The 57,671-nt window shown below is 46.0% G+C and carries 51 protein-coding genes and 1 tRNA gene (1 of these 52 running past the window's edge); 34 read left to right on the plus strand and 18 right to left on the minus strand.

Annotation, left to right across the window (positions count from 1 at the left end):
* Positions 1-191 precede the first annotated feature (191 nt).
* Positions 192-1,070 carry a DNA (cytosine-5-)-methyltransferase gene (locus tag QUB77_RS10630; protein ID WP_333180112.1) on the minus strand — a complete coding sequence of 293 codons (879 nt, stop codon included), beginning with the start codon at positions 1,068-1,070 and terminating at the stop codon, positions 192-194.
* A 125-nt stretch (positions 1,071-1,195) separates the two neighbouring features.
* Here QUB77_RS10630 and QUB77_RS10635 point away from each other — a divergent pair, with 125 nt between their 5' ends.
* From QUB77_RS10635 to QUB77_RS10680, 10 genes are all read left to right on the plus strand, one after another.
* Positions 1,196-1,441 carry a helix-turn-helix transcriptional regulator gene (locus QUB77_RS10635; protein WP_333180115.1) on the plus strand — a complete coding sequence of 82 codons (246 nt, stop codon included), beginning with the start codon at positions 1,196-1,198 and terminating at the stop codon, positions 1,439-1,441.
* Entirely contained in the window at positions 1,434-1,883 is a 450-nt protein-coding gene (locus QUB77_RS10640; protein ID WP_333180118.1) for a hypothetical protein, read from the plus strand. Before QUB77_RS10635 ends, QUB77_RS10640 begins: the two co-directional genes overlap by 8 nt.
* A complete protein-coding gene (locus QUB77_RS10645) occupies positions 1,880-2,134 on the plus strand; it encodes a hypothetical protein (protein ID WP_445251778.1) in 255 nt (84 codons plus the stop codon). The genes QUB77_RS10640 and QUB77_RS10645 overlap by 4 nt, the downstream gene beginning before the upstream one ends.
* A gap of 160 nt (positions 2,135-2,294) precedes the next feature.
* The gene (locus QUB77_RS10650) at positions 2,295-3,947 is read left to right on the plus strand and encodes an AarF/ABC1/UbiB kinase family protein (protein WP_333180203.1); all 1,653 of its coding nucleotides are present in this window, start codon (positions 2,295-2,297) and stop codon (positions 3,945-3,947) included.
* Between the two features lie 273 nt (positions 3,948-4,220).
* A complete protein-coding gene (locus QUB77_RS10655; RefSeq protein WP_333180123.1) occupies positions 4,221-4,451 on the plus strand; it encodes a hypothetical protein in 231 nt (76 codons plus the stop codon).
* 221 nt (positions 4,452-4,672) lie between these two features.
* Positions 4,673-5,599, plus strand: coding sequence for a UV DNA damage repair endonuclease UvsE (gene uvsE, locus QUB77_RS10660; protein ID WP_333180126.1), 927 nt, complete (start codon positions 4,673-4,675; stop codon positions 5,597-5,599).
* Between the two features lie 227 nt (positions 5,600-5,826).
* The gene (locus tag QUB77_RS10665; RefSeq protein ID WP_333180129.1) at positions 5,827-6,498 is read left to right on the plus strand and encodes an SOS response-associated peptidase; all 672 of its coding nucleotides are present in this window, start codon (positions 5,827-5,829) and stop codon (positions 6,496-6,498) included.
* Between the two features lie 150 nt (positions 6,499-6,648).
* On the plus strand, positions 6,649-7,035 hold the full coding sequence (locus tag QUB77_RS10670; RefSeq protein WP_333180132.1) for a VOC family protein: 387 nt from the start codon (positions 6,649-6,651) through the stop codon (positions 7,033-7,035).
* A gap of 117 nt (positions 7,036-7,152) precedes the next feature.
* Entirely contained in the window at positions 7,153-8,070 is a 918-nt protein-coding gene (locus QUB77_RS10675) for an AraC family transcriptional regulator (RefSeq protein WP_333180135.1), read from the plus strand.
* An 83-nt stretch (positions 8,071-8,153) separates the two neighbouring features.
* A complete protein-coding gene (locus tag QUB77_RS10680; RefSeq protein WP_333180137.1) occupies positions 8,154-8,558 on the plus strand; it encodes an MAPEG family protein in 405 nt (134 codons plus the stop codon).
* A 186-nt stretch (positions 8,559-8,744) separates the two neighbouring features.
* Here QUB77_RS10680 and QUB77_RS10685 read toward each other — a convergent pair whose 3' ends face one another.
* Positions 8,745-9,362, minus strand: coding sequence for a CP12 domain-containing protein (locus QUB77_RS10685; RefSeq protein WP_333180140.1), 618 nt, complete (start codon positions 9,360-9,362; stop codon positions 8,745-8,747).
* Positions 9,363-9,855: 493 nt separating this feature from the next.
* Here QUB77_RS10685 and glpX point away from each other — a divergent pair, with 493 nt between their 5' ends.
* The 3 genes from glpX to QUB77_RS10700 all read left to right on the plus strand — a co-directional run bounded on the left by glpX (position 9,856) and on the right by QUB77_RS10700 (position 15,651).
* On the plus strand, positions 9,856-10,893 hold the full coding sequence (gene glpX / locus QUB77_RS10690) for a class II fructose-bisphosphatase (protein WP_333065996.1): 1,038 nt from the start codon (positions 9,856-9,858) through the stop codon (positions 10,891-10,893).
* A 145-nt stretch (positions 10,894-11,038) separates the two neighbouring features.
* The gene (locus QUB77_RS10695; RefSeq protein ID WP_333074356.1) at positions 11,039-12,331 is read left to right on the plus strand and encodes a glutamyl-tRNA reductase; all 1,293 of its coding nucleotides are present in this window, start codon (positions 11,039-11,041) and stop codon (positions 12,329-12,331) included.
* A 296-nt stretch (positions 12,332-12,627) separates the two neighbouring features.
* Entirely contained in the window at positions 12,628-15,651 is a 3,024-nt protein-coding gene (locus tag QUB77_RS10700; RefSeq protein ID WP_333180143.1) for a UPF0182 family protein, read from the plus strand.
* A 122-nt stretch (positions 15,652-15,773) separates the two neighbouring features.
* Here QUB77_RS10700 and QUB77_RS10705 read toward each other — a convergent pair whose 3' ends face one another.
* The 3 genes from QUB77_RS10705 to QUB77_RS10715 all read right to left on the minus strand — a co-directional run bounded on the left by QUB77_RS10705 (position 15,774) and on the right by QUB77_RS10715 (position 19,285).
* On the minus strand, positions 15,774-16,442 hold the full coding sequence (locus QUB77_RS10705; RefSeq protein WP_333180146.1) for a hypothetical protein: 669 nt from the start codon (positions 16,440-16,442) through the stop codon (positions 15,774-15,776).
* Between the two features lie 23 nt (positions 16,443-16,465).
* Complete coding sequence (locus QUB77_RS10710; protein WP_333180149.1) at positions 16,466-17,416, minus strand: hypothetical protein; 951 nt, start codon at positions 17,414-17,416, stop codon at positions 16,466-16,468.
* Positions 17,417-17,656: 240 nt separating this feature from the next.
* Positions 17,657-19,285, minus strand: coding sequence for a site-2 protease family protein (locus QUB77_RS10715; RefSeq protein ID WP_333180151.1), 1,629 nt, complete (start codon positions 19,283-19,285; stop codon positions 17,657-17,659).
* A 125-nt stretch (positions 19,286-19,410) separates the two neighbouring features.
* Here QUB77_RS10715 and QUB77_RS10720 point away from each other — a divergent pair, with 125 nt between their 5' ends.
* Positions 19,411-19,545, plus strand: a complete 135-nt coding sequence (locus QUB77_RS10720; protein WP_333180154.1) for a hypothetical protein — start codon at positions 19,411-19,413, stop codon at positions 19,543-19,545.
* A 68-nt stretch (positions 19,546-19,613) separates the two neighbouring features.
* Here the strand turns inward: QUB77_RS10720 and QUB77_RS10725 are convergent.
* A tRNA-Arg gene (locus QUB77_RS10725) sits at positions 19,614-19,687 on the minus strand.
* Between the two features lie 943 nt (positions 19,688-20,630).
* Between QUB77_RS10725 and QUB77_RS10730 the strand changes: the two genes are divergently transcribed.
* The 3 genes from QUB77_RS10730 to QUB77_RS10740 all read left to right on the plus strand — a co-directional run bounded on the left by QUB77_RS10730 (position 20,631) and on the right by QUB77_RS10740 (position 24,076).
* Positions 20,631-21,305, plus strand: coding sequence for an Npun_F0813 family protein (locus QUB77_RS10730; RefSeq protein ID WP_333180157.1), 675 nt, complete (start codon positions 20,631-20,633; stop codon positions 21,303-21,305).
* A 559-nt stretch (positions 21,306-21,864) separates the two neighbouring features.
* The gene (locus QUB77_RS10735; RefSeq protein WP_333180160.1) at positions 21,865-22,920 is read left to right on the plus strand and encodes a hypothetical protein; all 1,056 of its coding nucleotides are present in this window, start codon (positions 21,865-21,867) and stop codon (positions 22,918-22,920) included.
* A gap of 154 nt (positions 22,921-23,074) precedes the next feature.
* Complete coding sequence (locus tag QUB77_RS10740; protein ID WP_333180163.1) at positions 23,075-24,076, plus strand: hypothetical protein; 1,002 nt, start codon at positions 23,075-23,077, stop codon at positions 24,074-24,076.
* A gap of 14 nt (positions 24,077-24,090) precedes the next feature.
* On the opposite strand, the gene QUB77_RS10745 is transcribed toward QUB77_RS10740, so the two are convergent.
* Both QUB77_RS10745 and QUB77_RS10750 read right to left on the minus strand, forming a co-directional pair.
* Positions 24,091-24,366, minus strand: coding sequence for a LapA family protein (locus QUB77_RS10745; RefSeq protein ID WP_333180166.1), 276 nt, complete (start codon positions 24,364-24,366; stop codon positions 24,091-24,093).
* 368 nt (positions 24,367-24,734) lie between these two features.
* Entirely contained in the window at positions 24,735-26,168 is a 1,434-nt protein-coding gene (locus tag QUB77_RS10750; RefSeq protein ID WP_333180168.1) for a phosphoglucomutase/phosphomannomutase family protein, read from the minus strand.
* Between the two features lie 239 nt (positions 26,169-26,407).
* Here QUB77_RS10750 and QUB77_RS10755 point away from each other — a divergent pair, with 239 nt between their 5' ends.
* On the plus strand, positions 26,408-26,593 hold the full coding sequence (locus QUB77_RS10755; protein WP_333180171.1) for a hypothetical protein: 186 nt from the start codon (positions 26,408-26,410) through the stop codon (positions 26,591-26,593).
* Positions 26,594-27,052: 459 nt separating this feature from the next.
* The gene (locus QUB77_RS10760; RefSeq protein WP_333180174.1) at positions 27,053-28,147 is read left to right on the plus strand and encodes a hypothetical protein; all 1,095 of its coding nucleotides are present in this window, start codon (positions 27,053-27,055) and stop codon (positions 28,145-28,147) included.
* A gap of 109 nt (positions 28,148-28,256) precedes the next feature.
* Here QUB77_RS10760 and QUB77_RS10765 read toward each other — a convergent pair whose 3' ends face one another.
* Positions 28,257-28,649 carry a DUF423 domain-containing protein gene (locus QUB77_RS10765; RefSeq protein WP_333180177.1) on the minus strand — a complete coding sequence of 131 codons (393 nt, stop codon included), beginning with the start codon at positions 28,647-28,649 and terminating at the stop codon, positions 28,257-28,259.
* 165 nt (positions 28,650-28,814) lie between these two features.
* Between QUB77_RS10765 and QUB77_RS10770 the strand changes: the two genes are divergently transcribed.
* Entirely contained in the window at positions 28,815-29,060 is a 246-nt protein-coding gene (locus tag QUB77_RS10770; protein WP_333180180.1) for a hypothetical protein, read from the plus strand.
* A complete protein-coding gene (locus QUB77_RS10775) occupies positions 29,051-29,503 on the plus strand; it encodes an HNH endonuclease signature motif containing protein (RefSeq protein WP_333180183.1) in 453 nt (150 codons plus the stop codon). The genes QUB77_RS10770 and QUB77_RS10775 overlap by 10 nt, the downstream gene beginning before the upstream one ends.
* 12 nt (positions 29,504-29,515) lie before the next feature.
* On the opposite strand, the gene QUB77_RS10780 is transcribed toward QUB77_RS10775, so the two are convergent.
* Entirely contained in the window at positions 29,516-30,583 is a 1,068-nt protein-coding gene (locus tag QUB77_RS10780; RefSeq protein ID WP_333180186.1) for a CAP domain-containing protein, read from the minus strand.
* A gap of 42 nt (positions 30,584-30,625) precedes the next feature.
* Between QUB77_RS10780 and QUB77_RS10785 the strand changes: the two genes are divergently transcribed.
* The gene (locus QUB77_RS10785) at positions 30,626-30,766 is read left to right on the plus strand and encodes a hypothetical protein (RefSeq protein ID WP_333180188.1); all 141 of its coding nucleotides are present in this window, start codon (positions 30,626-30,628) and stop codon (positions 30,764-30,766) included.
* 2 nt (positions 30,767-30,768) lie between these two features.
* Here the strand turns inward: QUB77_RS10785 and QUB77_RS10790 are convergent, their stop codons facing one another.
* The 4 genes from QUB77_RS10790 to QUB77_RS10805 form a co-directional block, all read right to left on the minus strand.
* Positions 30,769-33,261: a hypothetical protein gene (locus QUB77_RS10790; protein WP_333323006.1), complete on the minus strand. Its 2,493-nt coding sequence runs from the start codon at positions 33,259-33,261 to the stop codon at positions 30,769-30,771.
* Between the two features lie 390 nt (positions 33,262-33,651).
* Positions 33,652-34,818: a CAP domain-containing protein gene (locus QUB77_RS10795; protein WP_333323008.1), complete on the minus strand. Its 1,167-nt coding sequence runs from the start codon at positions 34,816-34,818 to the stop codon at positions 33,652-33,654.
* Between the two features lie 321 nt (positions 34,819-35,139).
* On the minus strand, positions 35,140-35,304 hold the full coding sequence (locus QUB77_RS10800) for a hypothetical protein (RefSeq protein ID WP_333323010.1): 165 nt from the start codon (positions 35,302-35,304) through the stop codon (positions 35,140-35,142).
* The gene (locus tag QUB77_RS10805; RefSeq protein ID WP_333323012.1) at positions 35,286-35,609 is read right to left on the minus strand and encodes a hypothetical protein; all 324 of its coding nucleotides are present in this window, start codon (positions 35,607-35,609) and stop codon (positions 35,286-35,288) included. Before QUB77_RS10805 ends, QUB77_RS10800 begins: the two co-directional genes overlap by 19 nt.
* A 455-nt stretch (positions 35,610-36,064) precedes the next feature.
* On the opposite strand from QUB77_RS10805, the gene QUB77_RS10810 reads away from it, so the two are divergent.
* Positions 36,065-38,350 (plus strand): tetratricopeptide repeat protein, encoded by a 2,286-nt coding sequence (locus QUB77_RS10810; protein WP_333323014.1) that lies wholly within the window; start codon positions 36,065-36,067, stop codon positions 38,348-38,350.
* Positions 38,351-38,604: 254 nt separating this feature from the next.
* On the opposite strand, the gene bchM is transcribed toward QUB77_RS10810, so the two are convergent.
* Positions 38,605-39,291: a magnesium protoporphyrin IX methyltransferase gene (gene bchM / locus QUB77_RS10815; RefSeq protein ID WP_333173767.1), complete on the minus strand. Its 687-nt coding sequence runs from the start codon at positions 39,289-39,291 to the stop codon at positions 38,605-38,607.
* A gap of 327 nt (positions 39,292-39,618) precedes the next feature.
* Between bchM and QUB77_RS10820 the strand changes: the two genes are divergently transcribed.
* Together QUB77_RS10820 and QUB77_RS10825 are read left to right on the plus strand one after the other, a co-directional pair.
* On the plus strand, positions 39,619-39,951 hold the full coding sequence (locus QUB77_RS10820) for a hypothetical protein (protein ID WP_333173769.1): 333 nt from the start codon (positions 39,619-39,621) through the stop codon (positions 39,949-39,951).
* 83 nt (positions 39,952-40,034) lie between these two features.
* Complete coding sequence (locus QUB77_RS10825; RefSeq protein ID WP_333323016.1) at positions 40,035-40,349, plus strand: hypothetical protein; 315 nt, start codon at positions 40,035-40,037, stop codon at positions 40,347-40,349.
* Between the two features lie 73 nt (positions 40,350-40,422).
* On the opposite strand, the gene nagA is transcribed toward QUB77_RS10825, so the two are convergent.
* Complete coding sequence (gene nagA / locus QUB77_RS10830) at positions 40,423-41,652, minus strand: N-acetylglucosamine-6-phosphate deacetylase (protein WP_333173775.1); 1,230 nt, start codon at positions 41,650-41,652, stop codon at positions 40,423-40,425.
* Between the two features lie 234 nt (positions 41,653-41,886).
* Between nagA and purE the strand changes: the two genes are divergently transcribed.
* The gene (purE, locus tag QUB77_RS10835; protein ID WP_333173777.1) at positions 41,887-42,408 is read left to right on the plus strand and encodes a 5-(carboxyamino)imidazole ribonucleotide mutase; all 522 of its coding nucleotides are present in this window, start codon (positions 41,887-41,889) and stop codon (positions 42,406-42,408) included.
* 83 nt (positions 42,409-42,491) lie between these two features.
* On the plus strand, positions 42,492-44,093 hold the full coding sequence (locus tag QUB77_RS10840) for an ammonium transporter (protein WP_333173781.1): 1,602 nt from the start codon (positions 42,492-42,494) through the stop codon (positions 44,091-44,093).
* 422 nt (positions 44,094-44,515) lie between these two features.
* Here the strand turns inward: QUB77_RS10840 and QUB77_RS10845 are convergent, their stop codons facing one another.
* The gene (locus tag QUB77_RS10845; RefSeq protein ID WP_333173783.1) at positions 44,516-45,118 is read right to left on the minus strand and encodes an IS607 family transposase; all 603 of its coding nucleotides are present in this window, start codon (positions 45,116-45,118) and stop codon (positions 44,516-44,518) included.
* Positions 45,119-45,400: 282 nt separating this feature from the next.
* Between QUB77_RS10845 and QUB77_RS10850 the strand changes: the two genes are divergently transcribed.
* Complete coding sequence (locus tag QUB77_RS10850; protein WP_333173785.1) at positions 45,401-46,318, plus strand: SGNH/GDSL hydrolase family protein; 918 nt, start codon at positions 45,401-45,403, stop codon at positions 46,316-46,318.
* 456 nt (positions 46,319-46,774) lie between these two features.
* Positions 46,775-48,214: an ammonium transporter gene (locus QUB77_RS10855; protein WP_333173786.1), complete on the plus strand. Its 1,440-nt coding sequence runs from the start codon at positions 46,775-46,777 to the stop codon at positions 48,212-48,214.
* Between the two features lie 138 nt (positions 48,215-48,352).
* Here QUB77_RS10855 and QUB77_RS10860 read toward each other — a convergent pair whose 3' ends face one another.
* Complete coding sequence (locus QUB77_RS10860; protein ID WP_333173789.1) at positions 48,353-48,826, minus strand: GxxExxY protein; 474 nt, start codon at positions 48,824-48,826, stop codon at positions 48,353-48,355.
* Positions 48,827-48,918: 92 nt separating this feature from the next.
* Between QUB77_RS10860 and QUB77_RS10865 the strand changes: the two genes are divergently transcribed.
* The 5 genes from QUB77_RS10865 to QUB77_RS10885 form a co-directional block, all read left to right on the plus strand.
* Positions 48,919-50,124 carry a 4-hydroxy-3-methylbut-2-enyl diphosphate reductase gene (locus tag QUB77_RS10865; protein ID WP_333173792.1) on the plus strand — a complete coding sequence of 402 codons (1,206 nt, stop codon included), beginning with the start codon at positions 48,919-48,921 and terminating at the stop codon, positions 50,122-50,124.
* A gap of 725 nt (positions 50,125-50,849) precedes the next feature.
* Positions 50,850-52,808 (plus strand): CHASE3 domain-containing protein, encoded by a 1,959-nt coding sequence (locus QUB77_RS10870; protein WP_333173795.1) that lies wholly within the window; start codon positions 50,850-50,852, stop codon positions 52,806-52,808.
* Positions 52,771-53,232 (plus strand): response regulator, encoded by a 462-nt coding sequence (locus tag QUB77_RS10875; protein WP_333173798.1) that lies wholly within the window; start codon positions 52,771-52,773, stop codon positions 53,230-53,232. The genes QUB77_RS10870 and QUB77_RS10875 overlap by 38 nt, the downstream gene beginning before the upstream one ends.
* A 180-nt stretch (positions 53,233-53,412) precedes the next feature.
* Positions 53,413-54,888: an ATP-binding protein gene (locus QUB77_RS10880; RefSeq protein WP_333173800.1), complete on the plus strand. Its 1,476-nt coding sequence runs from the start codon at positions 53,413-53,415 to the stop codon at positions 54,886-54,888.
* Positions 54,889-55,295: 407 nt separating this feature from the next.
* Positions 55,296-57,671 carry the 5' portion of a response regulator gene (locus tag QUB77_RS10885; protein WP_333173803.1) on the plus strand. The gene runs 543 nt beyond the window's last position, so the window shows 2,376 of its 2,919 coding nt (coding positions 1-2,376); the start codon lies at positions 55,296-55,298; its stop codon lies beyond the right edge, outside the window.

Consider the following 57,671-nt stretch of genomic DNA (forward strand, 5'->3'; position numbering starts at 1 on the left):
CCTCGAATGCAGGAACCTCGCTCTGTCTTGAAAGCTAAACTGCGAACGTGATTAAGCCTTTTTCAGTGCCATTGGACTAAAGTCCTTTGTTACCCAAATTCCAAGCAAAGACTAAAGCTTTTACTACGAACTTCTTTATTCTCTGTATTTTCTTCCTATACGTTCTCCGCGATCAAAGCGGTTTGTTATAATTACGAATCAATCTCTAAGATTTTTCGTCCAATCCATTCGGCAATTCCTGGCACAACGGCATTACCAAGGAGTCTCCCTCGGCGACCGTCCATCCTGGAGGAAATCCCATCAGTTTTTCCCATTCTGTCCAAGTCAAGTTTCTCGCCACAGAGTATTGGTCTGTCTGAATGGCCTCCTTGATGTCCTCCAGTTTGGGCGCGTAACGTGGGGCAGACGCTTTTTGCCAAGGTATACCCGAAGCCGCCGCGACGTTGTACCACAAGCGGAGTGTCTCCGATAATGCCTTCACAAACACTCGATCGAGTTTCCTTCTCCCTCGATTTTCGCGCCGCAGAATCCCCAGACAATTCGCCGCTGTCAGTAAAGATTCTACAGGCACGTTGCGATCTAAAACTGGCAATAAAGAACACTCTGTCTCGGTCGTGAGGTAAGCCCGTATGTCGAGCGTTACACGATAGCCATCCCCCCAAATACCCGTGCGCTTCCAACGTGTCGATAACGACCTCAAGAGCGGTTCCTTGCTCTGCCGAGAGCAGCCCCGGCACATTTTCCAAGACCAACCACGCTGGCTGAATTTCTGCAACAAGTTCCATAAATTTGTAGAAAAGTCCGCTTCTTTCTCCTGAAAGTCCTTTTCTTTCTGTGTTGGCATTGCTAAGGTCTTGGCAGGGCCATCCTGCACACCATAAATCAGCGGCAGGGATAGTTGAATGTGTGAGGGTTCTGATGTCTTCATAAATCGGTACTTGAGGCCAGTGACGTTTTAATATTTGTTGGCAGTATTTATCTATTTCGCATTGAAATACGACATTCATTCCCGCTTTTTCAAATCCTAGATCGAAACCGCCAATACCTGAAAAAAATGACGCAACTCGCATTTTAATGATAGTTCTTTATTTACACAGATTGTAGACTTAATCAGTTTGATAGACGATTTTCGTCTACCAAGCTGCTACACCACAAGATATCATCCTCAATCGTAGTTTAAAAACATCTTTATCAGATGGGCGAAGCTAATATTAGTGGCTCGCGAATCAAGCAGGCTCGTGAAAAACTCGGATGGGGGCAGAGCGATCTAGCCGCAGCCATGGATGTAGACTTTCACATTAAGCTGGATCAGTCTGACATTTCAGAGATAGAGCGTCAGAAGCGTGGTGTTAAAGATTTTGAGTTAGATGCGATCGCGCGTCTGCTGCAAGTATCTCCAGAATGGCTTTTGCGAGGAGATGAGGCAAACTCCCATGAGTGAGATGGGGGCCAACCGCGAACAGTGGCTCGGAGACGCTTGCGCTGGCTTTGCAAGCACCAAGCCAGCCAATATAAATTATTACAGATTAATTTTAGAGACGCTTTGGCCTCCCGGTCACAGCATTCCAGGGCCAGTAGTTCCCCTATCACATTTACGTCAAGTTATTAACAATTTTAGAGGAGAACCTTACGCAGATACTCCTAGACGCATACGAGAGCTGCAAGGGGAAGAAGGATTTTTGGGAATAGTTAGATTTGGTAGCGGCAGCAAAACAAGATATCAGCTACTCAGCATTGAAATTAGTCCAAAACGGGAACAGAGAATCAAACTCAGTGAGGCTTTTTGGCAGAAAATTTTGATTAAATATCAAGATCACTGTGCAGTGTGTGGCAGACAACCGCCTCTTGTCAGATTAGATCGAGATCATAAATTCCGCGCTTGAGAGGAGGAGGAAATGAAGAAGATAATTGGCAACCATTATGTGCCGAATGCAATAACTTTAAAAGCACAGCCTGTCGAGGATGCCAACTTGAGTGTAAACAGTGCGCCTGGGCATTTCCTGAAACTTTTGCCCCAATTAAAATCTCGGCTTCTGACATCCAAAGAATTAAGGCACTTGCTATTCAACAAGGAATTAGCTCAGAAGCTTTGTTAAGGGAAATAATTGAAAGCTACTTTAACAGCAAAACTTAACTACCCTCCACTCCCACACCCCAAAATTCGTGAAGCGAAGCTATCCCGTAGGGAATCGCACCCTTTCGGCCAAGTTATTCCCCAAGACACTGGTCAGCCCGGTCAACAGCGCTATCCTAGTAGTTATATAGCCCTTAAACCCGATCGACCCGGAGGCCCCTTGTTTAGCCTAGTTCAAAACACTTCTCGCAAAGGAGAAATTCTAGAGGTCGTCTTCCGCAACGGTTGGGACTACATGAAAAGCCTCCTAACCGGCCGCAAAACCGACGCACCCAGTCTCCCAACTCCAGCAGTTCTCCGCAACATCCTCGTCGAATTAGGCCCAGTATTTGTCAAATTGGGACAATTGCTGAGCACCCGTCCCGACCTTTTACCCGCCACCTACATCGAAATCCTCTCCACGCTACAAGCGGAAGTACCCCCTGTACCGTGGTCGCAAGTAGAAGCAATCGTCCGCCAGGAACTCACACAATCTCTCGAAAATACCTTCGCTAAATTTAACACTCAGGCGATCGCCGCAGGTTCGATCGCGCAAACCCACAAAGCTACTTTAAAAGACGGCCGCGAAGTCGCCCTCAAAGTTCAGCGCCCCGGCATAGATATTGTCATCGAACAAGACATCGCCGTGCTCCGAGGTTTGGCAGAACTTGTCATGCTAACAGACTTCGGTCAACAATACGATATTGTCGCCCTAGCTGAAGAATTTGCGATCGCCCTGCGTGCAGAACTAGACTTCATTCAAGAAGCCAGCTACACAGACGAACTGCGCCGCAATTTATCTAAAAGTAAATGGTTTGACCCCACACAAGTTGTCCTACCAGAAATTAACTGGGAGTTGACTACAAAAAAACTCTTAGTAATGGAGTGGCTGAACGGAGTCCCCATTTTGTTAGGCGATTTGCAAGGAATTCGCCACCAAGGAGATGTAAATGCCGAACGTGAAGAAATTACAACCCTGCTTTGCCGCGTTTTCTTCCAGCAATTGTACATCGACGGATTCTTTCACGCCGACCCGCATCCCGGCAATTTATTTTATCTCAAAGATAGCCGGATAGCTTTGCTAGACTGCGGCATGGTCGGCAGATTAGACCCGCGAACTCAGCAAAATTTGACCGAAATGTTGCTGGCAATTGTCGATTTAGACGCTCAGCGCTGCGCTCAATTAACTTTAGAAATGGCAGAATTTGCTCAACCGAAAAGTTTAGCTGTTCTTGAAAACGATTTGGCTCGAATGCTCCGCAAGTATTACAATGTCAGCTTGTCGCAAATGAACTTGTCGGAAATTTTTTATGAGGTGCTGGAAATCACCCGCAAAAATAAAATTCGACTGCCCAGCAATCTCGGTTTGTATGCAAAAACTCTAGCTAATTTGGAAGGACTGGCGCGCTCTTTTAATCCCCGATTTAATATTGTAGAGCAGGTCAAACCGCTGATGACCGATATGTTTCGGCGTCAGTTATTAGGAGACGATCCGATCCAAGCTCTGCTGAGAACTGCCCTGGATCTCAAAAGCTTATCTTTGCAATCTCCGCGACAGGTGGAAGTGCTTTTAGACCGAGTTACTTCGGAAACTTTGAAGTGGAACTTGACCCTAAAAGAACTCGACCCCCTGCGTCGCACTCTGGGGGATTCTGCGAACAGACTTTCTTTTAGTATTGTCGTGGGTTCGCTGATTGTGGGGGCGGCAATTATTTCTTCTAACGCACAAACTCCTCAGCTATCTTTTCTGAGCACTGGTTTGTTTGGGGCGGCGAGTTTTTTGGGTTTGTGGTTAGTTATTAGCATTATGCGATCCGGGCGTTTGCGGAGTTAATTGTCAAGGAGAAATGGGCAAAATCAGGAGATATATAGCCTTTCTCAATTTTCGTGAGGTACGCGGGCGACAAATTCCAAATCCGATCGCCATTCGCAGAAAGATATTGAAATTATCTGCGTTAATCTGTGTTTATCTGCCTGACATCTGCGGTTTTCCTATCTACCGCACTGTTGCCGAGAAAGGCTATAGCATCCTCAACTATTAAGCAACATCTCTGACCTAAGATAGGCGATCGCCCGCAGCAGCTAAGTCTAAGCTAGAAATTGTTCCATGAATCTAATTGAGGAAAAAAAGATGAGTAGCGGTCACGCCAGCCATAAAGGCTCTTCCACAAAACCCAATACCAACACTAACGGTCAAATTACATCCCCTGAGGACCAACCCGCTGACCCGCTAAATCAAGAAACATCCGGTTATCCGTTCCATAACGAAGCAATGGAAAATCCTGTAGCCACCGCGAGGCCGGACGAAGAGGCTGAGTCTAGCGAAGAACAGCAATAGTTATATCGATTAAATTGGCATCGATATGCTATCTGCGACGCGGTTCATTACATTTTTAATAACAACTCAGGTTTGTACTAATTACATCTTGCACCTGTCCCAATAGTCCGGCAGAGATTGAAATCCCTGGCGGACTATTGGGGCAGGTTCAGTAGGGTGCGCATTGCGCACCCTACATAGAACCTGTTTAACATAAAATTCAAGTTAGGAATTATTGATAAATGAGCGAGATTAATCAACTATTTCAAAAAGACACATTGCCGGAATTGGGGTTAGTCTGCATTACAACATCCGATGCAGTTCGCTTTCGCACTGTCACGCGGAAGCGACTTTTACAGCTTTCGGAAACAGAACAAGAAACAGTATTGCGCGAGCTTTATACAGACAACTTAAAACGGCTTGACAAAGCGATCGACTTCTGTTCTGCTAATCAGATTAAGCTCTACCGGATGACTTCTGCACTGTTCCCTTTTGCAGATACAGATTTGGGGGAAGCAGTGCTACACTCCATGACTGAGGAATTGCGGAATACAGGCGATCGCGCAATTTCCCTCAACATCCGTTTGGTACTCCACCCCGATCAATTTGTCGTCCTCAGTTCCGACAAGCCTGATGTCGTTGAAAACAGCATTAAAATTCTCGCCACTCATGCTTTAATTTTAGATATGTTGGGACAGCCCCGATCGCCCTACGCACTGATGAACATTCACGGCGGTAAGAGCGATCGCACTTCGCAGCTCAAATCAGTCATCCGCGACTTACCCGAATCTATTCGATCGCGCTTAACCTTTGAAAACGACGAATACGCCTACAGTTCCTCAGAACTCTTAGAAGTTTGTCTCGATACCGGCGTACCGATGGTTTTTGACGCGCACCACCACGTCATTCACGAACATTTAGAAAGTTACGACGATCCAAACGTCGCCGAAATGCTCGCAGCAGCCCGCACTTCTTGGTCAATTCCTGAATGGCAATTAGTCCACATATCGAACGGAAAAGAATTTTTTGCAGATCCGCGCCACAGCGATTTGATTACAGAAATGCCGGAGTGCTATTATCAAGCTCCTTGGATTGAAGTAGAAGCTAAATTCAAAGAATTAGCTATTGAAAAATTGCGCACAGAATGGTTGTCTGCGAATGTTCCATAATTTAGAGCAATGTCTCGTAGGGGCGGGTTTTACAAACCATCTTTGCCTAAAACCAATATCTCGAAAACCCGCCCCCACCCAATGGTAAATCGCAATCTATAGCGGTTCTCAAAAAAGTGAGGTATGCCCTGTTTGGCCAATGCCCTGTTTGGCCAATGCCCAATGACCAGTCGTACCTCATCTTTCTGAGAAAGGCTATACCTCTTTGTTAATACAAACTAAAAACTATGTGCGGCAGATTCACTTTAACTACTTCAGGTCAAATCATCGCCGAATTCTTCAAACTGTCGGAAGTTCCCGACATCCAACCGCGATACAATATCGCCCCAACTCAATCAGTTGCCACAGTAACAGTTGAAAAAGAAAAAATGCAGCGACAGTTTCAATTTATGCGCTGGGGTTTGATTCCAAGTTGGGCAAAAGACATGAAAATGGGCAGCAAGATGATCAATGCGCGATCGGAAACTGTAGCGGAAAAACCTGCTTTTCGCAGCGCCATCAAGCACAGGCGATGTTTGATAGTCGCTGACGGTTTCTACGAATGGCAGCAGCAGGGAAAGAACAAACAGCCTTACTATTTTCAAAAGGCAGACGGCGAACCTTTTGCTTTTGCCGGTTTGTGGGAAAATTGGGAATCTCCAGAAAAAGAAAACATTGTATCTTGCAGTATCATTACTACCGAGGCTAACGAAACAGTGCAGCCGATGCACGATCGAATGCCGGTGATTCTCCCCGACAGCGATTGGGAACAGTGGCTAGATCCTGCTGTTAAAAATGCTCAGGAAGTTTTGCCCTTGTTAAAGCCGTATGCTTCCGAAGCTATGAAAGCAAAGGCGGTAAGTGCGATCGTCAACAGTCCAAGTAGAGACAGTCCCGAATGTATTAGCGATCGGCAATAAATCATTGCAGCGGACAAAACCGAGATAGTTTGAGTTATGATATAAAATGATGTTTGAGCTGTAGCTTTGGTTTTCTAAGGATCACTTTAACTCAGTTGTTATTTGCTCAAGCATTTTTTAAATCTTAACATCAGTTAGAAGACAAAAAATATGATCGGATACGTTACACTCGGTACCAACGATATTGAAAGTGCAGCAAAGTTTTATGATGCTTTGCTTGCTGAAATTGGCGCTCGACGATTCATGGAATTCGACGGATTTATCGCATGGAGTGTTTCTCCCGATGGACCAGCACTTGCTATTACAAAACCATTTGATGGTAACAGAGCAACTGTTGGCAATGGAGTAATGATAGCTCTTCAAGTTGACAGTCCCGAAAAAGTCAACTTAGTTTATAACAAAGCGATCGAACTTGGGGCTAAGGATGAAGGACCTGCGGGGCCAAGAGGCGTGTTGCCGGGGTTTTATGCGGGATATTTTCGCGATCTTGAGGGGAACAAGCTGAACGTGTTTTGTATGATGGGGCCAAACAGTTAAGAGAGAAAACCGCTAGTGTAAGGTGCGTCGCCACTCGTCAATCTACAAATTTCCTCGAATATCTGACAGCGACGCACCCTACAAAATCACAGAATTCTCAATCTATTTAAGCGCAACATGAGAAGACTAGAGCCAGAGGTAAAGCTGCTCGATTTCAGCCAAGAGAAAGCAACAGATTTTATGCTACCTCAGCCCGCTGTCCTGAAAAGTTCAGGATGGGATAAGATCTATTTTGAACACCATCAACAGCCGCAGTTTGACACGCCAGAGCATCAAGGTACATGGCACGTTATTGCTTATTGCCCTGCTTTTGAGGTGTCGGGAGAGCGATCGGGAGAACGATGGTTGGATGGTAAGCTGAAAACAGAAGCGCGGAATCAGGGAGACATTGCGGTGATTCCGGCGGGTATTTCCCAGCGCTGCAATTGGAATACTTTAGCTCAGTTTACCATTTTGGCGATCGCCCCTGCACTCTTGGAACAAGTCGCTCAAGATTTGGTAAATCCCGATCGCATTGAACTGATTCCTTATTACATGACAGAGCAAGATATCCTGATTCAAGGGATATTCGGCGCCTTGAGACAAGAATTAGAAGTTGGCAAAATCGGCGGTTATTTGCTGATTGATAGTCTCAAAACCGCATTAGCCATTCACCTGTTGCGGAATTATTGTACCGCGCCACCTCGGCTTTCTAGCTATACGGATGGATTATCTAAACCCAAGCTGCAACAGATAACGGAGTATATCAACGAACATCTTCATGAAGACATAAAGCTAATTAAACTTGCTGCGATCGCCCAAATCAGTCCTTATCACTTTTTACGTCTGTTCAAGCAAAGCATGGGCTTAACACCCCACCAGTATATCTTGCAGCGCCGCATCCAGAAAGCCAAGTACCTATTGCAAGAGAGCGAACTTAGTATCGCAGATATTGCTTTCCGGGTAGGATTTTGCGACCAAAGTCACTTGACTCGATGTTTCAAGCGCCTGCTGGGGATGACACCGAAACAATTCCTGCCCGGGCGATCGCAATAATCTACCAAAACTCCCGCAAGTTTTTTCTATATTTCTTGAGGGCGAGCTTCCTAAACTATTAGTAAGTTTTACGAGGTTTGCTTATGAATTCGATTAACATGACCTTTCCTCTGTGGGGTTTAGCAATTTTCATTTTCTGGACAATTGCTATGGTTATCCTTCTCCTCGCAGTCAGAATCAGGCACCTATCGGCGGGTGGATCGGTCAAAGATTTTGGGACACCAAACGATGAAAGCTTGCTGTGGCGACAATTTCGGGTTCAGTCAAATTTAGTAGAAAACCTGCCTTTATATCTGGGAGTTGTTTTCCTGCTTACAGTTCGGGGCGTATCTGGAACAGCGGTAGATTTGCTGATTGTTGCGTACATCGTGTTTCGGCTTCTACACTCAGTCATTCACATCGCTGGGATTAATCCAATATTTCGCCTTTTGTGCTTAGTGATTCAGTTAAGTTGCTTAGTCACCTTAACTGTGATGACTTTCTTCTAAAGGCAGAAGGTAGAAGGCAGAATTTTTGCTTCTTCCAACTGCCAACTGCTTTCCTATCAACTGACCAAGAACCAATGACTAATGACTAATCACTAATAGACATCTCCAATAATTACCAAAAACAGGGCGGAAACCCTAATAATTTCGTTCAAAAATCAGAATTTCTGGAGATGTCTAATGACTAAATTAACTCTCGTACATCCGCGCTTCAGCCGCCTCGGGATTTTCCTCGCAATACTCGTCAAAAGCCGTTTTCTCAAGCTTAATCGATCGCTGGTGAGAAGCCTCAGCCTGCATTTCCTCTACAATATCCCACGCTACCGCGCACTCTCTAGAGGTAGCGCCTTTCTCGGCACAGATAGTTCTGGCATCCGCGATCGCCTGTTCGATTTGTTCGTCAAATAAAATACTCTTCGGCTTCTCAAGAAAATCGCTTTTTGTCAAGATATCCGTGACCGAAATAATGCCCACTAGCTCGTCCTTAATCACCGGCGCCCGGCGGATGCGGGTATTCGCGAACAACCTAGCCACGTATTCCACGCCCAAGTCTGGATTCACCGTGATGCACGGTTTGGTCATAATCTCGAAGACGCGGACTTTTTTCGGGTCTACTCCGTAGGCTGCTACTTTATAGACAATATCCGTTTCCGTGACAATGCCGTAGGCGTCTTGTTCGTGGCGACGTTCCACAATTAAAGCGCGCAAACACAAATCGTTCATCATCGCCACCGCTTCAGCTACAGTTGCTGAACCGCGAATGGTAACAACATCTGTGGTCATAATATCTTGGGCTTTCATCATCATTTTTTATTCCTTCCCGCTGATAAAGTCTACTGCGTCCCGATTTGGGGCTGTCCATTTGATCTGCGATCGTCATTAGGACTTACCTTCAGAAACCGGGTTTCTACCAAAATGTTGGGTTTAGTAACGATAAATCCGGTTTGGCAACCAGGTTTCTGAGAAATCGTGCGATCGCAAACTAATCATAAAACCTTTAACGGCCTTCGGGATGACAAGTTGCCTGAAACAGCCCCTCGCTGCCCCGCAACCTGTGGAGTCCGCGAGTTACGGATCAGACGGGGCTAGCGTGCGATCCTCCAAGCAAGAGTTAAGTATTGGGACGATCGATCTTTGAACTGGTTGGGATCAGATTTTGCAGCCCGATTCTCAAAGAAGCAAAAGTTAACACAAACTAAGCAACTGCTTGCGCTCGCACAGATCCCCGCCTCTGATAAACTTGATGGCTGGGAGTGCAAAGAGCACAAGGCACGCATCAGCAGTTGGGAGGATCTAGTTCGTGGACAATGTAATCGGTTTAGAGATTATCGAAGTAGTTGAGCAGGCAGCCATCGCCTCCGCTCGCTTAATGGGCAAAGGCGAGAAAGATGAAGCCGACAGAGTGGCTGTAGAAGCCATGCGGGAGCGCATGAACAAAATTCATATGCGCGGCCGCATCGTGATCGGCGAAGGCGAACGCGATGACGCACCAATGCTTTACATCGGTGAACAAGTAGGTATTTGTACCCGCGAAGATGCCAAAGATGTCTGCAACATAGATGAATTGATCGAAATTGACATCGCTGTTGACCCCTGCGAAGGTACTAACCTGGTCGCTTACGGTCAAAACGGTTCGATGGCAGTTTTGGCAATCTCTGAAAAAGGTGGTTTGTTTGCGGCACCGGATTTCTACATGAACAAATTGGCTGCTCCTGCGGCTGCTAAGAATCATGTAGATATTCGCAAAACGCCGACTCAAAACCTCAAAATTATCTCTGATTGTCTCGGCCGCAGTATTGAAGATTTGGTGGTGGTGGTCATGGATCGCCCCCGACACAAAGATTTAATTAATGAAATTCGGCAAGCGGGTGCAAGAGTTCGACTGATCAGCGACGGCGACGTTTCGGCAGCGATTTCTTGCGCGTTTTCTGGTTCCAACATCCACGCACTTATGGGTATTGGCGCAGCACCCGAAGGTGTGATTTCCGCAGCAGCAATGCGCTGCTTGGGCGGTCACTTCCAAGGGCAGTTAATTTACGATCCGGCTGTTGTAAAAACTGGTTTGATCGGTGAAAGCAAAGAAAGCAATATCGCTCGACTTAAAGAGATGGGCATCACAGACCCAGACAAGATTTACAATGCTGAAGAGTTGGCATCTGGAGAAACAGTTCTGTTTGCAGCTTGCGGGATTACTCCCGGAACGCTGATGGATGGAGTTCGCTTCTTTGGCGGTGGCGCTCGCACTGAAAGTTTGGTAATTTCTTCTCAGTCGAAAACTGCTCGGTTTGTGGATACAATCCATATGTTTGACCAGCCGAAATCTTTGCAATTGAATTAGTGATTAGTTAGTGGTTAACAGTTAAATGTTAACAATTAACAGTTAACGGTTAACAGTCACCGATGATTAGCAATTAGCGATAAACTAAGAACTAATAACAGGTGACTGTTAACAACTAAGAAAGAAATAGTGACAAATCACAGATATGAATATTGCAGTCGTAGGTCTCAGCCACAAAACAGCGCCGGTCGAAGTTCGCGAAAAACTAAGCATTCCAGAACAGAAAGTTGAAGCGGCGATCGCCCAATTGCGCGGCTACCCGCACATTCAAGAGGTTGCCATCCTCAGCACTTGCAACCGCTTAGAGATTTATATTGTTACCAGCGAGTCGGAGCCTGGTGTACGAGAGGTTATTCAGTTCCTTTCAGAATGCAGTAAAGTTCCTTTGCAGTCTTTGCGCCCTCACCTGTTTATTTTGCTGCACGAAGATGCGGTGATGCACTTGATGCGAGTGGCTTCTGGTCTCGACAGTTTGGTGCTCGGAGAAGGACAAATTTTGGCTCAGGTGAAACAAACTCACAAACTCGCCCAGCAGTACAAAGGTGTAGGCAGAATTTTAGAGCGCTTATTCAAGCAAGCTCTCACAGCAGGGAAGCGAGTTCGCACCGAAACTAGCATCGGTACCGGTGCAGTTTCTATCAGTTCGGCGGCGGCAGAATTGGCTCAAATGAAGGGTCAGCATTTAGCAAGCAGCAAAATTGCAATTATCGGTGCTGGCAAAATGTCGCGGCTTTTGGTGCAGCATTTGCTCTCAAAAGGAGCTAGCCATATTTCGATCGTTAATCGCTCTGTGCGTGGCGCCCTGGAGTTAGCCGGTCAGTTTAAAGATGCTGAATTGCACCTGTATCAGCTCTCGGAAATGATGCAGATAATTGCCAGTTCTGACTTGGTTTTTACCAGTACGGCAGCTACCGAGCCACTGTTAAATAAAGCTAAATTGGAATCGGTTTTAGACCCGAATCGCCCTTTAATGTTGGTGGATATTTCTGTGCCGCGCAACATTGACTCGGATGCGAACGAACTCGCTAATGTGCGATCGTTTAATGTGGACGACTTGAAAGCAGTGGTAGCTCAAAATCACGAAAGCCGCCGCAAAATGGCAATGGAAGCTCAGGGCTTGCTGGAACAGGAAGTAGAGGCTTTTGATCTCTGGTGGCGCAGTCTGGAAACAGTTCCTACTATTAGCTGTTTGCGGGATAAGATAGAATTGATTCGGGAACAAGAGTTAGAAAAAGCTTTATCGCGTCTTGGTTCGGAATTTTCCGAGAAACATCAAGATGTGATTGAATCTTTAACAAGGGGGATTGTGAATAAGATTTTGCACGATCCGATGGTACAGTTACGCGCTCAGCAGGATATTGAGGCGCGGCGGCAAGCGATGCAAACTTTGCAAACACTGTTTAATTTGGATGTGGATGTCAATCAGCAGTACAGCTAGCTGAAGTTTTTTCGATTCAAATTTTGATTCACATTCCGTTAATTGCACATTATATTTGTAGGGACTTAGGCATTTGTCCATTGCTGTCAACTTAGGATTAAACTCTCATTCAGACAGGGTTTCAATCGCTGATTCCAAGCTCAAGTCCTATTGCATAGGATTGAAGAACTGATTAGTTAATTACTCTTCATACCGAGGACTTTAGCTATTAGCCTAGGACTTACGTCTAAGAGTGATATTTCGGGTTAAGTTGACAGAGATGGGCAATGCACAGTCCCTACTTCTAGCTCATTGTTATGACTTTAAGAAGGCGAATTTATCAATTAATTTTATGGATTGTAGGGCTGTGGCTGGTTTTTGAGTTTGCCTCCCGCATGGCTGCAGAAATTCTCTGGTTTCAGGAAGTTGGATATCTTCAGGTTTTTCTCTTAAAGCTGAAAACTCAAGGGTTGCTGGGGACGATCGCAATTGCTGTTTCTTCTGTCTTTTTGCTCGGAAATTTGGCTTTAGCCCGCCGCCTGCAACATCCCGCAGAGGAAAGAAAATCACCGGTTGGAGGGGCGCTATTCGCTTCACTGAGGGCGAACAAAACGGGGAAGAATACCCAGAAGAATTACGAATTACCTATTGCTAAATCCCAAATTACCTTTTCCTGGCTGCTGTTAGCAATATTCGGATTGAGTTCGATCGTAACTGTGACAGTAATTCACTGCGGGCTGTTAGCTGCAAGCAGCATCACCTATTTCGGTATAACTGACAATTTACCTCCACCGCCCGTGCAGTTGGGAATTGAGTCAATCAAGCAAATAGTGATCCAGCTATTTTCTCACTGGTGGCAGTTGGGCTTGCTGTTGGGGACAATGTTAGCTGTGGTAATTAAGCCGAATTTTTGGCTGCGGGCGATCGCCCTTTTTCTCAGTTTGGCGATCGGACTTATTGCCGCCAGTCGCTGGACAAATGTTTTACAATATTTTCACCCTATTAATTTTAACACAACCGACCCTCTTTTCAATCAAAATATTGGCTTTTATGTATTTATTTTCCCCATCTTAGATTTGCTAGGATTCGGTCTGACAGTTGTATTTTTGTACAGTTTAGTATCTTGTTCTTTAACATATTTGCTGTCAGGAAATAGCCTGAGTCAAGGGAGCTTTTTGGGGTTTTCTCGATCGCAGCAGCGGCACTTGTACGGGTTGGGTGCAGCTTTAATGCTCGCCGTTGCATTCCGCTACTGGCTGGGGCGCTACGCATTGCTGTATGCGCGGGGAGACGTTACTTACGGGGCGAATTATGCTGACGTGACGGTGCGGCTACCCGTCTATGGATTTTTGAGTATTTTGGCAGGGGCGATCGCACTTTTGATGCTGTGGCAGGTTTACCAATTCAAAATTAAAAATGAACTACTAAAAAAAATTATTTTAGCATGGGTGACTTTAAATCTTGTGGGAGGTTTGCTGCTGCCACAAATTGTGCAGCAACTCATAGTTCAACCTAACGAACTAGCACGAGAACAGCCGTTCATTCAGCGCAGCATTGCCTTTACTAAAGAAGCCTTTGATCTCAACACAATCGAAATAAAAACATTCGATCCCGTAGGAAAACTTACTTATGCCGACTTAGAAAAAAATCAACTTACTATTAGCAACATCCGCCTGTGGGACAAGCGACCGCTGCTGCAAACCACCCGACAGTTACAGCAAATCAGACCATATTATACATTTCCTGATGCTGATATCGATCGCTACACAATCAAAAATGAAAAAGCACAAAAGGGAGATTCGGAAAGCCAACAAGTGTTTCTGGCAGCGCGGGAATTAGATTACACAGCAGTTGCCCCCGATGCTCAAACTTGGGTGAACGAACACCTAGTTTACACTCACGGTTACGGCTTTACTCTTTCTCCCGTAAACAGAGTCGGTGTCGGCGGTTTACCCGATTATTTTGTCAAAGATATTGGAGTTGCAGCCCAGGAAGGACAGACTGCTTTGGAAGTCACTAGCGATCGAGTTCGGGTCAGTATTCCGATCGGCTACCCGCGAATTTACTACGGCGAAATCACCGATACAGACGCGATGGCGCCCACAAAAGTCCAAGAATTCGACTATCCTAGCGGGGAAGAAAATGTTTACAATACTTACAGCGGTAGGGGCGGAATTGCGATCGGTTCTATGTGGCGGCGCTGGCTGTTTGCTAATTATCTCAAAAATTGGCAAATGGCGCTGACGCGCAATTTTACGCCAGACACTAAATTGCTGTACCGCCGAAATATCAACAAAAGAGTCCGGGCGATAGCTCCTTTTTTGCGCTACGATTCTGACCCGTATTTAGTAGCCGCAAACGCCAATCTTAGCAATGATGATATAGAAAAAGAAAATGAGGGAAGTGGCAACGAGATTAAACCTTCACCCTCGGCTACTGAGCAATCTCCCAACTATCTTTACTGGATTATCGATGCCTATACAGCGAGCGATAGCTATCCCTATTCTGACCCCGGAAAGCATGAATTTAACTACATCCGTAACTCGGTCAAAGTAGTAATTGATGCCTACAACGGGTCTGTTGACTTCTACGTAGCCTATCCCTCCGATCCAATTATCAACAGTTGGATGGCTATCTTTCCCGGACTCTTCAAACCCCTTGACCAAATGCCTCCGGCTCTCCGCACACATATCCGATATCCAGTTGATTTGTTGAGCATTCAATCAGAACGCTTGCTAACTTATCACATGGAAGACCCGCAAGTATTTTACAATCGGGAGGATTTGTGGCGAGTTCCCCGTGAAATTTATGGCAGCGAACAGCAGCCCGTAGCACCGTATTATTTGATTATGAAGCTGCCAACGGAAACAGAAGAAGAATTTATTTTGCTGCTCCCATTTACACCAGTAAGTCGCAACAATTTAATTGCTTGGATTGCAGGGCGCTCGGATGGTGGCAATTACGGAAAATTGCTGCTGTATCTGTTTCCCAAACAGCGATTAGTTTATGGCCCGGAACAAATTGAAGCTTTAATTAACCAAGATCCAGTTATTTCCGAACAAATTTCTCTCTGGAATCGCGAGGGATCAAAAGCGATTCAAGGAAATTTATTAGTAATTCCCATTGAACAATCGTTGTTGTACGTTGAACCTCTTTACTTAGAAGCTGCTCGCAATAGTTTACCCACTTTAGTCAGAGTTATTGCTGTCTACGAAAACCGCATCGTCATGGCAGAAAATCTCGACTTAGCACTCAAGGCACTTTTTCAACAACAATCTACTACTAAACCGGTCATTATTCGACCTGTAGAAGGAACAGCACCAGCTTTAAATAGTGAATGATATCAATTCCGGTTACACTCCTCATGATTGTTGACTGTTAACTCTGGAGCGAAAAAGTGAATGGTTGAGTGTTAAGTGTTGACTGGATTTTATTATTCCGAGGCCAGCGAAAAAGATATAAATTACTGCGATTTCTGTTCGCTAGCTGCCTTAATATCCTGCCACCAAACATAGACATACGGCCACATCAATCTTTCGCCTCCTCCAGAATCTAGTTTCACTCTCACCTCATAACGGTCAATATGCGTGAGTTCGCCAGTTTTGCCATTCAAGTGCAATTGCTGGGGATTGTCGGTGATAATTTCTACCCTTTGATTCAACAGCGGCAGCATCTGGGTAGAAGAACCATGAAACGGATTTTTGCCTTTGATCACATAACCACCAATCAAAGATAAATACATTGAAGCGAGGAAAAATACAGTACAGAAACCCACAATGACCAGTGTTTTTTTTTGTGAAAAACTGGTATAAACGCTCACATATCCTACGCTCATAGTTCCAAAAAACAACAAATTTGGCAGGTACAGCCCATCTTCCAGAAACACGCTCCCAAAAAACATGAGGGCTACCTGAAAACTAAATAATGCAGCCACCCAACTCCAGCCAGTTAGCAACGATGCAGATAGTAGCCAATTCATTGCAACAGTAAGGGCGATCGCCATTGCTATTGCCCCAAGTGGTGCTGCATAATCGTACTGTCTGAAGGGAAGAAGAACAAAAAAGACTAAAGCATAAGCAAAACCCGCCAAAGCTAGTGCTAATCCACTAATTATTTCGTTCCCGTTCAGCATAGTCAAAAGAGTTGCATTGTCGATCACTTAGGATCGATCGACTTAACAAATTGTTGCACAGGCTGTGGTAGAGCCGGCACAAAAGTCTTTCTAAAACCCCTAACATCGAACACTCGCCACAAAATACCTACCGCTACCGTCAAGAAAAATAACGCTCCCAAAAAATTGAACACAGTAGAGAGAAAACCGCTGTCCCTTTTTTTCGGAGGTGTAATATGTTTCATGCGATATACAGCCGGCTCGTAATCTCTCGACTCCTCGCGACTGCGCCGAGGCGTTTTGGGGCGCGAACTCGCACTGCGCTTCTGGGTCAAACCCGTTTTATTAGTTTTAGTAAAACTGCTGGCCGACTTCAATTCAGAAGCGCCGCGGGTTCCCGTTAACTTGCTAACAGAAGCCCCCGTTTGGCCAACAGCAGCATCCTGAATTCTGCTGTTAGGGCGCTGAGTAGATTTGCGTTCGGCGAGGGTACGCATCAAACTTTGCAATTGCTGAGTCGCCGCCGGCGGGCGTTCCCCTTTCCTCGCCCAATTTAACAGCATCGCCCCGGTAATCCCGCAGAGATTCGTAGCGCCTACAGAAGCCAGCCGCTTCAGCAGAGGCTGGCTGTTGGACACAAAAATCACCAATGCCTCCGGGTGTTCGGTCGCCAAACCGTAAACGCACTGAGCCGTCGCCACTACCAGCATTGCTGGCTTGCTTTGATTTTTGATCGAAGGTTCCAGAGCTCGGTGTGTTTCCTGAGCGTCAGTTGCAATCCAGCCGCTGTCGGCAAAAAAGCGCATAAACTCTCTAGCTACTTGCTCTTGAGCTTTTTCCACCGCTTGCCCTGTCAGACGATCTATTTCGTCGTACACTACTTCCGGGATATAGCAAGTTCCCACCTTGGCATATTCTTGCCACACTTGAGTTCTGCCAGTCATTAAAACATCTGCATCAAAAGTTACCAATACAGGAGGAAGTTGATTAGCCATGACTTTATCCTATAGGCTCAGATAAGTTATTTAAACTTAATCGATCAAGTTTAAACAAATTTTGGGATATAAAAAAATCAACTTTTGGTAGTAGATAAATTGCCCTGGGCGGGGGTTTTAATTGGAAATTAGTAGTTAGGAACCCGATCGCCCTTCAGTTGCCAGTTCGATCGCTCAATTCCTATATTCCACTAATTTACCGCAACCCAAGGGCCTATTACCAAAGCCACGCTGCTACTGTTAGTTCCCGATTCCCAGACGGCCAGCCAAAGCCGGAGTCAACGGCAACAGGGCAGCAATCATCAAGAACAAAGCTAGCAAACCCAAAGCCGCGCGAGCGTCGTCAGGCTCAGTCAGCTCGTTGAGGCTCGGCCGCTCCAGATTCCGCTGTAAAATCAGAATCACGATCGCCCAATACAGAGCCAAAGGATTAACTAAAGAAACGATCGCCAGCACCACAAAAGTCGCCAAAGTAGTGCGACTGGCTATTTTCCGACCGTAGATGGCTTGCACGATTCTACCCCCGTCCAACTGTCCCGCCGGCATCAAATTAATCGCCGTTATTACCAAGCCCAACCAACCGATAACTACCAGCGGGTGAACGTCAACAATCTGCTGCTGCAACCCCGAACCCAAAACCACTTTTGCCAAAGTTCCCACCAAAACCGAGCCCTTGAAAAATTCTGCGGGAATTTGAAACAAACTGCCGGGGTGAGACAGCAGCAAACCCGTTACCAGCATTAGCACAGAAACTATTCCCCCAGCCGCTGACCCCGCAAAAGCGATGTCAAACAAAACTTTACGGTTGGGCAGCAGCGACTCAAAACGGTCGATCGCTCCAAAACAACCTATCTGCAAAGTTGGTATAAAAAACGGCCAACTCAAGCCAACCTTGTACCGATTTGCCAGCACTCGGCGAGCAATTTCCCCAGAGCCTAAAACCGCCCAAATTCCGGCTGCAATTGGCAGAACTTCTAGATATCTAGCCGGCGAGTTAAAGAAATCGAAACCCAGCAGTAAACCGCCTGTCTCTAAGCTAGTAGCAATTGTTGCCAGCAGCAGCACGACTGCTAGGATTTTTTGAGACACGGTTGTTGGCTGCGGGTCATTGGTGCTGGGCAAAATAATAACTACGGGCTTGTCGTCCTGATTTTCTACTAAAAATAGGCGGTAGCGAGCGTTTAATTTTTCTTCCAAACTTGCCGTCAAACGTGAGTGTACTTGTTCTGGGTCTCCCCGGAGATTGCCTTTGAGAATTACCCCATCTTGATAGGGAATTGTTTCTGTGGCAAAGAAAGTATCAATTCCAAAGATGCCTTTAATTGTTTTGAGGTCTTCAACTGGAACGGGAATTATTTCTGATTCCTTATTCGCAGGCGAAGATGTCACGATCTTAATGGTTTCTGGGCCTGGTGTTCCCTGCGAGTCTGGGGCGGAGAAAGCATCGCTTTGGGACTTTACCTCAGCAGCATCCGGCCGCGGCAGCACTGCATCCGATGCAGCCTTACGCAATTGCCGGCCCAGATAAATGTATAATCCCGTGGATGCCACCAGCAGCAACAATACCGCAACTAGATTGAGGTAAATTCCGGCGGCGAACAAACCAAAGAACAGCAGCCAGGGACTCATTAACGCAACAGATTGCAACCAAGCCAAAATTCCCAGTTTGCCAAAAGGTCTGGCGCGATAAAATCCCCAACCCAGAATTCCCAGAGCAACCAATACGAGCGCAATTGTTGCCGTATTTTCCGATGCAACTATAGGCATTCCGGTTGCTTGCGCCAATAGGGGCTTTAATCGGTCGATCGCGCTGCGGTCGAGTAATAGCATTAAATTTTGGGGAATATGAAATAGAGTTGTTGGGAACATATCCAAACCTATCGGAAACTAGCCTGATTACTAAGGATAACCCCTGAGGGCTACTCGGCCCAAAACCTGCTGCTGGTGCTGTTTGAACATCACAGGATCTAGGCTATTGACACAGTAGACTTTTTATGATACCACATCGGCTGTGGCAAGCATATACTCAGAAGGGTAGCAGTGTCGATCGCCCAGAAGCAGGAAGATTGGCCTGGGTTTGGCAGGCGGTGTTGTGCATTTGTTTTGCACAACAAATGCACAACAAATAAGGTTTGAGCCGCTCTCTCCTTTGCGGTAAAGAACGGCTCAAAGCATTGATGTTATTAGGTTTTGTTAACGGGTACGGCAGGACTTGAACCTGCGGCTCGCTGCTTAGAAGGCAGCTACTCTATCCAACTGAGTTACGCACCCAACTCAAAAATCGCTAACAAGATTATTGTATCGGTGCAGTGTGCGATCGAGCAAGTAAATTATGTGATTACTTACGCAGAAACCGCTTTGAGCTACAAAAATATGGCGTGCAGCCCGATGGATTGGGAAAAAAACCAACAAGATGATGAGAGTGCCTGTGCCTCCAAGACTTTATCTGACAAAAGCTGGAGGGACTCACCTGCAAACAGCACAATGGTAAATTTACCATCAAAACTAGGTAGGACGTGAACTCGGGTAAAGTATTTAGAGGTCGAGGTGAAACCCAGCTATTTGGTCGCTCGGCTCTCTCTCCCAATTAAGACGGAACTCAGACAGCACAAGAGTCACAGGTGCTTTTTCCCAGATTTCTATTGGTTATGTTAACATCCCCTAGTGGCAAAACCTAAAAGGCTGACCCCATTACCGAAAAACCAGAGATCGTCTCCTGATTTGAGGTATGAGTTGAGCCAGAATGACTAATTTGCTGATATTGAGTTATGTTGGCTAACATTCTGCTCGACTTGATATTTGATAAAAATGTGGTAGAACTAGGATTGAAAGACTCAGGTGAAAATCCCTGATGGTACGGAGCCTCTATATAAGCTTCCTCTACGGCATCAAAGCAAAACAGTCAATCGCCCGCTCGGCACGAGCGCGAAAATCAAGCGTTGCCAGTACAGCAGTCGTAAATTGTGCGCGGGGGACTTTCCTTCGTGCATTGATTTATACGCCAAGGCCGAGAGACAATCTCAGCTTAGATAATTGTTAACATTTGTTAGCAAAAAAGTATCGCAACGCTTGAGGAGAGAACCATCTCTGGGTGATCGGGAGCAATCCTGCTAATTTAAGTGGACTCGCTGAATCAAGAATCCCCTCGCCTTTAGGCATCGGGAGTGTCAAAAGCACAGCACCTCGGCCATGACAGGAGTCAAATCGCAGTGTCATGTTTATTCTGAAACGGCAGGATGTTGAAATAACCAATTTTCAACACCCAAAACGGGATCAACAAATTCCCATTCTCAATTATCAGGGGCAGACTTTTCGCCTGATCAGCGCCTTCAACGGCAAGCAAGCAGAAGACGCCAGAGCCTTGTGGCGGGACTTAACCGACAACCGAGGCAAAGCCTGTGTTCTGCTAGAAGAGCCGGATCGATATAGCGTCTGGGGAAAAGTCCGTTTAGATCAGCTTGCCGGTGAAGAACCGGCAGGTAATGAAGCAGCCAAAGCACCGCTGTTCGCGCAGGGTTGTCTGCTGCTGCTCCAAGCTGTTTACTTCGATGTAGAAGACCTCTTAGGCGCAAGGCAAGCCACATCGTTTCAGAAAGATATCGCCAAGGTATTTCAGCAGGGAAACTTCCCCCAGGCAGACTCCCCTGATGCGATCAAAAATTGGCTAACCGTTAGTCCCTTGCAAAATCACAAGGTGCCTGCTTGGCAAGAGCAACATCTCAAAACTTTATTGCAAGAACTGCACCGTTTGGGGAAATCATATTTTGGCAATACGGACTTCGCTGAGGGAGTCAGCGATGTGCTGCAAGATATGCCAGCTCCGGATCGGACTCAGTTTCTAGATTGGCTGAAACAATCAGCCCTCAACAAATTGTGGATCGCAGGATAGAAAATGTTTGACAATTGCTCAGACAATTGGGCTGAGATAATTTAGCTTAGATAATTGCACTGTAGGGGGTACGCGATATACAGGTTGGATTGCCAACTTGTATTGACCAACCAAATTGTTGATTCGGTTTGGATGCCACCTATGGTCTGGCAATTTAACTAAGTTTCGATCGCACTCCCCACCCACAATCATTGATACGAGTGGGGAAGAGTGAAAGCAAAAAAACAGCTCCCTCAACCTTTGAGGGTATAATTTCAGAGATAGATAGGGTACTGTAAAAACCTTAAGGGTGGAGACATATACCGTATTTCTATCATTATATTTCCGGGTACAAGATCGACTAACGACTAATTTATTGAATTAGTAAATAGATATTATTCTAGCTTAGTCTTTCTAGAGTGTACGAGGGCAAAAGTCCCGACGACACACTGAGGACGCCAGTTATTCCGGAAGCGTCAGATCGAGGTTTTTTAAGGTTTTTTGGCGAAAGAATCCTCATCTTTAATCAAAGATTGAGATGGGGTGCGTTCAACCGCTAGTTAGGTCTCGTGGAATCCCTATGAGTAGCACTTCAGAAAAGTCATCTACATCTTCATCTTTACTGTCAGCTCAGACCCTAGTGATTGCGGGCCTTGTCTGGGCTGTCATGGCGCTGCTGTTCTTTTTGCTGTTCAGCGTCCCCCTCTCTGCAGAAGAGGGTTTACCTCTTTGGTACCGGATCGGCACTTATATTTTTGAATGCGGAGCATACTTCGGAGCGGCTTTAGTCTGTTTTAGAAACTGGCAAAGCCCCCACATGGTCAGTGGGCGCAACGTCTGGCTGGGCATAGGTCTGGGGATGCTGTTCTATTTCATAGCCGGCGTGCTGTTCGGGATTTGGGAACTCTATTTTGGGTTAGACCCGGACGTGTCTCCAGCAGATGCGTTTTATCTGGCCAGCTATGTGGTACTGATCGGGGGCATGGTTGTCGCTGTGACTTCCAAGCGGCTGAATTTAGAAATTTGGCAGTGGGGTTTCTTAGCGGGAATTGCAGCCTTCGGGATTGCGGTAGCTATCTGGGTTGCTGCACCTGACTCTTGGAGGGCTCAGCTAGGAATGGCTCCGGCAGCCACTCAAGAAGTAGTGACAGAATCTGCACCAGCAACCGCTGCCACAGGAAGAGCGCCTGCTTTGGAAAATTCGTCTAAGTTACAGGCAAAAGCAGCCGCGACCGATGCAGCATCAGCACCCGAAGAAGAAGAAGCAGAAATCAAAGCTCCCGGATGGGTGATGGCACTTGACAAGCAACTGTCGCCTTACGCCTATGCAATCAATTTGTTTTACATCGTTGGGGACGTTTTTCTGCTGATTATTGCTACTGCATTGCTGCTGGCGTTTTGGGGAGGACGTTTTTCCCAATCTTGGAGGATGATTGCGGCTGCAACTTTTTCGCTTTACATCGCAGATATGTACTTTAAATGGCGCGATACTCAGACTGAGGGTACTTATCAAAGTGGCAGTTTGCTGGAAGTCTTTTTTGTTTTCAGTGCCATCCTGTTTGGGATTGGAGCTATCTTGGAACATGACATCTCAACCCGTTCTCGCCAGAGCAGGCGCAGTCGTCGCGCAGCGTAGCGATTTGAGATTGGAGTTGCTTTGGCAAGCGATGGGGAGGCGAAAGCTTTTTTTCCCTTGTCGGCATCTCTGAGCTTGAAATCGAAGATGAAAAATCACAGTTCGCTGACTGCTAGCCTGCGTCTTTTCACGTCTTTTTGCTGGAAAACTTGGCATGACGCCTACAAAACTCTCCGATTCAGACAAACGGGAACTCATCAGGCTGTACCGACAGTCAAACGAGAATACTATCACTTTGGCAAAGCGCTACGGGGTGAGCAGTTCGACTGTGAGGCGCATCATTCAGGGGGCTTTGTCGGAGCCAGAATACGAATTTCTAGTCCAGCAAAAACAAAAGCGTTTGTCCGGTCGCACAAGTGTTTCTGAACCGACAGAGAGGACTACTGAGTCGTCGGCAGATGGGGAAACCGATCCTGTAGCTGTCCCCCTGTCGGAGTCAGCCCCTGTCCTGCCGTCAGCCTCAAATTCGAGACCGACAATCCGAAAGCGTTCTAACTCAGTCCCTGAACCAGTTGCAGAACTCGAAATTCGAGGGAATGTAGAGTCTGATTTAGATGTTTCTGATTTGCCCGATGCCCAAGCAGCCAATATTGCCACTCGCAGCCAGCGCGCTGTTGTGACTGGTGAACTAAAGGCAATGCTGCCAGCAGAAGGGCTACTGGCAGGTGAAGACTTTAGGGATTTCGAGGACGACGAGGATGAGGATGATGAAGACGATTTAGATGACGACTTCGACGAAGATGTAGAGGATGAAGACTCTCTGTTTGAAGGCAGTGTCCTGGATTCACTATCGTCGGATGAGTCGATCCTCTTCGAGGGCTTCGCTAACGAACTTCGGGGTACAGGACTGATTCAAGTTTTGCCTTTAAGCGAAGCCTCTCTGCCCACAATTTGCTATTTAGTGGTTGATCGGGCAGCGGAGTTAATCACCAGACCTCTAAAAGCTTTTGGCGAACTGGGTCAAATTCCGGCTGCGGAAATTCGCGAGAAAACCCTGGCAGTGTTTGACAATCACCGAGTGGCCCGCCGATTTGCTACTCGCAATCAAAGAGTTTTCAAGATTCCTGACAGCAGTATGCTGCAAAAAGCAGCGCCTTATTTGCGAGCTAAGGGAATTACTCGGCTGCTAATTGACGGTCAGGTATATTCCCTCTAAGGGATCAAATCTATTTAATATTGTACGGTGTCGGATTCTTCTGGATTTGCCTGAAATTTAGGACGTGAGTTTTGGGAATCTGAAATGTTCCACAGCGGTTGCATTAGCGCACCTCCGATCAGTCCGGCACTCAGGCTCATTGCCAATACTACTCCTACAGGCAGTTGTATCGATTGAAAAAAGATAAAGTTTAAGGAGACTGGGGCGGCGTTTTGCACTGAGATAATGCCGATCGCGCTTACTAAAATTGCTACTAAAAAACTAATGGCGAGCAGAGGAATTGTTTTCATAAACTGGTTGACAGGCTACTAATTTAACTTGTATACTTTTTTTATAATTGAAATATGTGTAAAATTTTTATTTTGGCAAACACCCCATTATATAATAATGTACAATAAGATTAGGGGAAAAGTCAAGTAGAGACGGAAAAAATAGAGAAAAATTTTTAAATTATTAAAAATTTAACAAACATAAATAAATTGACACTTCCCAAACTTAAACAAATCCAAGTGTATTGCAAATATATAACTGACCCAGCAATATCGATGATTAATGTTCAGAGACTTTGCGAGAGTTATCAAAAATAGGTAAGGTGCGCCAAGCGCACCTCACAATCTTAAGCGCTAGGGGAAAAACCCCCCTTGGAATAGGTAGAAATTTAAACAGGTTCTAACTGGGAAATTACCTTTTCCATGTGTTGGGCAACTTGGCTTTCTTTTTCCACCGAATTGGTTTCCATGTAAACGCGCATCAAGGGTTCGGTTCCCGAAGGCCGCAGCAGTACCCAGCCACCGTCTTCAAGATAAAGTTTAATTCCGTCTTTGCGGCCGATTTCCTTAACGCCGATACCTGCTACTTCTGTGGGGGGATTCTTGGTAAAAGATTCCAAAACGGCTGCTTTGTGGGCTTCTTCTAGGTGCAAGTCCAAACGTTTGTTGTACAGGGGACCGTCGGCTTCTTTAATGGCTTCTTCGACTAGCTGAGAAAGCGGTTTGCCTTCATAGGCGATCGCCTCAGCAACTAGCATATCAGCCAAAATCCCGTCTTTTTCGGGAATGTGACCCAAAACGCTCAAACCGCCAGACTCTTCGCCACCGATGAGCACCGCAGTTTCCCGCATTTTTTCGCCGATGTATTTAAAACCGACTGCGGTTTCGTAAATTGTTAAACCGTACTTGGCGGCCAAATTGTCCAGCAAGTGGGTAGTTGCGACTGTACGGACGATCGCCCCAGTCAAGCCTTTATTCTTAACCAAGTGACGCGCCAGCAGCAACAGCACAGTATTTGGAGTCAAGACATTTCCCAACTCGTCAACAATACCAAAGCGATCGCTGTCGCCATCGGTAGCTAAACCCAAATCCGCCGAATCCTTCTTAACAGCTTCTACTAACTCAACCAACTGTTCGCCCTTGGGTTCGGGCATTCCGCCACCAAACAGCACGTCGCGGTAGGTGTGAAAACTTTCGACATCGCAGCCGCAGTGTTCCAAAACGCCGTCGAGATAGCCGCGAGAAGTCGAGTAGAGAGCGTCGTACTTCACCTTCAATTTAGCAGAGCGAATCCGCTCCACATCGATCAAAGTATAAAGAAACTTCAGATACTCGGGTTTCGGGTCAAAACTGGAGATTTTATCGTTGTGGCTGCCTTTGGCTGGGGCATCTGAAGCACCAGCAATATTTGCCACAATTGTATCGGTAATTTCCGGGGTTGCCGGGCCCGCGTAGTCGGGGATGTATTTGATGCCGCAGTAAGGTGCGGGATTGTGCGAAGCCGTGAACATCAGGGCTCCTGCGGAGTTGAGATGCTTGGCGCTGTAGGCGATGACTGGTGTGGGGCAATCTCGATCGACCACTTTCACAGTCCATCCCAAATCTGCCAATACTTCCGCCGCGGTGCGGGCGAACTCGTCTGCCAGAAAGCGGGTATCGTAGGAGACTAGAACTGGGCGGTCTTTGGTGTAAGCCGTTTCTAGGTAACTGGCGATCGCCCGGGTGACTTTTCGCACGTTGGCAAAAGTAAAGTCATGGGCAATCAGTCCTCGCCACCCATCGGTTCCGAACTTAATTTCAGTTGAATTGCTGCTAGCGCTCATTTTATCCACTTCCTCTCGTCCTACTAATCCTACCCGAAGCCATAGCCTTAAAGACGTACTGGTCGTGCTGTTTGTGAGCATCGATCGTCGGTGGGGCCCGCATCAACCTAATCCTCTCGTTGTCGGGAAAGGCTTGGGCCTCCGGCAGAGGACTCGATCCCGCCGGATTTGGCAAAATGTGCGCGCTACCGGGCGAGTCACTCGCTAATTCTGGTTTTGAAGGGTAGGTGGTCGCTCGAATGGACGAGGATCAATTGCCGGCGATTCCCTACGGGATAGCTTCGCTTCACGGGGAAGCTAAACAACTGATCGCAAAAAACGGCCCTGGCAATGGCATTAACGAAATGCACATAAATCTGATTCTCATCTCAAATTTAATTTTTTATTTAGAAAAGCCGATCATTGAATTCGTTAGGGCTTCCTAACAATCGCCAGACTCACAATACATTTCTAATTCAGCTAGGGGTATAAATTAACCAAAGTCACCGCTCGATCGTGCTTTAGCCTAGCTTCATTAAGAAATTAGGGCGATAAACCAAAGCGCTCCACAACAAAGATAAAGTATTTCAAGCAGCAGTTTTTTTGAGGCAGACTTGACTTTAATTATCAGATTTTAAGACAAATTAAATTTATTTCCTGTCCTCTTTATAGGTCAACAAAATAAATTAGGATCGCGATCACAGAATGATGGTGATCGATCGCACAATAAATAACGTTATTAACGTGCAACTTATAAAAGATGCAGGCAGTCGAGCGAAATGGCTTATAGCTTTAAGCGTAATGGCTAATGACTGTCAACGTAAAAATGCAGAAAATTGTAGTTAACAACGTTAAAAATTAGGGGAGTCGATCGGGTGCGACTTAATAAAAAAACGAGGTTTATCATGACGGGTATTTCACAAATATCTTCAAAATCTTTACCAGCAGCCGACCAACTTCAACAGGGCGCAAGTCAGGCGCCCCAAGGTATTACCGGACTGGACACTGACAAACTCCCAAAAGCTAAAGGTGTCAGCGTTTCTTCCTTCGCAGTTAGCTGGGCAAAAAAATATTACAGTACAGTTGCGGCACGAGAGAACCAAGCGCAACGCCAAATTCTCCCAAGCCTCGATTTAACTAATTTTGAGGGAAATAGAGCCCCAATAGTTGACAAATTGACAGATACCCTGAAATTAGCCAGCGAGATAGCTTGGAGTAGAGTAGAAGCTCTTTTAGGGAAACAAATAGAGCGGCACGCGATCGATCCAAGTTTAATTAATTCTTTAGAAATTGCCGCCGATTCTCGCACCTTATATAAGAAAGCAATAGACGCTTATGCGGATAGAGAACCTGTTTTCCGCTTGTCAGTCCTGGTGGGAAAAGATATTATCAAAGTGAGGCGAAAATATTCAAATACTGATCCGTTAGTGCTGGGATTTGTGACAATGGAGTTTCAATACACTAGCAAAATCTTGTTAGGATGTCTTTCGGAGTCAGAGCGAGCGGAATTTGCGCCCTACTTAAAAGTTGTAGACGACTACCTGCACATTCCCTACGGAGAGATTAACGAGGCTGCGGCGAATCAGCCCCTGAATTCAAAAGCTCTATTAGCCGTTCAGCATTTGTTGCAGCACACGACTCAGATTGCTAGTGCAGTGTACGATCGAGCTAGTTCCCAGCATCAAGGATACCGCAGCAGCAGCGGGTATTTGAGCGATCGCGAGATAAAAATTTCTGGTATCCGGGATGTCGAGATTTTTCAAAGCTATTTGTGCTGGTGCGTTTTGGAAGCTAGCATTCACCCGGTACAGCAGGAATTGTTTCCAATTTGCGTGATGTTGTACCCGAAACTTCATGTAAGTTGGGAGTTGGTGCAGGATATGCTGCTGATTTTATTTTGGGAAATATGCGAGCGGCTTCCTGCTGAAGATTTAACGGTATTTGTACCTTACTTGCGTACTTTGACAGAGATGTTTTCCAGCGATGTCTTTGATAATTAGGGAATTGGGCATAGGGAATTGGGCATAGGGAATTGGGCATAGGGCATAGGGCATAGGGTCAAAAAGCGGAACTCTCGCGGAGGGATTTGGCATTGGGAATTGCCAATCTCTATTTAAAACTCCAAGCTGCGACTGCCAAACATCCCCAACCAACAATAAAAGCAACTCCCCCCAGTGGGGTAATTGCACCCAGCCATTTGATGTCGCTCAAACTCAGGGCGTACAAACTGCCTGAAAAGATGATTGTGCCGGCAATAAAAGCCCATCCAGCCACTGCAAAAAAGGTTTGAGACTCTTGGGCGCGGCTCAAGAGTAAAGCGACGAGTAATAGAGCCAGGGCATGGTACATTTGATATCGGGCGCCGGTCTCAAAAATAGTTAAAGCTCGATCGGTCAATTGATTTTTCAAAGCGTGGGAGGCGAAAGCACCGCCTGCAACGGATAAACCTCCGAAGAGGGCCGCGGCTGTGAGGAAGATTCGGGTTAAGATTAGTGAGGACATAATTTAATGATAATTGAATTTTATTTAATTTTAGGGTTGGGTGAGGATTGTCGATAAAGCAATCGCTCTTTTTTTACCGCTGATAAACGTGGATGGATGAAAGGGCGATCGTTTTTCTGATATAATTAAGACTATCCATGTAGTATATTGAGTCATTAAATCACCATGATAGCTGAACTTATGGTACAACCTTCCTACTGGATTGATAGTGATATTTCGATTCAGAAAGTCAAAAATCTTTACTTATTCAAATTTACGGAAAATCTGCAAGCTAGATTGGAAGAACTTGCCGAGGGGAAAAAGGCTAATCTTTTAACTTCTGAGGAGGTTGTGGAACTAGCAAGTTTACTAGAACTGGATCGGATTTTTACCTTAATTAATGCTAAAGTTATAGCAGCCTCATGTCCATAAACCGTGCTACTCGAAATTTAGTAAGAAGTAGAGCTAGTTTTCTTTGTGAATATTGCCATTCTGCGGAAGAAAGTAGTTCTACTCTATTTACGATAGATCATGTTTTACCTCGCTCAGTTGGTGGTAGCGATGAACTCGAAAACTTAGCTTTAGCTTGTCATCGCTGTAATAATAATCGCTATAATTTTGTTACTGGTACTGACCCTGAAACTGAACAGGAAGTAACTTTGTTTAACCCGCGTCAACAGCAGTGGTTCGATCATTTTCTCTGGTCTGCGGATAATTTAGAAATCATGGGTATTACTCCAACAAGTAGGGGGACGTGCGATCGATTAGACCTTAACGATCGCTATCATAATGAAAGAGCGATTATCAGAGATCGTCGTTTATGGATTAGAGCAGGGTGGCATCCTCCGTCTGGCGATCCTCGCCAAAATTCATAATGAAGTAAAAAATTATAATGAAGATTTCCTCATTATAAACGGTATGTTTGCTCCTCTGTTACCACACACTATAGTGCCTGTAATTTGTCTACCATCCAAGCTTACAGAACCACTATATCTAAGTAATGCTACATTTCCAAACATCGCAATTGCTTCAAATTGATTACCTGAAATTTGACTATTCGTAATGTTATTATATCTCTGATAAACACCTGAAAGTATTAGTCGATTACCATTTTGACGAATTGTAATTGGAGAAGAACCAGTTCCAAGTTCTGGCGCTGGCACACAGGAATTATTTACATCATTCGATAAGAACTTAAAACTCCCAGTCTCAATTACCCATTCGCCTGTAAGATTAAGCTGTCTAGGCTGATTTGTATCTCTAGGTGGTCTGTCAGTTTGATTCGGGAATTGATTAGGAAGGTTTCCTCTTTTGTCGAAATATTCTTGAGCAAAGTTCATTACACAGACTTTTCCCACACCTGCTATGGAGGAGTTACCACAACCTACTCCAATTAATCTCAGAGTCGAGTTCAGAAAGTTTTCTCTATGTCCACGACTAACTTCCCAGTAATCGAGCATCAAGTTCATTACAATAAATTCAGGTGACAGACCAGCACCAATGTTTTCCCATACACCCGTATTAGAACCATAGCGATTTCCTCTATCAGTTGGACTACTACCGTCTCTGCCAGTGTGACTTATCTGGCTAAAAGATGTAGCAACTGACTGCTCGCGAGCATGATCTGCTGCTGCTGAACCAAGTCCATTGGATGTACGAAGTGTTGGGATTGAATAAGTTCTTTTAAGAACACTAATTGCTTCATCAAATGCTGCTAAGTCTCCAAACACACCAAATCGACTATTTTGCCCTGGAATTTGGAAGGTTCTGGTAGTAGGATCGTATGTTTGTTTGACTCTTTGCAGCCAATCAGCATAAGCTGGCGGATTCTCTCTAGCTCGGTTAATTTCTGAAATCATTCTCTGCTCAAATGCTGAACTGTTTTGAGCTAAAGCTACTGATATTTGTGTTACTTGAAATGTGGTGATAGCCAGAAACACTAAAGTTTGACGCATCAGATACTCGCTAAATTTTATAAATGAGTTACCGGAATTTGTTTGGTTCTTTCTGGAGATTTCGCTCCTGTCGCGATCGCAAAAGCAGAACGGACAACCACAGGGGGATTGCCCGTACCAATGGCGATCGCCCAGGGAAAGATCGAGGCGATCGCCTCGATCGCAAACCTATCTGATGATTAGATTTAGAGAATGATGAAATTCGCGGCTGTCAAGGGATTATCATCGTAAACGATCGTAATAACATTCCCCGAGTTAGAGCCGAGAGTGATTTGAGCAAAGCGTTTACCGGGATCGGGATTGCCATTGACATCGTTTACTGTGCCGTTGAAGAAGTTTCCAGGTGCGCTTAAAACAGCAGCTCCGTCCTTAAATCCATAGCTAGCAGCCAACTGTATTTTGTCATCAGCTACCGTAAAATCCTCTATCCCATCTTTACCGCTTGCGACATCAAAAATAAAGGTATCGCTGCCAGGGCCTCCTGTCAGGGCATCCTCGCCAAGACCACCAATCAGCGTATCATTGCCACCGCCACCATCAAGCACATCGTTGCCAGCACCTCCAATCAGGCTATCATTGCCAGCTACACCGTTGATGATGTCGTTACCTCCTAAACCGTTGAGAGTATCACCCAAATCTGTACCAAGGACTTTATTATCTCCCTCAGTTGCAGTGGTTGGCGTTGAATCTTGAACGGTAAATCCTTGGAATTTGTAGCCAATATCTGCCAATACCGCCAAATCAACTTTGGTAGGAATCACAGCATTAGCACTACCTCCCAGGCCCAAAAGGGCTGGAAGACCATCAGGTGTCGTAGTAAAAGCTAAGTGACCTAAGTCGGGAACTGTGCCGTTAGTGGGGTTAAGAGGAAGTGGATTGCCTGCATTAATCGCCCTGGCATTGGGGCCGTCAAAATTGGTTCCAACAATTCTTGCGTCGAAAGCTGGTGCAATACCAATCCCTAGAACGTGCCCTATTTCATGGGCGGCAGTGACAAAAAAGTCGGAATCAGTACCATCTTCAAGTGGAGTGTCGCTTAAGTCGAACGGCGTTGGATCGACCTGAAACGAGTATTGAGTGCTAAATGAAATGCTCCCTGCATAGGGTTTAGGTTTAACACTGTTGAGGCGATCGGGGAAAAGAGATAAAAAACCTGTTGCATCTTGATAACCAGGACTAAAGCCGTTTGTTCTCGCGTAATAATCTTTGTCAGCTTGAGCACCCATAAAGATGACAATATCGTCAATATCCTGAGTTAAAACAACCTTATCCAGTTGGTCAGTTTGAGGGTTTGTAATCCATAACTCGGTGCCGGCAGGAACATTGGGAAATTCATCTTGGATAACAGCTTCCCAGTAGTCTGCTGCTGCTTCTAAAGTTTTGCGACGGTTTTCATTAAAATACCCATTCGTATCAAACCGATAGTCAAATGTGATGTTAAAAGTGCTTACTTGAGACGGAGCACTAGCACGATTTTGAGCTTTGCCGACAGTTTGGTAATGTTCCCAAGCTGTTTTTGTTTGCCCCGTCAAAATTGCGTTAGCAGCATCGTAATTATTGACAAGGTAGAACTTTTCATCGAAGGATGCGGGCTGTGGTGTCGGAGTCGTAACCGGAGTCGGAGTCGTAACCGGAGTTGGCGTTGTCACCGGAGTCGGAGTCGTAACCGGAGTCGGAGTCGTAACCGGAGTCGGAGTCGTAACCGGAGTCGGAGTCGTAACTGGAGTTGGAGTCGTAACCGGAGTCGGAGTCGTAACTGGAGTGGGTGTTGGTGCTGGAGTTGGTGTTGGTGCTGGAGTTGGCGTTGTCACCGGAGTTGGAGTCGTAACCGGAGTTGGAGTCGTAACCGGAGTTGGTGTTGTAACTGGAGTTGGTGTTGTAACTGGAGTTGGTGTTGGTGCTGGAGTTGGCGTTGTCACCGGAGTCGGAGTCGTAACCGGAGTTGGAGTCGTAACCGGAGTTGGCGTTGTCACCGGAGTCGGAGTCGTAACTGGAGTTGGTGTTGGGGCTGGTGTTGGGGCTGGTGTTGGGGCTGGTGTTGGGGCTGGTGTTGGGGCTGGTGTTGGGGCTGGTGTTGGTGTCGGACTAGCTGCAAACGTGCTACTGGCAACATTGAGCAAAACTGCGATCGCCCGATTGCTACTTTTATCTATCATCACCGTATCGGCACTACTAGCACCATTAGCACCCGTACCCGCACTAAAAGTGTAGTTATTAAAATTCAAAATGCCGTTCTCGCTGGCAATGCGATCGCCTCCATTTTGATAATCGGTAATGTAATCAATACTCTCATCATCTAGCAGTAGGAAAAATGTGTCATTGCCACTGCCACCTGTTAAAGTATCGATACCCCGATCGCCGTGCAAACTATCATTGCCGCTACCGCCGACAATTGAATCATTGCCTTGACCGCCGCACAAGCAATCATCTCCATCTCCTCCGATCACAGTATCTTCATCTTTGTCGCCGCGAAGGGAATCATTGCCACCTCCGCCTTCAATTTCATCATTTCCTTTGCCACCATATACAACTTCAGCATCAGAGGAACCGCTGACAGTATCATTGCCTTTGCGAGTTGCCAATCCTCCAGACACTTCCTGAAGTTGTCCGGCTTCGAGTGCAATGTTGTCGGCTGTATCTTCTCCGATTAAATAAATCCCTTGTCGTTTGACAGTCATAATTTTCCTACCTATTTGGTTTGCAAAAAAAACTAACTGGAGAAATGGCGATCGTAATAAATGCGAGCGATACCATTTCTCATTGTATTTAACCCTCTTCTGTCACTTTCGGCAAAAAATAATCGGGAAGGCTTATAGGATAAGACTGTTACCAAAAATCTAGCTTTCAGCCATTATGTTAGAAAATAAACGCTCAAATGCTCGCTATATCTACAGTCAAGAATTTGGCTCTTATTTTTACTTTCCCAGAGTAACAGAAGAGGGTTAAAAACGGGGAGTGCCAAAAACTACTAGCACGAAACGGTTTGTTTGACCGTCAATAGAGAAAGCTTTGGAGGCGCTATCCTGTTTTCAATAAAGGCGAGCGCTTGTTATTGATTGTTTTATTCTTCAAGCTTTATAGGCAGTCAAAACCGCCATATAGTAGCTAGTTTGATTGCCTCTTGTAATGCTCGTATAGCCGATGCCTACATCCGTATGCTTGCCGTAAAAGTCATCAAGAGCTAGCAAGTGAATTCGATGGCCAGGAGGTGATGTTCCTGCATCAACGAGCAAAGTTGCCATTTGATCTTTTCCTGAAGTTTGAGCACCCGAAGAATTGCCAACAGTGTATGCGGCCGATAGCGATTCAATGAAATTGTTAGCAGGGTTATTCAAGTAAAACGACGGCAGCGGATATCCAGCTCGCTGTACCTTTATATTGGGGCCAAGACCGTCTGGATCTACATGACTGAAGTAATTTCTAGCTGCCAAATCATCAGCTCGCTGCTGAGCAACCTGATTTAAAATCGGATCTGGTCTTAAGGGAGGACGAGGTGTAACTCCGCTCAGATTAATCCCTAACTGCTGTCCTGCGGCTTGGGGATTTTGCCGAGCAGAGTTGAGGTAATCTAAAGCGGCTCGCTCTTCTGGATCTAAGCCTGGGGTTCCTGTTGAACTCGGATTTGGAGTAGGATTTGGAGTGGGATTTGGAGTAGGATTTGGACTCGGACTTGGCGATGGACTTGTTGTCACATTACCACCGATAATTGAAACACTCCCAGGATTGCCAGTAAAATTGGTCAGCAATGCCAAAATTTTATCAAATGAAAAACCGCCATTGCTGCTAACGTAAACTCCGACACTATTGCTGTCATTACGAGCAACTAAAACACGAGAACCTGTCAGTTCATCTGATGCCAGTCGGAGGAAATCAGAAGCAGCATCAAAGTCGCCGATAATAGCTACCCCTTCACCGATGACACCAAAAGTATCGCTTCCACCACCCCCTGTCAACGTATCTGTGTCAAAGCCACTGACTAAATAATCTTCTCCTTTGCCGCCAAACAGTTGATCTGCACCCACTCCGCCATACATAGAGTCGCTATCCCGACCACCATTAATAACATCATTACCCGGATCTCCCAATAAACTGTCACTTCCAGAACCGCCATAGATAAAATCATTTCCCGCATCGCCTACTAGCGTGTCATCGCCAGCGTAGCCATAAATTTCTACGGGTTCAGCACTAGACCAAATGAGTTCGTCATTTAGAGTTGTTCCATCTAAACGAGCCATATTTAACCTCCAATTTGTCAGAGCGATTTGTTGACCAAAACACAAAAGGCCGGAGAAGGGGCGATCGCACAAAATGCGTCATCACCACTTCACCAGCCCCGCGAACATCACACCCGTCTCGGACTGCAAATATTCAATTGTTTGAAATTACGATGCTTGAAAAAACGATACGGCCGACCATTGAAGCCGTACAGGATAGATGCTTGTGAGTGTACTTTCCGTCTATTAAAAATAATCTACACGATTTAATTTAACCTGTCAATAGTCCAGTTATCTTTTTTTAGTAAGTTTCATGGTGGGGTGGGGGCGGGTTTATAAACTTTATCTGTGGGTGACGAAAATCATCGGCGAACCCGCCCCTACAAATTTATAGGAATATTTTACCAGACCTGTAGGGGCGGGTTTGCCTAAATCTTTGAGAGCGATCGACAAATTATAAAAACCCGCCCCCACCCAACCCATCGCACCTACGGCTTTGAATTCCACTCCTTAACATCTTCCTCACAAATGTGATACCGATAAAAAGTAGAACCCTTCACAGTCACGTGAATTTTACCTTTACCATTTTGCGCCTTCTCACTCTCAATAGTCACCTTGCCAAACCCTGTTTCTGCCCAAGTTTCACACAAAATCTTCTCAACTTGATTCAAAACCTTATTAATCGGATTCTCTTTGTTTTCTCGCCCTGATGGCATATCTGTTTCCACCTTCTGAGTTGACTTAGCTTTGCTGTTGCTGTCGCCTGCTTTATTATCTCGATCGGCTGCTGCATCCTCTGACAAAAACCTCATAGCTTTTTACTCCCTAAATTCCCGCCTTTATTTACATTTCGGAAATAGCTTTCTGTGGTTACGCATAGTTCCAGCTTTTGTAACAATCGTTTACACGATCGCTCCCACAGCCACAGACAGTGAAGCACCTATTACCCGCGATCGCCCGTAGCAATTAGCAGTGTTTGCATCCCAACTGTCCGAATCCATCGCATCTGACAGAAACTCCATACTTCTAAGCTCCAAAATGGTGTTTGCAAAAATTTAATTATTGAATAACTTTTTAACCCGTAACTCATTGTAAAATCAATAAACATTCAAAACTCACAATTGTGCAGTCACAGGCAGAAGTCACCAACTTCTGACATTTCGTTGCCCTAGGCGATCGCACTTAGGAAATCACACTTTTTCAAACATCCCAGGCGATCGCACCCCCTAGATAGCTACACGATCGCACTGACCTAGGTAAACCACCCATGAATCAAGCAGAATTTATCACCATTTATAACAATTTAGGCAGCAAATGCAAGCAAGTTTTGAAGCAAAAACTAGCTGGAACACCCAACAAACAAATCGCCAAAATTCTCGCAATTAAATCAGAAGCAACTGTACGCCAACATTTGACAACAGCATATCAAGCCTTTGGTTTAGGAAACGACAAGCGCTCTAGCTGGTCAGATTTGCAGGCATTGTTTTTTCAATTCATGCCCGAACTAATCCCAGCGCCACCGGGAGAACCACAACCATTAAATTATCGCTGGGTAGAACGAACTTCAGATATTACTAAACTCCAAAAATGGACCTCAGAAAAATTCAAAATTTTGATAATAGTAGGAGAAGGCGGCGTCGGCAAAACCACCTTAGCACTGCAATATTTAGCAAGTTGCCAATTTGAAAAAATCTTAGATATGAAAATTGCATACACTCCAGAAGACTTGCGGAGTGCCGATTCATTTGTTCAGACTTGGCTGCAACAAGATTTTCAGGAAGATGCACCCAGAGATTTTAGCCTTAGTTTAAGCTTGCTAGAAAAAAAGCTGCGTCAATTCAAAGTCGCAATTTTTATAGATAACTTAGAGTCTGCCTTACGTAACGGTATGTTTTTACCTGAGTACCGCAATTATGTAGAATTGCTTCGGGTACTCAGCGATCCAAGAATCCTAGGAGTAACGCTGATTACCTGTAGAGAAAATTTAAAAGAACCAGACATCAGAGGCGTTCAAACTCTCATTTTAAAAGGCTTGAGTCCAGAAGCATGGGAACAATATTTTGAATATCCCAAAACTTCAGAAGATTTACAATCTCTGCAAGAAATGCACGCGCTTTATCAAGGCAATGCTTACAGCATGGATCTGATTTATAAATACATTCAAAATTATTATGAAGGCAATATCGCCGAGGCTTGGCAACAAAACAGTCAGGAACTCAAGCAATTAGATTCATTTTCATTTCTTGTTAACCATCAGTTAAATCGCCTGAGCGGACACTCGATTCAAGCTTATCGATTGCTGTGTCGTTTGGCAGCTTGTCGTTATCAAGAAATAGACTGGTTGCCCGATACTTGCGTCAAGGCTTTGCTGTGGGATGTAAACCCAACAGAACAATTAAAAATCATCTGGCGGCTGTGCGACTCTTCTTTGCTACAATCCCATCGGGGCAAATACCGAATGCACCCAGCAATTCGGGCGGCGGGTTTGAATCAGTTGCAAAAGAGCAGCGAATGGGAACAAACTCAAAGGGCGATCGGGCAACATTGGTTCTCTAGTGTAGAACATATTCAATCCCCTCAGTTAGGTTTGCAAGTTTTAGAAGCTTACTATCATTTCCGAGAAATTGAAGATTATGATTCAGCCTGGGATGTATTGTGCCGTCCTGCTATACCTATTTTACCAGAAGAATTGTTTCTATATTTTTTATCGTGGGGATACATTGGCCAAACTCTAGAATTAGCAGAAAAACTGGTGAATCGAGTTTCGCCTAACCGGGAAGCAAGTCTGTATCGCTGCATCGGCGACTGTCACGCCTATCTGCTAGCAGATGGTTTTGAAGTAGCTCTAGAATATCACCGCCAAGCTCAACTTGCTGCTCAGCGTGAAGGCGATAAATGGACAGAATTTAATTCATACAGTGATATGGGTTTGTGCTATATTGCTGCTGGTGAATACGAGTTAGGATTAGCTATTTATCAAGCTAAACTTAATCTAGCTTTATCTCCAGTATCTGCTGCAATTCAATCTCGGCTAAATAGTTGCTACTGCGAAGTTGCTCTCCTGCATTCTTATTTAGGACAAGCGAGTGAGGCAAAGGCAGCATTGAAAGAAACTACAAGACACTTGCAACAACCTTTAGAAAGCGTTCCGCCTTGGCAAGCTTGCTGGGATTTGAATATGGCTGGTTTAGCTCAAAAACATATTGGCGAGTACGAACAAGCTAAGCAAACTTTAGGGCAAGCTGTAGCGATCGCGCAAAATTGTAACTTTACATCAGACATCGCCCGTGCCTGGTACATTTTGGGTGATGTTTTTCGGGAAAGTAAAGATTTTTCAGCTTCTTTGAAATATCAAAACCAAGCTATTGAATTTTATACTAAAATTGGTGCTAAGTACGAATTGGGTATTAGCAATTATTACATCGGGCTGACTTACCGGGATTTGGGAGAATTAGAAATAGCTCAGAATCACTGGCAGCAAGCTATTAAAATATTTAATCAAATGAAAACGCCTAAACTGGTGAATAAAGTTCAAGCTTGTTTCAATATTTAAGGATTAATTGAATTTTCGGGTTGGGTGGGGGCGGGTTGATCGCAATTATTGGTGGGTGGAAAAATCGCTCGCTGAACCCGCCCCTACAAATTTGTCGGCAATTTTACCATGTAGGGGCGGCTTCGCCAAAATTTTTGACACCCATCAACAAATTATATAAACCCGCCCCCACCCCACCAACAAATTGTGTAAACCCGCCCCACTTAGCCAATAAACGATCTAAAGGGGATTCAGAAGTTGCAGATATTTTTAACTTATTTCCGCACAGCTTCCAGCAAGCGAGAATAGTAAAAGCTAGTGCTAGTCATCGCTGTTCTGTTAATAACAAAACCATTGTTTTCTAGGATTTTGATAATATCAGCTTCGCGGTGCTGGTAAGCCCGGGTAGTTTTGCTTGGGCCGGGGAAAAGTTCACCAATTTTTTTAAGGGCGGTGAGTGCTAAAGTTTTGGGTGCAAAACTAAGAATTAGCCGCGATTCGGCGATCGAACTTAGGTGTGCGATCATTTCTGCAGCCTTATTTTGAGGATAGTGGATTAGCACGTCCAAACAAATCACTGTGTGAAATTTGCCCGTTAAAGCTTCCAAATCTTGGGCGGCGAAGGAGATGTTGTAGAGCTTGCCGGGAACTGCTGTCGATCGATCGTAAGCTTCTGCTACCATCTTTTCAGAGATATCGCTAGCGCAAACAATTGCCCCAGCGTCAGCCAGAGGAATGCTCAGAGATCCCACACCGCAACCGGCATCGCAGACACAAAGCCCGGGTAAATTGCCGTCAGCTTTCAGCCATTCGATGACTGTATCCACCGTTTTCTGGTGCCCGGTGCGGATGTCTAGCTGAACTTTATTGACTTGGCCCTCGCCGTAAATTCGCTGCCAGCGATCGAATCCCGTCGAGTTAAAATACTGTCTAACTATAGTCTTGTCGTCTACCAAATTCATTAGTCTGCCTGCTGCTGAGTTATTGCCAACGGTTAAATATTATAAAGCCGCAGCGGCAGTTAGTGTTGACCGAAAGTAATTTAGTCCGGGGCCCCCGGATTTATCAGTGGGGTCAGTTCTTCAATTTTCAATCCTTTAATCTAAAATCTAAAATCTAAAATCTAAAATCGATTGACATTCCCCACCCAATTAAATTGAGTTAGATTTATTGATACGGGCGATCGCAACTCGAACAATCCCGAATTGAGAAACTAATTCAATAAAAACCGAGTTGTAGCCGATCGCCCATTCGATCGATAATTTTAATCAGCCCTAACTTTTAAAAATATGGTGCTACAAGATCATTTTCGCCCGCCGCTGTCGGTGTGCCGTCACTGGCACGCCTTTCACAATGCCTGGGCGACTTATATTGCATCAGATTTGAATGCCAAATTACCAGAAGGTTACTTTGCCGAACCTAACGTACAGTTTGGGATTGAAATTGATGTAGCAGCTTTTGAGGAATCGTTACCGGAGTTGGAGAACCCAGAGACGGTAATTCGTTTGCCAATAGATTGCCCAAACAATTGGTTGCCACCGCCAGCCCAAACCGTGCCTTTTTTATCTACGGCGGAAATCGTGCAAGTCAGTATTTTTACACTGAAGGGGGCCCGGTATTAGCCGATGCAATTGAATTAGTAAGTCCTGCAAACAAATATCGTTCAACTCATCGCGATGCTTTTGTTTCTAAGTGCGAGACGTATTTGCGGCAGGGAATTGGGTTGGTAATAGTTGATGTTGTAACGGGAAGGAAGGCGAATCTTCATAATGAATTGTTAGCCCGTCTGGCGGGAGGAAGTGCTTTGCCCTTCGACGCTGACCTCTATGCTACAGCTTATCGACCGCTCGAGCGAGACGGCAACCAATGCCTCGATATTTGGCAGGAAAAACTGGCTGTGGGCTGCGCGCTTCCTGCTTTACCGCTGTGGCTGCGGGGCGAGATTTGCTTGGCTGTGGAATTAAACAATATTTACGATCGAACTTGCCGAGAACATCGAATTGCTGTCACCAGTGCTTAGCGCATAGCAGAACGAATAAGGAAGAAGGAAGAAGGAAGAACAAATCAACGAAACACGATCGATCTGACAACACTTAAAACAACCGATGCCAAGTCAATTCCTTTGTCGCCGCATTTAAATTCCAGCGCAACAATTGAGTTGCCGATTTGCCAATAATTCCTGAAATTCCGATCGCCCTTCTTGGAGATTCCGTTGCCAGGGCGATCGCACTTTCGGCATCGCAAATTTCCCACTCCACCAAATTCTGCACTCCCGCCAACAGCGGCAGAGTTGTACCCGCCAAAGTAGCAGATTCCAGGGCCGAGTGGTAATCTAATCTTACCCACGCTGTACCTTTTCTGACTTCAATTTGTCGGGAATCCCAAGGATAAACACCGTCAGGCAAACCCAAAGGAGCCAAAGCATCACTCACTAAAAAAACGCCTTTTTCATACCTACCAGCCCGCAGCAAAAAATCAATCATTGTCGGAGAAACGTGCTTCCCGTCAGCAATTAAACCGCATTTTACGCCCGGATAAACAATCGCCGCTCCCAACAAACCCGGTTCTCGGTGGTGCAAACTCGGCATTGCATTAAAAGCGTGAGTTACCATCGAAGCTCCCCGCTCAAATGCTTTTTGGGCTTGCTCTGCCGTCGCTTGGGAGTGTCCGAGGCTCACCGAAATTCCCAAACTTTGCAAATAGCGAATGACTTCGCCAGTGCTGTCTAACTCCGGCGCTAAAGTAATTATTTTGACAATATCGGCACAATCTCCTAAAACTTGCTTGACATTTTCTATAGTTAGCGGTAATAAAAACTCAACTGGGTGAGCTCCTCGCTTCTGGGGGTTGAGAAAAGGGCCTTCAAGGTGAACACCGAGAATTTCCGCTGTTTTGGGTTGAATTGTTGCGGGAGCAGCGGTTTGTACAGTGCGGATATAATCAGCTATAGTCGAGAGCGATCGCCTAAACTTATCCAGTGAAGTTGTCACCAAAGTCGGCACAAAAGCATCGACTCCCTGATTCCACAAAAATTGACAAATTTTCGGCAAAATTTCAATATGTTTGCTTTCTAAATCGGGAAAAGCAAAACCAAGGGCGCCGTTAATCTGCAAGTCAACACCGCCTAGAGAAAGCCAATCGCCTGCTACATCAAGCACTTGCAAATCGGGAGGACAAATCCGTTTAAATACGGCGTCCATGGGGCAAACTTCTTGAATGATGCCCATTTCGTCAACAGCAAGCATCTGCAAATCCTTGCAACCGGGGAGGCGAACATTGAGAATATCTGTGCGGGCGGCAGGTGGGGTTGTGGCTTCAGTCATCCGATTTTAGATTTTAGATTTTAGATTTTAGATTTAATATTCGCTACGGATAAATCCGGTGGCTGGCGATGAGGAGGGGGAGCTTTTTGCTTTTTGGTTGCTCCAGGGCTGCTCAGACGGGGGCTGGTGGCAAAATTGCTTTTAAGGGTCAGTTTGGGTACAAAATATCTAAATTGGAGTTAACGCAATCATTTAAAATTAGCATTTATCTGAAATCTCAAATCTGAAAATTTTATGAATCAAGCGACAGTTGGAATTATCATGGGTAGCGATTCGGATTTGCCAACCATGAAAGATGCGATCGCAGTTTGCGAAGAATTTAGTGTTGCTTGCTCCGTGGCGATAGTCTCGGCGCACCGCACCCCTGAGCGCATGGTGGAATACGCCCAAACCGCGCACCAACGAGGCTTGAAAGTCATTATCGCAGGAGCAGGGGGAGCTGCGCACCTTCCGGGTATGGTAGCATCTTTAACGCCCTTGCCCGTAATTGGGGTGCCTGTACCGAGCCGCCACCTGCAAGGGGTAGATTCGCTGTACTCGATCGTGCAAATGCCCGCCGGGATACCCGTAGCAACAGTGGGGATCGGCAACGCTAAGAATGCTGGCTTGCTGGCAGTTCAGATACTGGCAGCTCATCAGCCGGAATTGCTAGAGCGAGTCTTGCATTACCGCAAAACTTTGTCCGAATCTGTACTGAAAAAACAAAATCAACTAGAAGAGCTAGGCTATCATAACTATCTCCATCTCAACAAATAATCCATAAACTTTTGTAGTAAGATTGGAAAGTTTTCCGAATATTGCTGAGCTTACTAGCCGTAAAGAGGGTAAAAGTGATTAAAATGACTGTCGGAAAGAAAAAGTCGAAACAAGTCAGGCGGGAGGCTTTAAATTTGCCCGCAGCTAAATTTTTTACGAAAGTCAACAGGTTGAAGAAATTACAAAGGGCGATCGCCCGCCTCACTCCAAGTTGGCAAGCCTGCATACCAATAGCAGCAATCATCGTCTTGGTGTGGGGATATGCGGCGGTAGCCCAAACCCCTGCCACGCCAACCACCGAGGAACAATTAGCAAGCCTTAAGGTGGGCATGGATACCATGTGGGTCATGGTGGCTGGGATGGTAGTGTTCTTTATGAACGCCGGTTTCGGTATGTTGGAAACCGGGTTTTGTCGCCAAAAAAATGCGGTTAACGTGCTGTCCAAAAACTTGATTGTTTTTGCGCTTTCTACGATCGCATATTGGGCGATCGGCTTTGCGTTAATGTTCAGCGACGGCAACGGTTTTATCGGCACCAGCGGCGGATTTTTCCTGTGGAACGTAGCTGACAACAGCCCCGCCACAGGGGACGCTTATCAAGGCATTTTCAGCTCATTAAACTGGACAGGAGTGCCTCTTAACGCTAAATTCTTTTTCCAATTAGTTTTTGCGGGAACTGCTGCCACGATCGTTTCGGGAGCCGTTGCAGAGCGAATTAAATTCCTTGAATTCTTAATTTTCAGCTTGCTGTTAGTAGGCATTGCTTACCCAATTACCGGACACTGGATTTGGGGCGGAGGCTGGCTGGCAGACGCAGGCTTCTGGGATTTTGCAGGTTCGACAGTGGTTCACTCGGTAGGCGGTTGGGCTGCTTTGATGGGAGCAGCATTGTTGGGGCCGCGGATCGGCAAGTACCGCGACGGCGATACTGTGGCGATGCCGGGGCACAATATGAGTATTGCCACCCTAGGCTGTTTGATTTTGTGGTTGGGTTGGTTCGGGTTTAATCCCGGTTCGACAATGGCAGTCGATCCAAATGCGATCGCCCACATTGCCATCACCACCAACACCGGCGGCGCCTTCGGGGGAATTGCTGCAACCATTACTGCTTGGCTGTACCTGGGCAAACCCGACCTTTCCATGATTATCAACGGCATCCTCGCCGGCTTAGTCGGGGTAACAGCTAGCTGTGCTTGGATCAACGTGCCCAACTCTGCCATTATCGGCACGATCGCCGGTATCCTGGTAGTTTTCGCAGTAACTTTCTTCGACAACTTGAAAATTGACGACCCTGTAGGAGCAACTTCAGTTCACTTAGTCTGCGGCATCTGGGGAACTCTGGCAGTTGGGCTGTTTGCTGACGGGCCTGGAACAGGAATTTATACCGCAGGCCCGGCAGCCGGATTGCTTGTGGGCGGTGGTTTCGGTCAACTCTGGGCGCAGTTGGTCGGCATTATCTCTGTAGGCGGGATGACCGTGCTGCTGAGTACGATTTTTTGGATGGCACTCAAAGCTTTGCTTGGTATCCGCGTTTCTGCTTTAGAGGAAGCTGAAGGTTTGGATATCGGCGAACACGGGATGGAAGCTTACACCGGTTTTGTGAAGGAAACGAGCTTGGATAACAGAAGTGAAACCAGCTACGGCGGTTATGGTGGGGCTTCTGGGGGGAGGACTACCAAACTGTAGAGCGTGCGAAGGGCTCGATCACTTCAGCTTTCGTGGCCTAGATTAGCTATTTATCGGCTAATTCACGCCTTTATTCAGAAAAACCACAATCTGAAATCCGCCTACTTATGGCTGTCTATCGTTGTGCTCGCGTTTCAATCTTCGATGCGAACGCGGGCATAATTTTATGTTTAGTTGAGTTTTAAGGGCTGACATATGGCGTTGCACAATTTGAGGATGATTTTTGTGGGGTGTCCCGCCTGCTGTGAAAATACACGCCTTCTGGCTCAGGGGCCCATCCGACAAAAACATCAAAATCATGCCGCTATTATGCAACGCCTTACATATATAGTAGTTTTCGATTGCATGAGATGTGCGCCGATAATTGATAATTGGGAATTGAGAATTTGTAACTAACGGAACTTTGCAAACACGTGTATTGATTAGAGTTTATCGGCAATTGCTTTCAGTTCTTCAACGAGGCGCTTGTTCTTTGGATTCCTGCTGCCATTAAGGCGGGCGGAGACAACAGTGATTATTTCTAGTAAATCTTTAGCTAAATCCTCGTCACAGCTAGTATTTTCGGTTTGATTTATAATCACTACCTCTGTCCCAAAGTGTTCGCACAAATTAAAAATTAGTTCCGAACCAAATCTCAGCAGTCTGTCTTTGTGAGTTAATACCAACCTTTCTACTTGATTGTCGGCGATCGCCAGAATTAGATGTTGTAAACCCCCCTTACTGTAATTAACCCCAGAACCTATATCATCAATGATTTGGAATTGCCACCCCTGAGATGCACAAAACAATTCCAAAACTTGTTTTTGTCTGTCTAAATCATCTTTTTGGTTGTGACTGCTAACCCGAGCGTAAGCAACGGTTAAAGCGCCCTCGCGTTTTAAGCCGAGAAGATGAGCTAGGTCATAGCGTCTGTGACCGTTAGCGGTGCGTTCCGGTATTAGCTTGCCTTCGGCTTCCCACCTGCGTAAGGTGGAAGCACTCACACCTTTAATTTTGGCTGCTTCAGTTATGGTTAATTTTTTCATTTTTGGATTTTAGCATCAGAAATGGGTAATTTCGGTAAGTTTTAGATATATTTTTGTGCACAGCAGTGGCTTTGACAAATCCGATTCCGGTGCCAGAAAGTTTGGTAGGCAGATTTTTTATGGTAAAGTAGTCCGAAAAAGCAAAGTTCTGCATCGCCGCCCTTGCCCAACACAGCACAGTGCTTGATTATTACAAGAATTGAGGCTTTAATTGAGCGGTAAAATTTGATGCAGCAATCAGTGCAAATTATTCGGTGTGAGGCCTGCAAATAGCTTGAGTTTATGGAGAAGTTTGGAGGAGGTAGCAGAAGTAGAACTCATAAATCCCTCTTAGGGATGGAAGTTAGCCGATCGAAAGCTGTTCCGGTTTGGGCTTTGCTATCTTTGGTGACGAACGGGGTACTGATACTTACAGTCGCTCAACTACTCGGCAGGGGACACAACTTGACAGAAAGCTTCCAGGCGAATGATGCGGTGACGGCAGAAGCGGCCCAGGAACAAATTGGCCAATCGGTCATCTCTGCAAAGGCAGTGCTAGACGTGCCCGTTCCAGGACCGCGACATAAATGGACTTACCAGCAGTGGGTGACGCAGTTGGGTCGCGAAGCTGAGGCGGCGGCTGCGAATAGACCCTCAAGACTGAGTGTTTTGGCTGGGGATTCTCTAAGTATGTGGTTCCCGACCAAGCTGTTACCAGTCGATCGAATTTGGCTGAATCAAGGGATTTCGGGAGAGACTTCCGTGGGTTTGCTGAAGCGCTTGCAGTTGTTCGATAGAACTGCGCCGGATACGGTGTTTGTGATGATTGGGATTAACGATTTGTTGCGGGGAAGCACCGACGAAGGGATTTTGGACAACCAGCGGCAGATTATTCGCGATTTGCGGTGGGCTCACCCCAAAGCACAAGTGGTTGTTCAGTCGATTTTGCCGCACAGCGGGGAACAAGCTACTTGGGAAAATCGCGATCGGCTGTTGGCGATTCCTAACAGTCGGATTAGGGCAATAAATCGACGGCTCAAAGAAATTGCTAGTTCGGAAAATGTTTTGTATCTGGATTTGTACCCGCTGTTTGCGGATGCTGACGGCAATTTGTCAACTGAACTCAGCACAGACGGCTTGCACCTTAACGATCAAGGTTATCTGGTTTGGCGATCGGCCCTGCAACTGTTCGATCAGATGCAGTTGAAAAATGAGTCATGAGTTATGAGTCCTTAGTCGTTAGTTAGAAACATCAACGATAAAGTAACATTCTCCCCAACTCTCCCCCTCTCCTCCTCCCACTCTCCCCAACTCACAACTCTTGCCATTTCCTCAACTCCCCCTCCCTGATTACTGTGTTGTCACGGGCTATGTCAAGTATCCACGGATAGATTAAGAAATATGATACTTAGCTATTTAGTATAGGGTGATACAGAATAACTGTTGGTACAAATGGTGCAATCCAAAAGGCATAGACCATTGGATTGAGAGTTGAAGAATTTAGATGAGTCCGGCTATACGAAGTCGGGGAGTTGAGGATTGGGGAATTATCTATTGAAGATTTGTTCCGCTAAAACAGGGACTTAAAACCAAATAACTATTGCATCTAAAATCCTCGCATCTAAAATCGGCTCGGTCTTCCCGGAAAATTGCTGAGTATGAAAAGGTACAACTAACGTGATCAAAAAAAGTTTAACGATCGGCATCCTCGCGCTGTGGCTGTTAAGCGTACCGCTAACGGACAATGCCTTAGCTCAAGATGCCGCTGGTACTGCTGCGGCGGTGGTGTCCAATCCGATCAACACGGGCGATACGGCCTGGATGTTGGTGTCATCAGCATTGGTATTGCTGATGACACCGGGGCTGGCATTTTTCTACGGGGGACTGGTGCGATCGCGCAACGTCCTCAACACCATGATGATGAGCTTAGTCATGATGGGACTGATCGGCGTCACTTGGACGCTGTGGGGTTATAGTTTGGCTTTTGATGTCACCCCCGGCAACCTCAATGATAAAGGGTTTGCCCAAGGGTTTGAAAGCTTCATCGGCGGCTTCGATTGGATGTTCTTGAACAAAGTCACGGCGGACACACCAGATCCGATCGGCTACGCACCGACAATACCGCACCAAGTCTTCATGGTTTACCAGATGATGTTCGCCATCATCACTCCAGCCTTGATTTCCGGGGCGATCGTCGAACGGGTAACATTTAAAACCTATTTCTGGTTCGTGCTGCTGTGGTCTACCTTCATCTACTCTCCTTTAGCCCACTGGGTTTGGGGTAGAGGCTGGCTGGGGGCGATGGGAGCTCTCGACTTTGCAGGCGGCACCGTCGTGCACATCAGTTCCGGCGTATCAGCCGTAGTCGCAGCTTGGCTGATCGGGCCCCGCAAAGACCACTTGAACAAGCCCCACACCCCCCACAACGTACCCTACGTCTTGCTGGGAATTGGGCTGCTGTGGTTCGGCTGGTTTGGCTTCAACGGCGGTAGCGCCTTGGGTTCTGGTTCCTTAGCAACCGTTGCATTTGTCACCACCATGATTTCTACCGCAGCCGGCGGCTTAACTTGGACAATTGTGGAATGGGTGCTCAGAGGTAAACCGACAGCAGTGGGAATTGCTAGCGGTTTCCTAGCGGGATTGGTGGGCATCACACCTGCGGCTGGATTCGTGCTGCCAGTAGGGGCGCTGTTGATCGGATCGATCACTTCCGTTTGTTGCTTCTTTGGCGTTAGCTTGCGAGCTAAGCTGGGATTTGACGACTCTTTAGATACCTTCCCAGTTCACGGCCTCGGCGGGACTGTAGGGGCGCTGCTGACTGGGGTATTTGCAACTAAAGCCGTGAACGCTGCCGGAAATGACGGTCTGTTTGCCGGGAATCCGGGGCTAATCGTGACCCAGTTTGTAGGCGTTCTAGCTACTTACGTGTTTGCGGCTGTCGGCACTTTTGTGATCCTGAAAATTTTGGAACAGTTTATGGAACTGCGAGTGCCGACATCTGCTGAAGACAAAGGTTTGGATATTGACCTGCACGGGGAAGAAGCTTACGGTGAGGATTTTGCCGGCGGTTTCAGTTCGTTTGAATCGGGTTCTCCTTTTGCGCCTAAGAGGATTTGAAGCTGATTTTTTGTGGGAGTTCGATCGTGCAGAGACTCAGTTATCTGGGTCTCTAGGCTTTTTTTAAGTTTTTTTTAACGAACCGCGAAGGCGCGAAGAGCGCGAAGAAGGAAAAGGAAGAAGGAGGAGGAAGAAGGGTTAAGATGAGAGTATGATCCGTTTGATGCCTTCTTTGAGGATGGGAACGTTGAAGTTGAGGAGAAGGCTCAAGCTGTTTTTGGTCATTTTAACATAAGAAATAACTTGGGCTTCGTGGATGGGAGCTAGCTTTTCTACAGCTTTTAGTTCGACAATGAGGATATCGCCAACCATAAAGTCTAATTGACCTTCGCCGACTTGATGACCTTTGTAGGTGATTGCTACGGGCTTTTTAGGCTGCCAAGGTATCCCCCGCATCCGAAATTCAACTTCCAAGGATTCCTGATACACTGATTCTAAAAATCCTGGCCCCAAAAGCCGATGCACCTCAATAGCCGCCCCAATCACTCTATAAGCCAACTGTTCTAGGTGTTCGCCCAATTGTCTCATTGCTCTTTCTTCTTCCTTCGCGTTCTTCGCGTCTTCGCGGTTGATTCCTTCTTCCCCCTCATGTGTCGATCGTATAAATAGCATATCGCCTCTTCGCTACTGAGCCAATAATCACGATCGCACCCCAAGCATTCTAAAATCAAAGGTAATTAACCTAGATTTCAACTCGATACCGCATGGATACTAAAGCTTTTAAAAGATCGCTCCAACAGTCTGAAAACTACCACCGCAAGGGTTTCGGACACGAAGCTGAGGTAGCTGGGGTGATGCAGACGGCTTATCAAAGCAGTCTGATCCAGCAAATTCGCGACAATAATTACAGGCTAGAACGAGGCGCAGTTACGATCCGGCTGGCTGAGGCTTTTGGCTTTTGCTGGGGGGTGGAACGCGCTGTAGCTATTGCTTACGAGACTCGCCAGCATTTCCCAACCGAACGGATTTGGATTACTAATGAGATTATTCACAATCCGTCTGTAAATCAGCATTTGCGGGATATGGAAGTTGGTTTTATTTCTGTTGAGAAGGGACAAAAAAATTTTTCGGTTGTCGATAGCGGCGATGTGGTAATTTTACCAGCTTTTGGGGCAAGTGTCCAAGAAATGCAGTTGCTTAATGATAAGGGCTGCAAGATTGTTGATACTACTTGTCCTTGGGTTTCTAAGGTTTGGAATACTGTTGAAAAGCACAAAAAGAGGAATTATACTTCGATTATTCACGGTCAATACAAGCATGAGGAAACTGTTGCTACGAGTTCTTTTGCTGATAAGTATTTGATTGTATTGAATTTTCAGGAAGCTGAATATGTCAGCAATTATATCTTGCATGGGGGCGACCGCGATGAGTTTCTTGCTAAATTTAGCAAGGCTTATTCTGCTGGTTTTGATCCCGATGTGGATTTGGAAAGTGTTGGTATTGCTAACCAAACTACTATGCTCAAAACTGAGACAGAAAACATTGGCAAGTTATTTGAAAAAACGATGATGCGGAAGTTTGGGCCTGAAAATTTGAATGAGCATTTTCAGAGTTTTAATACTATCTGCGATGCGACTCAGGAACGCCAAGATGCCATGTTGAGTTTGGTTGAGGAAAAGTTGGATTTGATGCTGGTGATTGGGGGTTTTAATTCTTCTAATACTACGCATTTGCAGGAAATTGCGATCGACAAAAGTGTTCCTTCTTATCACATTGATTCTGCGGAGCGCATTTTATCGGGAAATCGGATCGAACACAAGCCCTTGGGGGCCGATTTGATCGTAACTGAAGGTTGGCTACCGGAGGGTAAAATTGTAGTCGGCGTGACTTCGGGTGCTTCTACGCCTGATAAGGTTGTTGAAGATGCGATCGATCGCATTTTCGCAATGAAAGCTGCTGCTGTTGTGTAATTATATTGTTTCCGCACTGCACTCGGAATTATAATTTTCATCAGTGCAGGGCGAGTGTCTCTTTGCGAGTGCGATTGAGACGCTCGCTCGCAAAAAGATATAATTGCGATGTTAAACTAATTTCAATCCATTAATTCTCCCCAATTACCCGATCGCTCGCATTTCTGATTTCTGATACTATTCACCCGCGTCATCGCCTCTGTGAATTTCTCCCTGCTTCTAAAAGATTATTTTTTAAATAAGATATTAAAAATTCGCCTTTTTTTTGGGGTAAAAAGCTTGACTTGGGCATAACGATAATGTATTATTTAATAATGGGAATAGTGGCAAAATTAATTTTTGTCTTACCACTCCCATTATCTAAAATATACCCCAAAAATCAACTGCTGTCAATAGGTAAAAACTCTTTTCTTTACGCCACAATTTGAAACTGCCCAAGGAACACGAACGATACAAAACTCGATACAAAAAAAGGCGAATTAAGCTTTGCAGGCTATCCTAGATTGTCAGGTGTCTCCCTGAACCACGAAACGCAAGAGAGCGATATATTGCATCTCCGACTTAAGAGGGATGCGAGGAAGAGCGAGGCTAAACTAAACACAAGATCGATCGCACATTTGAGCCTTAAATTTATAGGCTTTGGGTGCCTGCCAGCGCCAAAAATTCGGGTAGTGGGAATTTAGCTAAAATAAAGAAAAAAGCAGGACTCGCGTGCCGACTATTTCATGAAACAATCGCTGACTCCCCAAATCACCGCAGGTATTGGAATGGCCGTGGCGCTGCTAATTTTAAATGCGGCAACTTCCTACCGCAATACTCTTAAGTTAGTCGAAAACGAACGCTGGGTGGGCCACACTCACCGAGTTTTAACCGAACTCGAAGCCACGCTTTCTACCTTAAAAGATGCTGAAACCGGACAGCGCGGTTATTTGCTTACGGGAGAAGAACGGTATTTAGAACCCTATCACAGCGCGATCGCCCGCATCAACCAACAAGTAGTCGGATTGCAGCAGCTAACCGCCGACAACAACCGGCAGCAACAGCGGATGCGCGACTTGAAAATTGCGATAGACTCTAAATTAGCCGAACTTGAAGGAACCCTCAATCTGCGACGCCAACAAAACTTAGCAGCAGCCGTGCGGCAAATAAAAACCAATAGGGGAAAGCAAATCATGGGGGACATTCGGCAGCAGATAGCCACCATGACTGCCGAAGAAACTCAGCTATTGCAGCAGCGCGCCCGCGAATCTAAAAAAAGCGCTAATTTGACAATCCTGAGTTTTACCGTTGCGAGTTTAGTAAATTTCCTGTTGATGCTGTTGGTTTACTATTTGGTGAAGCGCGATCGAACTTTGCGCGATAATGCCGAAATCAAGCAAAATCAACTGTTAGAACAGTTAGAACACGATCGCCACTCCCTACAATTAACCGAAGAACGTTTCCGCAGCGCCATTCTCAACGCACCGCTGCCAATTATGCTGCACGCTGAAAACGGAGAAATTTTGCAAATTAACTGCGTTTGGACAGAACTCTCAGGGTACGAATACTCAGAAATTCCCACAATAGAAGATTGGACAGAAAAAGCTTACCACAATCGCAAATCGCTAGTGCAAGCAGATATCGATCGGCTGCACCGTTTAAACGCCCGCATTTCTGAAGGCGAATATATGATTTCCACAGCCAGCGGCGAAACTCGAATTTGGGAGTTTTATTCCGCACCTTTAGGCCAGCTTTCCGACGGCAGAAGTCTAGTAATTAGTACCGCCCTTGACATAACTGCGCGCAAACAAGCAGAAGCGGAAATTCGGATGCTCAACGCTACCTTAGAACGGCGAGTAGAACTCCGCACCAATCAACTTCAAGCAGCTAACGAAGAATTAGAAGCTTTCACCTATACCGTAGCCCACGATTTGCGTGCTCCCCTGCGGGGAATGCAGGGATTGGCTGAAGCTTTATTAGAAGATTACCGTGACATTCTCGACGAACTTGGTCAAGAATACGCCCAGCAAATTGTTAATTCTGGCCAACAACTAGAAAAATTAATCCAAGATTTGCTAGCTTACAGCCGCCTGAGCCGCACTGATTTATCGCTGCAAGTTGTAGACGTAGAATCTGCTGTGGCCGAGGCAATTGCTATGGTAAAAGCTGACACTCAATCCATGCACGCTCAAATCAGTGTTCAATCGCCCTTGCCTGCGGTAATTGCGCACCGCGTTACTTTAGTTCAAGTAATCGCAAATCTGCTCACCAATGCTATAAAATTTGTGGAAGGCGCACCACCCCAAGTGCAGATATGGACCGAGGAACTTGAGCTGCCTCAAGAGGGAGAAACAGACAGCGAGACAGCGGGAGAATTGGAAAGGGGAACAGTGGGGCAGTGGGAGCATTCCCAGTTACTGATTGCCAGTTGCCTATTGCCAGTCCACATAATCCGTCTGTGGGTAGAAGACAACGGCATCGGTATTGCTCCAGAACATCAAAAACGCATTTTTCGGGTTTTTGAACGGCTGCACGGTATCGAATCCTACCCCGGAACTGGTATAGGATTAGCTATTGTAAAAAAAGGAGTCGATCGCATGGGCGGTCAAGTAGGCGTGGAATCTCAATTAGGACAAGGCAGTCGATTTTGGATAGAACTGAGGAAGTATGACGCAAACGCAGACGATTTTGCTGGTGGAAGATAACCCCGTTGATATTCTATTGATGCAGCGGGCATTTCGCAATGAGACTTTTGCTAATACTTCGCTGCAAATTGTCCGAGATGGAGATGCAGCGGTTTTTTATTTAAATGGGGACGGAGAATACAGCGATCGCGAGCGCTATCCTTTACCTGCGATAATTTTACTAGATTTGAAATTGCCCAGACGATCCGGTCACGAAGTTCTGGTTTGGCTGAGGCAGCAGCCAGAACTAAAACGCTTGCCGGTGGTTATGCTTACTTCTTCTAGGCAAACACCTGATGTCAAGCGAGCTTACGATTTAGGGGTAAATTCTTATTTAGTTAAACCAGTCGGGTTTGCTTCTTTATTGGAGATGATGCAGAGTTTTAGGGAGTATTGGCTCAACTATACCGAACTGCCGGAACCGAGAGAATTTCGTGGTTTGTAGTGGCTGTTTACCGATTTTTATTGCTTGTTTCCTCGTTACCAGGCTGTTTCTGGTAACGAGTGAATTAAGTTTTTAGTGAGGAAGCGCGTCATTTTTTATTTTAAAAGGGCAACCTCCAACATTTTTATTAAAAGTGATCGATCGGCACTCTAGCTAACAGCCAAATTATAAATTGTTAAAGTGGTACATATTCTGGTAATTGACGACAACCCAACGGATCGGCTGCTCGTCAAACGCGAGTTAGAGCGGCAATTCTCGCAATTGCAAATAACGGAAATTTCTGACAATACATTATTGGGTGAAGCACTGAATCGAGGCGGATTCCATCTGGTAATTACCGATTACCAACTACGCTGGACGAACGGTATAGATGTTCTTAAAACTTTTAAATCCCGTTATCCAGAATGCCCGATTATAATGTTTACGAATACTGGCAACGAAGAAATTGCTGTAGAGGCGATGAAAGCAGGCTTGGAGGACTATATTATCAAGTCGCCGAAGCATTACGTCCGCCTTCGCGTTGCGGTTCGCGGCGTACTCGATAGAGTTGCAGCCTGGGAACGAGTCGCCCGACTGGAAAACCAACTTCATTCTCTGCTAGAACGCTTAAATGTCGGAGTTTTTCGAGCGAGTTCCCAGGGGCAGCTTTTGGAAAGCAATCAAGCTTTTTTGCGCTTGTTTGATGCCAGCAATTTAGCAGATGTCCAAGACATTTATCTGCAGCAATTGTTTGTGCAACCCCTAGATTCAGGGGAGTCTCGGTCTCAAAATATCGAAATTACATTTCCTTTGGCAGACGGTCGAGTAAAATGGATTCGGTTTACTCAATATCTCTACAGTGCAGAAGGTGAAAGTACGATCGACGGATTGGTGGAAGACATTACGGAACTCAAACAGGCTGAACTTGCTTTGCGGGAATTTAATGAAACTTTGGAAGAGCGGGTGAGAGAGCGTACTGCTGAGTTAGAAGAAGTTAACGCACAGCTAGAATCGTTTACCTATTCAGTTTCTCACGACTTGCGCGCTCCTCTGCGGGGAATTTCGTTTTTTGCTGAAATGTTGCTCCAAGATAGAACCAGCGAGTTGGATTCTACCGCCCAGGATTACTTGTATCGGATTAATGACGCTGCAACTCTGATGAATACTTTAATCGAAAATTTGCTAGAGTACAGCCGCCTCAGCAAAGCTAACTTGCCACTAAAAGCAGTGTCTCTTAATTTAATTGTGGATCGCTCGATCGCGCAACTAGAGGCGGAAATTGCCCAAAAAAAAGCTCGGATAACGGTTGTCGAACCGCTACCTGCGGTGTGGGCACATCCTCCTACGCTGCTGCAAGTCTTGGCTAACTTGCTCTCCAATGCTCTTAAGTTTATGCAGCCTGGGATAGCTCCCCAGGTGCGAGTTTATGCAGAAGCTGAGGAGGAATATATCTATCTTTGGGTAGAAGATAACGGCATTGGTATTGCCGAAAAATTTCATGATAGAATTTTTGGGTTGTTCGATCGCCTGCACGGTCAAGAAGTGTATCCAGGGACGGGAATTGGGCTGGCGATAGCGAACAAAGGAGTCGATCGGATGGGCGGTGCGATCGGGCTGGAATCGACTCTGGGAATCGGTACCCGATTCTGGGTAAAATTACGCAAGTGCGATTGTTGAATAAGGAAGCTCGGCAATGGATTTTACAGATGAGGTTCCAGGGAAGAGGTTTTTAACAGCAAGATTCTGCTGTAGCTGAAAGAATCAATCAAACCGCTTCCTCACACCACAACACATAATAAAAAAGTAGTATAGTAAGAGTTAAGTGAGTTCTTGTACCGTTCCCGGCTGAGCAGGCTTTCTGACCAGTTCTACAACCACTTAATTAATTTGCTTGTGGGCGGCGCTCCTAAAAGGCTGGTTGAGAATATTACAAGCTGTAAGATATAATAAAATACAAGCAAATACAATCAACTTATTTGCAAGTCTAATTAACCAGATAAGTAAATATTCAAACTATCGAGAGTGCTTAATAACATATTCTTAGATCAAAGAATGTTTGCGCCAATACAAAAAATAAAAGCCCCATGCTTTCTATTCTGTTAATCGACGACAACCCGAACGATCGCCTGATGATAGATCGAGAACTGAGGAAAACTTTTCCCGATTTAGAAATTAAGTCGGTTATTGATATCCCAACACTCGAACAAATCCTGACCGCCGGGGGTTTTGACATAGTAATTACCGACTACCAACTTCACTGGAGCGACGGATTAACTATTCTCCACAAAGTTCAAAGCCGCTACCCAAATTGTCCGGTAATTATGTGTACAGACAGCGGCAGCGAACAAGTGGCAGTCGAAGCTATGAAAGCGGGTTTGAGCGATTACGTATTCAAAGGGCGGCACTTCAAGCGGCTGGCGGGGGCCGTGGGCGAAAGCTTGAAAAAACAGCAGTTGCGCGAGAACTACGCGAAAACGTCGGCGCAGTTGGCAATTTCAGAGGAAAGGCTGAGATTGGCGATCGAAGCCTCGAAAATGGGAACTTGGGATTGGAATGTATTAACTGGCGAGGTCGTTTGGTCTGAGGGACACGAACTGTTATTCGGGTTGGAAAAAGGCAGTTTTCCGGGAACTTATGAAGCGTTTTTTGCCTGCATTCACCAGGATGACCAAGCCTCGATCGCCGGGGCTGTTGCCTTGGCTTTAGAAAACAAAATAGAATACCAATACGAATTTAGAGTCATTTGGCCCGACGGCAGCTTGCACTGGATCGCGGGTAGGGGCAAGTTTTTTGATGATGATACAGGTAAATCCGTGCGATCGATCGGCGTGGTTTGGGATATTACCGATCGTAAATTATCGGCAGCCCGGGTGCAAGAAAGCGAGGAAAATTTGCGCTTTGCTCTAGAAGCAGCTAACATGATCGCTTTTACCTGGGATGTGGCATCGGGGGAAGTCCGCCGTTCGTCCAATGCCGAAACACAGATGGGTTTGGGCCCAGACAGCACCTTTGGTACTTTTGAGCAAAAAAAGAATGCGGTGCATCCAGAAGACCGCGAAAGGTTTTTGGCAGATTTGGATGCCGCACTCACCGACCCTGGAGTTTACGAGTCGGAATACCGCAAAGTGCGACCCGACGGCTCAGTGATTTGGCTTCACGACAAAGGGCGAGTGGTTTTTGACGCATCCGGTACACCCCTTCGGCTGTCGGGGGTGGCGATCGACATTACGGATCGCAAACAGTTAGAATACGACCGCGAGCGGGCGTTGGCGCGCGAGCGGTCCTATTTGCACCGCCTGCAAAAGTTAACCTCCGCGTCAGTAGCTATCAACTCCACGCTGTCGGTGGCAGAAATACTTCAGTTAGCTGCCGATAGCGCCCGCCAAATTCTGGAAGTCCACCAGGTAGCGGTCAACCTCAACCCTGGCGCCAACTGGGATGCGGGAATTAGCAAGTTTTCCATGTCAGAAAAATACGCCGCGTGGCAAGATTACTGCGAAGAGCCAGACGGTACGGGCATTTACCAACAAGTTTGCCAGCACCAACAGGCGATGCGAATGACTCAAAGCGAGTTAGAGGCTCACCCGGCCTGGCGGGGGTTCGGCAAGGCTGCGGGTAAGCACCCGCCGATGCGGGGGTGGCTGGCTGTACCGCTGACGACTCGGGACGGCAGAACTCTGGGATTGATTCAGTTGTCGGACAAGTATGAGGGGGAGTTTGCCGAAGATGATGAAACTATTTTAATGCAGTTGGCCCAGGCGGTGTCGGGGGCGATCGACAATGCCCGACTTTACGAGGAATCTCAGCAAGCAAATCGCATGAAAGATGAGTTTTTGGCAACTCTTTCTCATGAGTTGCGCTCGCCCTTAAACGCGATTTTGGGCTGGGCGCAACTGCTGCAGCAACGCAATTTTAATCCGGCTGCTACGGGGCGGGCTTTAGAAACGATCGAGCGAAATGCTAAATTGCAAACTCAATTGATTGATGATTTGCTGGATATTTCGCGCATTATTCGCGGCAAGTTGACTTTGAATCCTTGTGCGGTAAATTTGATTTCCCTGGTGGAAGGAGCGCTGAATACGGTGCGGTTGGCTGCCGATGCTAAGTCGATCAATTTGCGGTTTGCAATTGGAGATTTGGGCTTAGAGACTGCTGAATTTTCCCAGCTTGGGAAGGTTTCTGGCAATCCTCAATCTCAGTTAAATCCGAGATTTTGGGTATCAGGAGACCCTGGCCGCTTGCAGCAAGTAATTTGGAATTTGCTGACGAATGCGATTAAGTTTACGCCGCGCGGGGGGCGAGTTGAAATCCGGCTACAGCGAGTTGATTCGGAGGTTGAGCTGGCTGTTACCGACACGGGAATTGGGGTTGCACCGAATTTTTTGCCTTACGTGTTTGAGTCTTTCCGCCAAGCGGATGCTACGATTACTCGCAATTATAGCGGTTTGGGGCTGGGTCTG

It is taken from the genome of Microcoleus sp. AT9b-C3 (assembly GCF_036705485.1).
Taxonomy (GTDB): Bacteria; Cyanobacteriota; Cyanobacteriia; order Cyanobacteriales; family Microcoleaceae; genus Microcoleus.

What these genes read in the sequence shown, in the direction of transcription:
- QUB77_RS10630 (WP_333180112.1), bottom strand. Translation starts at nt 1,070, where the DNA reads ATGCGAGTTGCGTCATTTTTTTCAGGTATTGGCGGTTTCGATCTAGGA.
- QUB77_RS10635 (WP_333180115.1), top strand. Translation starts at nt 1,196, where the DNA reads ATGGGCGAAGCTAATATTAGTGGCTCGCGAATCAAGCAGGCTCGTGAA.
- QUB77_RS10640 (WP_333180118.1), top strand. Translation starts at nt 1,434, where the DNA reads ATGAGTGAGATGGGGGCCAACCGCGAACAGTGGCTCGGAGACGCTTGC.
- QUB77_RS10655 (WP_333180123.1), top strand. Translation starts at nt 4,221, where the DNA reads ATGAATCTAATTGAGGAAAAAAAGATGAGTAGCGGTCACGCCAGCCAT.
- uvsE (WP_333180126.1), top strand. Translation starts at nt 4,673, where the DNA reads ATGAGCGAGATTAATCAACTATTTCAAAAAGACACATTGCCGGAATTG.
- QUB77_RS10665 (WP_333180129.1), top strand. Translation starts at nt 5,827, where the DNA reads ATGTGCGGCAGATTCACTTTAACTACTTCAGGTCAAATCATCGCCGAA.
- QUB77_RS10670 (WP_333180132.1), top strand. Translation starts at nt 6,649, where the DNA reads ATGATCGGATACGTTACACTCGGTACCAACGATATTGAAAGTGCAGCA.
- QUB77_RS10675 (WP_333180135.1), top strand. Translation starts at nt 7,153, where the DNA reads ATGAGAAGACTAGAGCCAGAGGTAAAGCTGCTCGATTTCAGCCAAGAG.
- QUB77_RS10680 (WP_333180137.1), top strand. Translation starts at nt 8,154, where the DNA reads ATGAATTCGATTAACATGACCTTTCCTCTGTGGGGTTTAGCAATTTTC.
- QUB77_RS10685 (WP_333180140.1), bottom strand. Translation starts at nt 9,362, where the DNA reads ATGATGATGAAAGCCCAAGATATTATGACCACAGATGTTGTTACCATT.
- QUB77_RS10695 (WP_333074356.1), top strand. Translation starts at nt 11,039, where the DNA reads ATGAATATTGCAGTCGTAGGTCTCAGCCACAAAACAGCGCCGGTCGAA.
- QUB77_RS10700 (WP_333180143.1), top strand. Translation starts at nt 12,628, where the DNA reads ATGACTTTAAGAAGGCGAATTTATCAATTAATTTTATGGATTGTAGGG.
- QUB77_RS10705 (WP_333180146.1), bottom strand. Translation starts at nt 16,442, where the DNA reads ATGCTGAACGGGAACGAAATAATTAGTGGATTAGCACTAGCTTTGGCG.
- QUB77_RS10710 (WP_333180149.1), bottom strand. Translation starts at nt 17,416, where the DNA reads ATGGCTAATCAACTTCCTCCTGTATTGGTAACTTTTGATGCAGATGTT.
- QUB77_RS10715 (WP_333180151.1), bottom strand. Translation starts at nt 19,285, where the DNA reads ATGTTCCCAACAACTCTATTTCATATTCCCCAAAATTTAATGCTATTA.
- QUB77_RS10720 (WP_333180154.1), top strand. Translation starts at nt 19,411, where the DNA reads ATGATACCACATCGGCTGTGGCAAGCATATACTCAGAAGGGTAGCAGT.
- QUB77_RS10730 (WP_333180157.1), top strand. Translation starts at nt 20,631, where the DNA reads ATGTTTATTCTGAAACGGCAGGATGTTGAAATAACCAATTTTCAACAC.
- QUB77_RS10735 (WP_333180160.1), top strand. Translation starts at nt 21,865, where the DNA reads ATGAGTAGCACTTCAGAAAAGTCATCTACATCTTCATCTTTACTGTCA.
- QUB77_RS10740 (WP_333180163.1), top strand. Translation starts at nt 23,075, where the DNA reads ATGACGCCTACAAAACTCTCCGATTCAGACAAACGGGAACTCATCAGG.
- QUB77_RS10745 (WP_333180166.1), bottom strand. Translation starts at nt 24,366, where the DNA reads ATGAAAACAATTCCTCTGCTCGCCATTAGTTTTTTAGTAGCAATTTTA.
- QUB77_RS10750 (WP_333180168.1), bottom strand. Translation starts at nt 26,168, where the DNA reads ATGAGCGCTAGCAGCAATTCAACTGAAATTAAGTTCGGAACCGATGGG.
- QUB77_RS10755 (WP_333180171.1), top strand. Translation starts at nt 26,408, where the DNA reads ATGGACGAGGATCAATTGCCGGCGATTCCCTACGGGATAGCTTCGCTT.
- QUB77_RS10760 (WP_333180174.1), top strand. Translation starts at nt 27,053, where the DNA reads ATGACGGGTATTTCACAAATATCTTCAAAATCTTTACCAGCAGCCGAC.
- QUB77_RS10765 (WP_333180177.1), bottom strand. Translation starts at nt 28,649, where the DNA reads ATGTCCTCACTAATCTTAACCCGAATCTTCCTCACAGCCGCGGCCCTC.
- QUB77_RS10770 (WP_333180180.1), top strand. Translation starts at nt 28,815, where the DNA reads ATGATAGCTGAACTTATGGTACAACCTTCCTACTGGATTGATAGTGAT.
- QUB77_RS10775 (WP_333180183.1), top strand. Translation starts at nt 29,051, where the DNA reads ATGTCCATAAACCGTGCTACTCGAAATTTAGTAAGAAGTAGAGCTAGT.
- QUB77_RS10780 (WP_333180186.1), bottom strand. Translation starts at nt 30,583, where the DNA reads ATGCGTCAAACTTTAGTGTTTCTGGCTATCACCACATTTCAAGTAACA.
- QUB77_RS10790 (WP_333323006.1), bottom strand. Translation starts at nt 33,261, where the DNA reads ATGACTGTCAAACGACAAGGGATTTATTTAATCGGAGAAGATACAGCC.
- QUB77_RS10795 (WP_333323008.1), bottom strand. Translation starts at nt 34,818, where the DNA reads ATGGCTCGTTTAGATGGAACAACTCTAAATGACGAACTCATTTGGTCT.
- QUB77_RS10805 (WP_333323012.1), bottom strand. Translation starts at nt 35,609, where the DNA reads ATGAGGTTTTTGTCAGAGGATGCAGCAGCCGATCGAGATAATAAAGCA.
- QUB77_RS10810 (WP_333323014.1), top strand. Translation starts at nt 36,065, where the DNA reads ATGAATCAAGCAGAATTTATCACCATTTATAACAATTTAGGCAGCAAA.
- bchM (WP_333173767.1), bottom strand. Translation starts at nt 39,291, where the DNA reads ATGAATTTGGTAGACGACAAGACTATAGTTAGACAGTATTTTAACTCG.
- QUB77_RS10820 (WP_333173769.1), top strand. Translation starts at nt 39,619, where the DNA reads ATGGTGCTACAAGATCATTTTCGCCCGCCGCTGTCGGTGTGCCGTCAC.
- nagA (WP_333173775.1), bottom strand. Translation starts at nt 41,652, where the DNA reads ATGACTGAAGCCACAACCCCACCTGCCGCCCGCACAGATATTCTCAAT.
- purE (WP_333173777.1), top strand. Translation starts at nt 41,887, where the DNA reads ATGAATCAAGCGACAGTTGGAATTATCATGGGTAGCGATTCGGATTTG.
- QUB77_RS10840 (WP_333173781.1), top strand. Translation starts at nt 42,492, where the DNA reads ATGACTGTCGGAAAGAAAAAGTCGAAACAAGTCAGGCGGGAGGCTTTA.
- QUB77_RS10845 (WP_333173783.1), bottom strand. Translation starts at nt 45,118, where the DNA reads ATGAAAAAATTAACCATAACTGAAGCAGCCAAAATTAAAGGTGTGAGT.
- QUB77_RS10850 (WP_333173785.1), top strand. Translation starts at nt 45,401, where the DNA reads ATGGAGAAGTTTGGAGGAGGTAGCAGAAGTAGAACTCATAAATCCCTC.
- QUB77_RS10860 (WP_333173789.1), bottom strand. Translation starts at nt 48,826, where the DNA reads ATGCTATTTATACGATCGACACATGAGGGGGAAGAAGGAATCAACCGC.
- QUB77_RS10865 (WP_333173792.1), top strand. Translation starts at nt 48,919, where the DNA reads ATGGATACTAAAGCTTTTAAAAGATCGCTCCAACAGTCTGAAAACTAC.
- QUB77_RS10870 (WP_333173795.1), top strand. Translation starts at nt 50,850, where the DNA reads ATGAAACAATCGCTGACTCCCCAAATCACCGCAGGTATTGGAATGGCC.
- QUB77_RS10875 (WP_333173798.1), top strand. Translation starts at nt 52,771, where the DNA reads ATGACGCAAACGCAGACGATTTTGCTGGTGGAAGATAACCCCGTTGAT.